Origin of the sequence: Algibacter agarivorans (assembly GCF_039543245.1) — a bacterium.
Classification (GTDB): Bacteria; Bacteroidota; Bacteroidia; order Flavobacteriales; family Flavobacteriaceae; genus Algibacter_G; species Algibacter_G agarivorans.
This window is the reverse complement of record NZ_BAABJJ010000036.1, coordinates 1-57671: the sequence shown is the minus strand read 5'-3', so window position 1 is coordinate 57671 and position 57671 is coordinate 1. Positions and strand designations below refer to the sequence as shown.

31 protein-coding genes and 1 pseudogene (1 of these 32 running past the window's edge) are annotated in these 57671 nt (G+C 34.9%); 29 read left to right on the top strand and 3 right to left on the bottom strand.

Translation table 11 applies throughout. The annotated features are described in order from the left end of the window. The 17 genes from ABD935_RS12555 to ABD935_RS12475 all read left to right on the top strand — a co-directional run. A protein-coding gene (locus tag ABD935_RS12555) for a family 78 glycoside hydrolase catalytic domain (RefSeq protein WP_345192456.1) crosses the window boundary here: on the top strand, positions 1–1687 show its 3' portion. It extends 1466 nt beyond the left edge of the window; the window shows 1687 of its 3153 coding nt (coding positions 1467–3153); its start codon lies beyond the left edge, outside the window; it ends in the stop codon at positions 1685–1687. Between the two features lie 182 nt (positions 1688–1869). After that, positions 1870–3111: a hypothetical protein gene (locus ABD935_RS12550; protein ID WP_345192455.1), complete on the top strand. Its 1242-nt coding sequence runs from the start codon at positions 1870–1872 to the stop codon at positions 3109–3111. A 50-nt stretch (positions 3112–3161) separates the two neighbouring features. Further along, positions 3162–4034 carry a hypothetical protein gene (locus tag ABD935_RS12545; RefSeq protein ID WP_345192454.1) on the top strand — a complete coding sequence of 291 codons (873 nt, stop codon included), beginning with the start codon at positions 3162–3164 and terminating at the stop codon, positions 4032–4034. A 1-nt stretch (position 4035) separates the two neighbouring features. Continuing rightward, positions 4036–5469 carry an L-fucose/L-arabinose isomerase family protein gene (locus ABD935_RS12540; protein ID WP_345192453.1) on the top strand — a complete coding sequence of 478 codons (1434 nt, stop codon included), beginning with the start codon at positions 4036–4038 and terminating at the stop codon, positions 5467–5469. Between the two features lie 10 nt (positions 5470–5479). Next, positions 5480–8368, top strand: coding sequence for a glycosyl hydrolase (locus tag ABD935_RS12535; RefSeq protein ID WP_345192452.1), 2889 nt, complete (start codon positions 5480–5482; stop codon positions 8366–8368). Between the two features lie 9 nt (positions 8369–8377). Next, positions 8378–11662, top strand: a complete 3285-nt coding sequence (locus ABD935_RS12530) for a glycosyl hydrolase (protein ID WP_345192451.1) — start codon at positions 8378–8380, stop codon at positions 11660–11662. A 53-nt stretch (positions 11663–11715) separates the two neighbouring features. Continuing rightward, positions 11716–15198 carry a glycosyl hydrolase gene (locus tag ABD935_RS12525; RefSeq protein WP_345192450.1) on the top strand — a complete coding sequence of 1161 codons (3483 nt, stop codon included), beginning with the start codon at positions 11716–11718 and terminating at the stop codon, positions 15196–15198. A gap of 135 nt (positions 15199–15333) precedes the next feature. Beyond that, entirely contained in the window at positions 15334–16725 is a 1392-nt protein-coding gene (locus tag ABD935_RS12520; RefSeq protein WP_345192449.1) for a sulfatase, read from the top strand. A 24-nt stretch (positions 16726–16749) separates the two neighbouring features. Further along, a complete protein-coding gene (rhaT, locus tag ABD935_RS12515; protein ID WP_345192447.1) occupies positions 16750–17802 on the top strand; it encodes an L-rhamnose/proton symporter RhaT in 1053 nt (350 codons plus the stop codon). 90 nt (positions 17803–17892) lie between these two features. Then, positions 17893–19656 (top strand): T9SS type A sorting domain-containing protein, encoded by a 1764-nt coding sequence (locus ABD935_RS12510; RefSeq protein WP_345192445.1) that lies wholly within the window; start codon positions 17893–17895, stop codon positions 19654–19656. 214 nt (positions 19657–19870) lie between these two features. After that, positions 19871–22726, top strand: a complete 2856-nt coding sequence (locus ABD935_RS12505; protein WP_345192444.1) for an alpha-L-rhamnosidase — start codon at positions 19871–19873, stop codon at positions 22724–22726. 17 nt (positions 22727–22743) lie between these two features. After that, complete coding sequence (locus ABD935_RS12500) at positions 22744–24129, top strand: BNR repeat-containing protein (protein WP_345192443.1); 1386 nt, start codon at positions 22744–22746, stop codon at positions 24127–24129. Between the two features lie 153 nt (positions 24130–24282). After that, complete coding sequence (locus ABD935_RS12495) at positions 24283–25236, top strand: T9SS type A sorting domain-containing protein (RefSeq protein WP_345192441.1); 954 nt, start codon at positions 24283–24285, stop codon at positions 25234–25236. A gap of 10 nt (positions 25237–25246) precedes the next feature. Next, positions 25247–27034, top strand: coding sequence for a glycoside hydrolase family 43 protein (locus ABD935_RS12490; protein WP_345192440.1), 1788 nt, complete (start codon positions 25247–25249; stop codon positions 27032–27034). A 167-nt stretch (positions 27035–27201) separates the two neighbouring features. Continuing rightward, positions 27202–28785: a sulfatase gene (locus tag ABD935_RS12485; RefSeq protein ID WP_345192439.1), complete on the top strand. Its 1584-nt coding sequence runs from the start codon at positions 27202–27204 to the stop codon at positions 28783–28785. 10 nt (positions 28786–28795) lie between these two features. Beyond that, on the top strand, positions 28796–29563 hold the full coding sequence (locus tag ABD935_RS12480) for a 3-keto-disaccharide hydrolase (RefSeq protein WP_345192438.1): 768 nt from the start codon (positions 28796–28798) through the stop codon (positions 29561–29563). 152 nt (positions 29564–29715) lie between these two features. Then, the gene (locus tag ABD935_RS12475; RefSeq protein WP_345192437.1) at positions 29716–31383 is read left to right on the top strand and encodes a GH39 family glycosyl hydrolase; all 1668 of its coding nucleotides are present in this window, start codon (positions 29716–29718) and stop codon (positions 31381–31383) included. A gap of 533 nt (positions 31384–31916) precedes the next feature. On the opposite strand, the gene ABD935_RS12470 is transcribed toward ABD935_RS12475, so the two are convergent. The 3 genes from ABD935_RS12470 to ABD935_RS12460 all read right to left on the bottom strand — a co-directional run bounded on the left by ABD935_RS12470 (position 31917) and on the right by ABD935_RS12460 (position 35105). Continuing rightward, entirely contained in the window at positions 31917–32849 is a 933-nt protein-coding gene (locus ABD935_RS12470; RefSeq protein WP_345192436.1) for a hypothetical protein, read from the bottom strand. A gap of 320 nt (positions 32850–33169) precedes the next feature. Continuing rightward, entirely contained in the window at positions 33170–33391 is a 222-nt protein-coding gene (locus tag ABD935_RS12465; RefSeq protein WP_345192434.1) for a hypothetical protein, read from the bottom strand. Positions 33392–34352: 961 nt separating this feature from the next. Beyond that, complete coding sequence (locus ABD935_RS12460; RefSeq protein ID WP_345192433.1) at positions 34353–35105, bottom strand: hypothetical protein; 753 nt, start codon at positions 35103–35105, stop codon at positions 34353–34355. Positions 35106–35353: 248 nt separating this feature from the next. On the opposite strand from ABD935_RS12460, the gene ABD935_RS12455 reads away from it, so the two are divergent. From ABD935_RS12455 to ABD935_RS12395, 12 genes and pseudogenes are all read left to right on the top strand, one after another. Further along, positions 35354–38395 carry a SusC/RagA family TonB-linked outer membrane protein gene (locus ABD935_RS12455; protein ID WP_345192432.1) on the top strand — a complete coding sequence of 1014 codons (3042 nt, stop codon included), beginning with the start codon at positions 35354–35356 and terminating at the stop codon, positions 38393–38395. A gap of 9 nt (positions 38396–38404) precedes the next feature. After that, a complete protein-coding gene (locus tag ABD935_RS12450) occupies positions 38405–39985 on the top strand; it encodes a RagB/SusD family nutrient uptake outer membrane protein (protein WP_345192431.1) in 1581 nt (526 codons plus the stop codon). A 170-nt stretch (positions 39986–40155) separates the two neighbouring features. Continuing rightward, a complete protein-coding gene (locus ABD935_RS12445; protein ID WP_345192430.1) occupies positions 40156–41550 on the top strand; it encodes a cellulase family glycosylhydrolase in 1395 nt (464 codons plus the stop codon). Positions 41551–41578: 28 nt separating this feature from the next. Next, entirely contained in the window at positions 41579–43756 is a 2178-nt protein-coding gene (locus ABD935_RS12440) for a beta-xylosidase (protein WP_345192429.1), read from the top strand. A 27-nt stretch (positions 43757–43783) separates the two neighbouring features. After that, entirely contained in the window at positions 43784–46765 is a 2982-nt protein-coding gene (locus tag ABD935_RS12435) for a glycoside hydrolase family 2 protein (RefSeq protein ID WP_345192427.1), read from the top strand. Positions 46766–46818: 53 nt separating this feature from the next. Further along, complete coding sequence (locus tag ABD935_RS12430; protein ID WP_345192426.1) at positions 46819–48606, top strand: sulfatase family protein; 1788 nt, start codon at positions 46819–46821, stop codon at positions 48604–48606. 64 nt (positions 48607–48670) lie between these two features. Continuing rightward, positions 48671–49480 carry a 3-keto-disaccharide hydrolase gene (locus ABD935_RS12425; protein ID WP_345192425.1) on the top strand — a complete coding sequence of 270 codons (810 nt, stop codon included), beginning with the start codon at positions 48671–48673 and terminating at the stop codon, positions 49478–49480. 117 nt (positions 49481–49597) lie between these two features. Beyond that, positions 49598–50841, top strand: a pseudogene (locus tag ABD935_RS16650) (alginate lyase family protein). A gap of 13 nt (positions 50842–50854) precedes the next feature. Beyond that, positions 50855–53047, top strand: coding sequence for a glycoside hydrolase family 3 C-terminal domain-containing protein (locus ABD935_RS12410; protein ID WP_345192421.1), 2193 nt, complete (start codon positions 50855–50857; stop codon positions 53045–53047). 421 nt (positions 53048–53468) lie between these two features. Then, positions 53469–54308, top strand: a complete 840-nt coding sequence (locus ABD935_RS12405) for a T9SS type A sorting domain-containing protein (RefSeq protein WP_345192420.1) — start codon at positions 53469–53471, stop codon at positions 54306–54308. 138 nt (positions 54309–54446) lie between these two features. After that, positions 54447–54761, top strand: coding sequence for an L-rhamnose mutarotase (gene rhaM, locus ABD935_RS12400; RefSeq protein ID WP_345192419.1), 315 nt, complete (start codon positions 54447–54449; stop codon positions 54759–54761). A gap of 123 nt (positions 54762–54884) precedes the next feature. Continuing rightward, entirely contained in the window at positions 54885–57362 is a 2478-nt protein-coding gene (locus ABD935_RS12395; protein WP_345192417.1) for a BNR-4 repeat-containing protein, read from the top strand. The last annotated feature ends 309 nt before the right edge of the window (positions 57363–57671 follow it).

Here is a 57671-nt window from a genome sequence, read left to right as displayed (position 1 = left end):
TTGGGGAGAAGTTACTGTAGCGGCCATGTACGGAGATGCGTTGCCCAATTTTGAAAGCGGTGCCTATATGGATCAGTATTTACAATATACCAGAGATGCTCAGTTGCATGATGGTCAAATCAGGGGTGTTATAAACGAAGAAGACCGTCCGTTTTTAATGTGGAAAGCCAATAGTCCATTAACGGTTTGGGAAACTTACAGAATGTTGGGAGACAAAAAGGTGCTGGAAGACAACTATGAATCTATGCAAAAATGGATGAAATGGATGCTAGATCATTCTAATTTTGAAACGGGAGGCGCTATAAAAGCAGGAAAACAAGGCGCAAGAGAATTCCCTGGATTAGGTGATTGGTGTACACCACGAGGTAATTTTTGGACGAGCAGTAATTCGCCTGAAGCCGTTCATTTTAATAATTGTTTGTATGCTTTTATGCTAGATAATGCAGAGAAAATTGCAAAAGTGTTAGGCAAGAATGAAGATGCAAAAAAATATGCAAATTGGTTAAAAGTTCAGCGAGAAGCAACTCACAAACTATCATACAATCCAAAGACAGGAAAGTACGTAAAAGGCCAGCAAGTAGATCAAGCATTTGCACTACTGTCTGGAGTAACGCCAGCATCAGAAACGGAAAAAGTAGAAGCTGTTTTGGAAGATAATGTACTGTATAAATTTCCTTATTACGACACAGGTAGTTCAGGACAAGCATTATACACGCGTTATTTTATTGAGTCTGGAGAGCGAATGGATTTAATTTATGAATTACTTGAAGATAAACATCATCCTAGTTATGGCTATTTTATAGAGCAAGGAAAAACGGTTTGGCCAGAACGTTGGTCTGCAGTTGGAAACAGTCAGATACATACCTGTTACACAGGAATTGGAGGATATTTTATAAAAGGTTTTGGCGGAATAAGACCTAATCCTGAAAGTTTAGGAATGCAAAGTATGATTATAAAACCCGCACTAGTTGGAGATTTAACGTATGCAAATACTGAGTATAAATCTTTGTATGGAAATGTGATTGTAAATTGGACAAAGAAAGATGATAAAGCAAAATTTCATATTGAAGTTCCTGTAAATACAACAGCAAAAATTTATGTGCCAGCTACAGATAAAGAAAGTGTTAAAGAAGGAAATCAGTTGGCTGAAAATTCCAAAAGTATAAGTTATGTTGGTACTGAAAAAAATGCTGCCGTAAGTAATTATGTGATTTTTAATGTAGAATCTGGAATTTACAATTTTGATGTAACTGAGGTACCAAAAACAACATTCCCTGAACCACTAAATACCTTAGATAATCTAGCTTTAGTAGGTAGAATGAGTGCGTCATCTATGTTTATTGAAACAGAGAAACTTCCGGGTTTTGAAGCTTTTAAAGCAAATGATGAAGATGATGAAACGCGATGGTTATCTGCTAAAACTAAAAATCAATATTTAGAAGTTACTTGGGTAAAACCACAAACTTTTAATAAAGTTGTAATTAGTGAGTTTGATAATCAAATCATTTCATATAAAATTCAATATTGGGTTAATAATGAATGGAAAGATAACGCTAGCGGTACAAGTCGTGGTGCAAATAAAGAACATAGTTTTGATAAGGTTACATCAACTAAATGTAGAATTTATATCGTTGATTCAAAAAATGTACCTTCAATTAAAGAGTTTAAAATATTTAATATAAAATAATAATGTTAAATGTTGGAGTATTAGCTGTTGCAAGTATGGCTGTATATCAACTTGATAAATTTATTATGTATAACAAGGAGTTAATTTCTTCTGAAAAAGCAAGAAATTTAAATAATAAGCTTCAAAAATAATTTTTAAATAAGATGAATAAATAGCAAATACAATTAAATAAATTAATACAAATGAAAACAAAACTAGTATTTTTAATACTACTAACAAGCGTTAGTTTTATCTCAAAAGCACAATCAAAAAAATTAACAAACTCTATTATTGGCGAAAACGTTGTTTTTGAAGAAAAAGCAGGTCTTGTAGCTGTTGAAGCCGAATTCTTTTACAAACAAACTAAAAAGGATGTTAGACAGTGGTATCGGTCTTCTAAGTTTGAAAAACCTAATGTTGGAAGAGATGAAGATACATTGCACGTTTATGGCTCGAGTAACAATGCTTACCTAGAGATTTTACCAGACACAAGGGTAACTCATGATGATGAATTAATAAAAGGGGAGAATTTTAGCGACATTCCTGGTGTTATGGCTACGGTGCATTATAAAGTCAAATTTAATAATCCAGGACGTTATTATGTTTGGGCACGAATTATGAGTACTGGTGGAGAAGACAATGGTGTGCATGTAGGTTTAAATGGTGAATGGCCAGAAAGTGGGCAACGCATGCAATGGTGTGAAGGGCGTACTCATTGGACATGGGCTAGCAAGCAACGTACTAAAGAGATACATTGCGGTATACCTTACAATATTTATCTAGATGTTAAAAAAGCAGGTGTACACGATATCCAATTTAGTATGCGCGAAGACGGTTTTGAGTTTGATAAGTTTATTTTAACAAAGGATAAATTGTATAAGCCAGAAGGTAAGGGGCCAAAAGTGAAGGCTATTGGTCAGCTTCCTAAGCCATATGCAAGTGTCTCAGCTCCTATCATAAAAAAGAATTACTTTAAAACTATTGCAGAAGCTTTACCTGATAATAAATGGATTGCAGCACAACAATTTCCATCTGTAGGCACCGATTTTTATACCAACGGAAAAAATTGGATGGCTATAAACCCGAAAACGCATAAAAAAGCAATAACCAGTACAGCATTTAATTTCGAAAGCGGAACTTATGATATCGTTTTTGTAGGTGTTGGTGAAAATGATGGTAGCTCTACATTCCAAATATTAATTAACGGAAAAGAAATTGGCACATATCAACCACCTTTAACAGATAAAATGTTTGAAGAAGGTAAAAATTCCACAAAAATTTGGAAAAGTATCAAGCTGAAAAAAGGCGATAAAATTACCGTTAAAGCTGAAGTTGGAACTGATGGAGAAGAATTTACACGTGGACGTTGGGCAGGAATTGTATTTACTCCTGTTGGAAAAGGTAAAAAAATACTAAATGCCCCATCATCCTATTCTCAAGACTAATAAGACAGCAATAGCAATTAAAATTAATAGACTTAATAAAAATTTAAAAAATGAATAAAATAGCTTTTTTTATAATAGTGGTACTGTTAATAACGGAAACTGCATTTTCACAAATAATTAATCCGCCTCTTGGTCGTATAGCCGTAGTTGCAGATGGTAATTCTCCAGACCCCGATGATTTAGGGGGAACGGCTGTTACCCTGGCATTACTTCGTGCTGCGGGTCTAGAAGATAAATTGGTGCACTATTCGCATAGTTGCGATATCGTGCCCTCTAATAGAATTTCGAAGGCAGCAGAAAGAGAGCGTCATGCATTGATGCAAACCACTTGCGACGGTACAGCCAGACGCTGGGGAGGATTTGAGCATTTAACCTTTATTGATGCTAAATGGAATTTAGATAAGGCCATAGAAGATCTGGCAAAATCTATTAATGCATCTACAGCAAATGATCCGCTTTGGATTGTAGAAGCAGGAGAACCAGATTTAATAGGTTTAGCCCTAGATGCGTCTTTAAAGTCGAAACATAAATTTGTAAAGGTAATTACACATCATCCGGCAAACGACCAAACCGGAGAGTTTTATGAATGGGAAGAAATTCTAGAGTTTAATGTAGAAGAAGTACGTATTCCAGACCAAAATATTCTATTAAAAGTAGATGAAAAACAGTGGGATTGGGCGAAGAATCATACAGATCATAGGTTGAGCTGGGTTTGGTTAATGGGAAAAACAGCTGAGATTGATAACGTGGTTAAGTTTCAAAAAGGAAAATGGGACTGTTCTGATGCCGGCATGATATATTATTGGATAACAGGAGCTAATGTAAATGAAGGCGAAATTCAACCTGCAGTATATCAGGTAAAAGATATGCTATTAAAATACGTTAAAAATACTTCTGAAGAAAAAAATAAAACAAAACATTAAAATGAGTAAAAAAAAATCAAAAACTATTAAAGTTGGTCTTTTTGGTATTGGTTTAGATACCTATTGGCCACAGTTTGAAGGCTTATTAGAACGATTGGAAGGCTATCAAAAGCAAGTAGCAGACAGAATGGAAGGCTTTGGAGCGGAGGTGATTAATGTAGGTTTGGTAGATTCTCCCGTAAAAGCTAGAGAAAAAGCACTGGTTTTAAAAACAGAAGATATTGATATACTTTTTCTATATGTTTCCACCTATGCTTTGTCTTCAACAGTTTTACCTGTTGTTCAAAAATTAGGATGTCCTGTAATCATTTTAAACATACAGCCCGTTGCAGCGATAGATTACGAAAGCTTTAATAAACTAGGAGATAGAGGTAAAATGACAGGGGAGTGGTTGGCACATTGTCAAGCTTGTTCTGTTCCAGAATTGGCAAATGTTTTCAATCGTTCTGGTATTGATTATGAATTTATCACAGGCTATTTAGATGAACAAGAAGTTTGGGATGAGATTCAAGATTGGATAGATGCTACTCAAGTAGTCAAAGTTATGAATAATAATCGTTTAGGGGTTTTAGGGCATTATTACTGTGGTATGCTTGATGTATATTCTGATTTGACCAAACAATCTGCCGCTTTTGGAACACACATTGAAATATTAGAAATGTGTGAAGTGAAAAAGTATCGAGATGCTGTTACAGAAAATGAAGTACAGGAAAAGATTAAGGAATTCCAAAGTACATTTGAAGTTCTTGATGTATGCGAAGAAGTTGAGTTAATACGTGCCGCAAAAACATCGATTGCATTAGATAAGTTAGTAGAAAATCACAATCTAGGTTCTATGGCATATTATTATGAAGGAGAATCGGCTAACGAATACGAAAACATTGTAACCTCTGTTATCGCAGGAAACACCTTGTTAACAGGAAAAAATGTACCTGTTGCAGGAGAGTATGAAGTAAAGAATGCGCAAGCCATGAAAATTATGGATGCCTTTGGTGTAGGAGGTTCGTTTTCTGAATTCTATGCTATGGATTTTAATGATGATATTGTCATGCTAGGACACGATGGTCCTGCGCATTTCGCGATAGCAGAAGGTAATGTGCAATTGGTGCCGTTACCGGTTTATCACGGTAAACCTGGAAAAGGTTTGTCTATTCAAATGACGGTAAAGCATGGTCATGTAACCTTATTGTCTGTTGTAGAAGGAAAAGATGCTGTGTTTTTGTTGGTTGCTGAAGGCGAATCGGTCGAAGGTCCTGTTTTGCAAATAGGAAACACGAATAGTCGTTATCGCTTTTCCATAGGGGCACGAGCGTTTATGAACGAATGGTCTAAACAGGGGCCTTCTCACCATTGCGCTATTGGTGTTGGGCATATTGCTAATAAAATTGAAAAGCTAGGACAGATTCTTGGTCTTAAGGTGGTTAAGATTTGTTAAGATGTTATATATGAAAGGTCTCATCACAATAAAATTCATACCTGCAGTAAAGAGTATTTGTTTTGGATTAGTAATACTTCTTACTTCATGTTTGACAAATTCAAATTCCGGTGATTCCGAAAAGGCCTCCCTTCAACAAAATTTTAAAAATCCACCACATGAGGTAAGACCACAAGCATGGTGGTGGTGGCTTCAAACACCTACCAACAAAGAAGCCATTACGAGTGATTTGGAAGAAATGAAAGCCAAAGGTTTATCAGGGTGTATGGTTTTAGATGGTGGTGTCGGTCCTTTTGGCTCACACAAATGGAAAAAGAAAACCGTGATTGATACTACAGAAATCAGATACGAAATCACAAACGAATACAAAAACGGAAGCTTGAGTCAGCCTGATGATAAAATGGAAACGTGGTCAGCACCATGGCGAGACATGGTGCGATTTGCTTCCCTTGAAGCTGGAAGATTAGGACTAGACTTTGGTGTTTTCATTGGTCCTGCTGGATGTGCTGCGCCTTGGGTAACTCCAAATTATGGACAACAAGAGATCGTTTGGAGTGAACTATCGGTTGAAGGAGGAAATATGATAAACCAAGATTTTCCTAAACCAAATTTTCCTGTTCAAATCAAAAGACAACGAGAAAATCAAACGGTAAAAGATGCACAAAATGCCTTTTACAATGATATTGCTATTTTGGCTTTTCCTGATAAGAAAACGCCCTCGATAAACGAAATAATAAGCTTAACTGACAAGCTTGATGGAAAAGGCCATTTAAAATGGAATGCTCCCAAAGGTGATTGGCGTGTTATTCGATTCGGCTACCGCCCAACCGGACGTAATTTAGGTGGTGTTTTTTATATCGACCATCTAAGTAGAGATGCTTTTGATTTGCATTGGCAAAAAACCGTGGGAATCTTGTTAAATGAGATGAATCCTGAGGAAAGAAAAGCTTTTAAATATGTAGAATGCGATAGCTGGGAAGCTGGTGACCCAAATTGGACAAAACATTTTCCAGAAGAATTCAAAGCACGCCGAGGTTATGATATTGTGAAATACATGCCAGCATTAATCGGAGTAAACATTGAATCTGATGAAACAACTGAGCATTTTTTAAATGATTTTAGATTAACCATTAGCGATTTAATTTCAGAAAATCATTATGGAAGGCAGCAAGAGGTTGCACACGAACACAAATTAGAATCTTATGCCGAAGCTGCAGGACCTCATCAATACCAAGCCGATTTAAAAAAGTGTGTAAGCAAATGCGATGTAGCGATGGGAGAATTTTGGATGCCTTCGCCACACAGAGAAAAACCGAGTGGTAGATTTTTAGTGCGTGAAGCCGCAACTGCAGCACATACCTATGGCATCAAAAAAGTATTTGCTGAGTCGTTCACTTCGGTGGGGCCTAATTGGGAGGTTTCTCCTTTTATGATGAAAGCCGCTGCAGATCAGGCATTTTGTGATGGACTCAACTGGATTTGCTTTCACACGTTTTCGCATCGTCCGTCTGTTACTGATGTACCTGGTTTAACACACAGTGCAGGTACTCATTTTGATAGAACGAATACGTGGTGGAATCAATCAATGCCATTTGTAGACTATCTTTCACGTTGCTCTTACATGCTACAACAAGGTTTGTTTGTTGCTGATGTGCTGTTTTATAACGGACACGGTTTACGATTAGGAGCTGATGCATTTGAATGGGAGGACGGTATGAAAAACCCACCCGAGAGTTTGGGTTCAGGTTACGATTATGATAAGTGTAACGACGAGGTTTTGTTAAACAGACTAGAATTCAAAAATAACAAATTGGTATTGCCAGATGATATGAGTTATAAGGTTTTGGTTATTGACGAAAAAACGCCTGTATCACTACAAGCATTGAAAAAAATAGTGAAACTTGCAGAACAAGGCGCAACAGTTGTGGGTAAAATAGAATCCTCAATGTTGGGAAATACAGACGATCTTAGTGAGTATCAAAATTTGACAAAACGTATTTGGGGCAATCTTGAAAATGGGGAATATAAAATTGGCAAAGGGAAATTTGTTTGGAATAAATCCATAAGAGAAGTCTTAAAGAATCAAAATATTCTTCCAGATTTTGAATGTACTGGTTTAAGTGATGTAGGGGTTATCGATTATATCCACCGCAAAACTGAAGATACCGATATCTATTATGTTTCAAGTAAATGGCAACCTGTTGAAAAAGTAGCCTGTACTTTCAGAGTGAGTGATAAACAGCCAGAATTATGGAATCCTGTCACAGGTGAAACGCGTCTTTTAACCAATTTTAAAGTAGAAAACGGACAAACCATTATCCCTATGGAGTTTGGACCGTCAAGTTCTTATTTTGTTGTTTTTAAAGAGTCAATATCACATCAAAATTCAGTTTCAAATTGGCCTAAATTTAAAACAGTTCAAAATATTGAAGGGGCGTGGGATTTGAGTTTTGATAAGAATTGGGGAGGACCAGAAACCATCGTTTTTCCAAATTTATTAGATTGGTCGAAACACGAAAACACAGGTGTTAAATATTACTCGGGTACTGCTGCCTATCGTAAAACTTTCGATATGATCTCTTTAAATGAAAATCAAGAGCTTTACCTTGATTTAGGACAAGTACATGAGTTGGCTCGTGTTAAAGTAAATGGTGTTGATCTAGGAGTTACTTGGTCAAAACCATACAGAGTAAACATTACATCGCATGTAAAGTCAAAAGGCAACACTTTAGAAATAGATGTTGTTAACCTTTGGCCAAATCGTCTTATTGGTGATGCCTTTTTTTCAGAAAAAGAGCAATTTGCTAAAACCAATATCAGAAAGTTCACTAAAGCAACACAGCTTCTGCCTTCTGGATTAATTGGGCCTGTACAAATTTTAACAACAAAAAATGATTAATTTTTCTTGATGATGAAACGATATATTCCAATTCTAATGTTATTTGTTTTGACTATTTCTTCTTGTAAAAAAGGAGACGAAGCATTTATAACTCCTGAAGGATACGCCAATTTAAAAGAAGGGTTTATAAATCCACCTGACTCAACAAAACCAGGAATATATTGGTATTTTTTAAGTGGTCATATTTCCAAAGAAGGGATAACGAAAGATTTAGAAGCCATGAATGCTGTTGGTATTGGTGAGGTTTTTATAGGTGATATATTTTACATGCCTCCTTCAACCAATCCTCATGGATTAAGTTATGATACACCAATGGGAAACACGCCTTCACTGAGCGAAAAATGGTGGGATTGTATGCGTCATGCCATAAGTGAAGGTACGAGATTAGGTATGAATATTAGTTTTTTCAACTCACCGGGGTGGAGTCAATCTGGTGGGCCATGGGTAAAAGAAGAACAGGCTATGCGCTACTTGACGTATTCTGAAACAGTTGTTTCTGGTGATAAAAATATTGAGATAGCACTAGAAAAGCCAAAAGAATTTTTTCAGGATGTATCGGTTTTAGGGTACCCTATCCATCAAAAGCATACAGCTACTCCTAAAATCAAAGTTTTAAATTGTAAAGCTTCGTCATTAAAAAACTTGCTCGATCAAAATAAATCCACAGTAACCACTTTTAATAACAATGGGCAAGAACCTTTAATCTTAGAGGTTTCATTTGCTACCCCTATAACAGCAAGAAGCCTTACGGTTAGCCCAACAAAAATGCACTTTAAATCGAATATTGAAGTCCAAGTCTTTGAAGATGGAAAATTCAAATCCGTAAAGAAAACGCTTTTTGATCGTGCTTTTAGTTTGCCTGGGCGTGGTCCTATACCAGATGCAGATATGATTATGGCATTGGATAATATTGAAGCTCAAAAAATCAGAATTGTAATGGACAAAGTGCCTGCTAATTTTGAATTAACAGGTATTCATTTTTCCGAGATTTATAAAATTGAACATGGGAATGAAAAATGGCTCAATAAAATGGCCAATAGAGGTGTTCCTGGATGGGAAGTATTTCAATGGAAAACACCGGAATACAGTGAGCAACAAGGCCTATTGAATACAGATGAAATTATAAACTTAACCGAATATTTTGATGGTACTGTTTTAAAATGGGATAATGCACCTGCAGGACAATGGAAAATTCTGCGCATAGGAATGACCCCTACAGGACAAACTAACCGACCAGCAACCCCAAATGCGCGCGGACTTGAAGTGGATAAATTGAGTAAAAAAGCTTTGCGTTCTCACTTTGATGCTTACATGGGAAAAATGATAAAATCCATGACTGCAGAAGAGCGAAAATCTCTAAAACGTGTTATTGCAGATAGTTACGAAACAGGGCCTCAAAACTGGACAGATGATATGAAGGAATCATTTGAAAAAACCTATTGCTATGATCCTATACCTTGGCTGGCAACACTTACAGGAAACATAGTCAATTCTGCAGAAGAATCTGACCGTTTTTTGTGGGATTTACGTCGATTAATAGCAGATAAGGTTGCCGATGAATATGTGGGTGGGCTTAGAGAAATCTGTGAAGAAAATGGTGTTTCTATGTGGCTTGAAAATTATGGGCATTTTGGTTTTCCTTCTGAATTTTTAAAATATGGTGGTCGCGCCGATGAAATTGGTGGCGAATTCTGGATCCATCGTCAAGGTCCCGAATCTAAACTTGCCGCATCTGCAAGTCATATTTATGGTAAAAACCGAGTTTATGCAGAGTCTTATACTTCACGCGAAGTTCCTTTTTCTGTAAGTCCTGTTAGGTTAAAGAAATCAGGAGATTGGAGTTATACACAAGGCGTGAATCAAGGTATTTTGCATGTATATATTCATCAGCCATATGAAGATAAATTTCCGGGTATGAATGCCTGGTTTGGAACAGAATTTAATAGAAACAACACTTGGTTTGCGCAAAGTAAAGAGTGGATTACTTACCAACGTAGAAACTATTTTCTATTGCAACAAGGCAAGCATATGGCCGATGTTTGCTTTTATATTGGTGAAGAGTCTCCTAAAATGAGAGGATGGGTAGATCAAAATATATCTGCTGGCTATGAATATGATTTTATCAATGCAGAAATCATTACAGAGCAAACTAAAGTAGAAAACGGTAGATTGGTTTTACAAAGTGGTGCCAACTATGGCGCATTGGTATTACCTCCTTGGAATACTATGCGCCCTGAGGTGTTGCGAAAACTTAAAGATTTGGTTGAACAAGGTCTTACTTTAATAGGAATACCACCCGAAAAATCTCCAAGCCTTCAAAATTACCCAAATTGTGATATTGAGGTAGCGCAAATGGTTAAGGAATTATGGGGTGACACACAACCAAACGCTATAGACTTTTTCCATCATAAATTTGGCAAAGGAAACGTGTATGCCAACGGAAATATCAATGAGATTTTAAACAAACATCAGGTCTATGAAGATTTGATATTCCCTGATTCATTAAATGTAAAATGGGTACATCGCAAGTTAAAGGGAGCAGACATTTATTTTATAACCAATCAAGGAGATACCAAAGTGACTTTTGATGCTTCGTTTAGAATTACTGGAAAAAGTCCAGAGCTTTGGTCTGCACTTGATGCTACATCTCGTAAACTACCTATATATAGTAATGAAGGAGAGCGTACCATTGTTCCTTTAAGTTTTGATGTGAATGAAAGCTACTTTATTGTATTTAGAGCGCAAGGTCATGGAACAAAGAAAAACCTATCAGTAGCACAAAATTTCGTAGCGGAAAAACCATTGAAACAAATAAGTTCATTATGGGACATTCAATTTAAAAATGAATGGTTAGAAACCGATTTCACACTAAAAAAACAACCCTTATTTGATTGGACGACTTCCTCTGATGAAAAGATTAAATATTTCTCTGGCACTGCAACGTACACCACTTCTTTTGAATTATCAGAGGAGGAAGCTAAACAATCTATTGCTTTAAACTTTGAAAATATCGGTACGATAGCAACTGTCAAACTCAACGGCAAAGAACTTGGAACACTTTGGATAACCCCTTATCGCATTTCAATTGAAAATACTGCTATCTCAGGTACAAACACACTTGAAATTGATGTTACAAATAATTGGATGAACCAAATGTTGTGGCAAAACAAGAAACCTCAAGACGAAAGAGACACATGGGTGCTGGCAAACACCCTTGAGAAAATGCCAAATAACGGAATCATGTCCTCTGGGATTTTTGGTAAAGTATGGATGTCAACTAAAAATAATGAATAAAATAACTACACAATATGATCAGTAATCGAGTGCTCAATAAAAAAATTAGAAGTATGGTAAGTAAAACCATTTTTGTAGTGTTGTTACTTAGTTTGTTTGTGTCAACTTTTCAAGCTCAAAATGCGTCTCTTGAACAGAATTTCCAGAACCCTCCGTCAGATGCAAAACCACAAACTATTTGGTTTTGGATTAATGGAAATGTCACGAAAACGGGTATAACTGCTGATTTAGAAGCCATGAAAAATGTAGGCATTCAAGGCGTAATTATATTTAATGTGAGTTTAGGAAATCCTAAAGGTGTGGCGCCTTATTTAAGTCCGCAGTGGCTGGAACTCTTTAACTATGCTGGATTGGAAGCACAACGTTTGGGGCTTGACCTAGGTTTTCATAATGGTGCTGGTTGGTCATCATCTGGAGGACCTTCCATTACCCCAGAATATGCCATGCAAGAACTGGTTTATACGGAAACGATACATCAGGGAGCTACAATATTTAAAGGTAAGTTAGAACAACCTGAAACCAAATTAGGGTTCTACAAGGATATTGCTATACTGGCTTTCCCAAAACCCAAGAGTGATGTACGTATTGATGAATTAGAAATAAAAACCCTTTTTCATAAAGTTCGCAGTCATTTAAACCCTGATGATAAGCCTATTACTGATTTGGCAGTAGTAAAAAAAGGAGACATTATTGATTTAACATCGAAGCTTAACAGTGATGGTCTTTTAGAATGGCATGCACCTGCAGAAGAGTGGATTATTCTAAGAATGGGACATACCCCAACAGGTGAAATGAATCGTTTTCCTAGTGATGGCGGTCGTGGTTTAGAATGTGATAAAATGAATAAAAAAGCGGTTGATGTGTTTTGGGATGGCAGCATTAAACCCATACTAAAAAAATTAGACACGCTAATTGGTATCACTGTTAAAAGATGTCATATTGATAGTTATGAAGTGGGTACCACAAATTGGACTTCTAATTTCGCTGAAGCATTCAAAACACTTCGTTCTTATGATTGTTATTCATATTTGCCCACTTTGGCTGGTTATTACGTCGAGAGTGGAGAAGAAACAGAGCGGTTTCTTTGGGATTTCCGTCGTACGATAGGTGATTTAATCGCTGAAAACTATTATGGGCGTTTTGCTGAACTCAGTCATAAAAACAACATGTTTCTTTCTATTGAGCCTTATTGGGGCCCCTTTGATAATATGCAAGTTGGAGAAAAGGCAGATATGGTTATGTCTGAGTTTTGGAGCGGAAGTCTTGCCTTTTTTGACTCGCCTAAATTTGTTGCCTCTATTGCCAAATTAAATGGAAACCCGATTGCTGAGGCAGAGTCTTTTACAGGAATGGGAGGTTGGGATCAGCACCCAAGTACGCTTAAAGCCATGGGCGATTTAGCATGGGCACAAGGTATCAATCGTTTTGTTTTTCATAGTTATGTACATCAACCTTGGGATGTAGGTCCTGGGTTGACTTTACAGGTTTTTGGAACCGACTTCAACCGCTTAAATACGTGGTGGAACCAAAGTAAACCCTTTGTGGATTATATCAGTAGAGGTCAGTTTTTATTACAACAAGGCACCTCTGTAGCCGAAGTATTAGTGTTTACAGGCGAGGCATCTCCCAATGACGCCTTATTAATGCCGGAAATAAAGGCATTAGGATATGATTATGACGTGATAGGGTCTAACAAGATAAATTCATTAACGGTTAGGGAAGGTTTATTGTGTACATCTGTTGGTGAAAAATACAAAGCTTTGGTGTTGCCTTCAACCGATTGGATGACACCAGAAATGCTTGCTAAAATTGAAGAACTTGCGGTAAATGGAGCGTTAGTTGTTGGTTCTAAACCTAACAAATCTCCAAGCCTTAAAAAATATCCTGACTGTGATGAAGATGTTGAACAAACGGCTAATAAATTATGGGATAAAGGACTCGTAAAAGCGCATTCAATTGTAGATGTTTTGAAGAATGGAACACGGCCTCCCGATTTTTCTATTGAAGAAGGACATCGTGAATCTGTAGATTTTATTCACAGAAAAACAGAAGATACTGACATTTATTTTGTAGTAAATTCTAAAAAAGAAAGTCGAGAGTTAGCCTGTCGTTTTCGAGTATCAGGAAAACAACCTGAGCTTTGGAATGCCGAAACCGGAGAAGTAACTAAGGCCACAATATGGCAGAAAAATGATGATGGTACTACAACAGTGTCGATAACGTTTGAGCCAGAAGGTTCTGTTTTTGTGGTTTTTAGAAATCCGACACATTCAGATCAAAATATTGTAAATGCTGAAATGAAGTTAAAAAACCCAGTGGTAACGTCACTTTCAAACTTGAAAATTATTAAAGCGGAATACGGCACATTTTTACCTGATGGTTTGGTTGATGTGACAGATGTGGTTGCAAACAGGATTCAAAATAATGGATTGAATATACACGCGACAAGAGAACTTTCTAAAGGTGATCCAGCTCCTGGTTACAAAAAGGAATTACGCATTCAATATGAAATTGGAGAAGCGGTATTCGAAAAAAATGCCATGGAAAAAGAATGGCTAGAAATTGACGCTCCTGTTAGTGGTAAACTAGAAATCTTGAAAGCTGTATTTGGTAAGTTTGAAAGAGGTGTTGATGGCATCCCTCCAAACAAACCTGTTTTTGATGTCACTGAAAATGTAAAATCAATGATGGCTTCAGGAGTCTATGAAATACCAGTAAATGATAACTTCCTCGAAGGTAAAGAAATTAATACAAAGAAAGCCTTATGCGTTATTTATACCACTAATGATGAGGAGAAAATTGTTACTGTTTCCAATGGAGGTATATTAAAATTGACCCAAACTATATCAGAACCAAAATTAGTATTTGAAGATGATAAAGTGAATTTGGTTACGCCCTTTGCTGGTGAAATGACCTATGAATCTTCAAACGGAAAAACCAAAACGTTAAAAGTAAAATCAGTTCCAGAACCTATTGAATTGACAGGGAATTGGAACGTGAGTTTTCCTTTGAAAGATAAAGCTGTTTTAGATAAAACTTTTAAGAATTTGACTTCATGGTCAGATGCCTCTGAAGAAGCTATTCGTTATTTTTCGGGGACGGCCAGCTATAAAAAGGAGTTTCAAATCCCTGCAAAACTTATAAAATCATGTTATTCTTTAGAATTAGATTTAAGTAATGTTAAAGTAATTGCTGAAGTGATTCTCAATGGAAAAAATCTAGGAATATTATGGAAAGCCCCTTACAGAATAAATATTGATAACGCTATTGTAAAAGGCACCAATACATTAGAGGTAAAAATCACTAATCTTTGGCCTAATAGACTAATTGGAGATGAACAATTACCACTGGATTATGAGCGGAAAGGTCCGCAAATAATACAATGGCCTGAGTGGCTTTTAAGTAATACTGAGCGTCCAACCGAGCGTGAAACACTTGCTGCATTTAAACATTGGCATAAGGATTCAAAATTGTTGCCATCAGGTTTATTGGGACCAGTGAAAATTGTGGTTTCTAAAGTAAAGGTTTTAAAGTAGCTAATTCTTTAAAAATGAAACGGTTAGGGTTTTTCGAATCTTAGAATTTTTAAAAGATAAATTAGTGGCATGATGGTACAGGACGTGGTAATTAATTTTAAGGTTTAAGTTTGAAATTTAGTTTAAATTACAAAGATGAATAAAGTAGTATTTAGGTTTGCTCTGTTGCTCTTAAGCGTTATAGTTCAAAGTGCATGTAGTCAACAACCTACTAATATAATCATTATAAATGTAGATGATTTGGGTTGGAAAGATGTAGGTTTTATGGGTAGTGAATATTATGAAACTCCCAACATAGATAATCTGTCTAGTTTAGGCATGGTATTTACAAACGCGTATGCATCTGCATCTAATTGTGCCCCTAGTAGGGCTTGTTTAATGACAGGACAGTGGACACCACGCCATGGGGTTTATACAGTAAGCCCTTCAACAAGAGGTAAAGCTAAAGACAGAAAGCTTATTCCCATAAAAAATACACATACGCTGTCGCCAGCACATGATATTCTGCCTGAAGTTTTACAAAGTAATGGGTATGTAACTTGTCATGCAGGGAAATGGCATTTAAGTGATAATCCTTTAGACTATGGTTTTGATGTGAATATTGGAGGTGGACACAATGGGTTTTCTAGAAGCTATTATCCACCTTATAAGAATGTGAAGATTGAAAAAGGTAATAGCCAATATTTGACGGATTTGGTTATGGAAAATGCTTTAAGGTTTGTAGATACCGTTCAAAATCCATTTTATCTTAACTATTCGCCTTACGCAGTTCATGTTCCTATAAAGGCAGTAGATAGTATTGTACCTAAATATGAAAAAAAATCTCCTTGGAATGGTCAAGGTAATGCTCAGTATGCTTCAATGGTAGACAACCTTGATAGAAATATTGGTTTACTAATCAATAAATTAAAAGAAAAAAATCTTTTTGATAATACACTTATTGTTTTTACTTCAGACAACGGAGGTTTGTATGGCATAACTAAACAAAAACCATTAAGAGCAGGAAAAGGTAGCTATTATGAAGGTGGCATTAGAGAGCCTTTTTTCTTTGCTTTAAATAGTAAAATTAAACCAAATACTAAAAGTGATGTTCCAATAACCAATTTAGATATTTTTCCAACGGTCTTACAATATGCAGGAGTTGATGCGAGTACACTTCAGTTAGATGGAAATAGTTTAGCACCCGTTTTAGAAGAAGAAGTACAGGTGTTTGAACGTCCTTTGTTTTGGCATTTCCCCATTTATTTGCAAGCTTATAATGTAAATGATAATGAAAATCGAGACCCTTTGTTTAGAACGCGTCCTGGATCTGTGGTAAGAAAAGGAGATTGGAAACTTCATTATTATTTTGAAGACAATGGGTTAGAGTTATATAATTTATCCGAAGATATTGGAGAAAGAAACAATCTTGTAGAAACAAATCCTGAAAAAGTAGAAGAACTATTAAACCTTCTAAAAAAATGGTGGAAAAATACCAATGCGCCAATTCCAAAAACTAAAAATCCAGAGTACATAAGTAAACTTTAATAGTAAATTATATATTCAAAAATTATGCAAGCAATATTAGGCGTTTTATTTCATTCATTAGGGGGTGTAGCCGCAGGTAGTTTTTATATGCCTTATAACAAAGTAAAAGATTGGGCCTGGGAAACCTATTGGATGGTTGGGGGCGTCATGTCGTGGTTAATTGTACCGCCAATTGCTGCGTGGTTAACGGTACCTGGATTTGCAGAAATCATTGCATCTAGTTCTAGTACAATTGTTGGTTTTACTTTTTTAATGGGATTGTTATGGGGCGTAGGTGGCTTGTCTTATGGTTTAGGGGTTCGATATCTAGGTATGTCGTTAGGGAACTCTGTTGTTTTAGGGTTTTGTGCTGCATTCGGTGCTATAGTTCCATCTATTTATTACAATATAAATCCTGAGGAGGGAAAAGTATCTTTTTCAGATATGCTAGCAGATTCAGGAGGGCAAATTGTGTTACTTGGGGTTTTGGTTTGTGTCATAGGTATTGCTGTATGTGGAAAGGCTGGTGTCATGAAAGAAAAGGAATTGTCAGAAGAAGAAAAAAAGAAAAGTGTTTTAGAATTTAATTTGGTAAAAGGATTAATAGTTGCTGTCCTTTCAGGTATTTTGAGCTCTTTTTTTAGTTTTGGGATAGAAGCAGGAAAACCCTTAGCAGATGCTGCTGTAAAAGCTGGCTATGATCATTTATATTCAAACAACGTCACATTTGTTGTCATTCTTTGGGGGGGATTAGCTACTAATTTAGTTTGGACCACCATGCTGAGTATTAAAAATAAGTCCTATAAAGACTTTGCAAATTCGAGTACGCCTATTAGGAAGAATTTAATGTTTTCGGCATTGGCAGGAACCATTTGGTTTTTGCAATTTTTCTTTTATGGTATGGGCGAAAGCAAACTAGGTAATGGAGCCAGTTCCTGGATATTACACATGTCCACCATAATTCTAACGGCGAATCTTTGGGGTATTTACCGAAAAGAATGGTTTGGTGTAGCTAATAAAACGAAATGGACTATTGCAAGTGGAATACTAGTAATTCTTTTATCTGTGGTTCTTGTTGGCATTGGGAATTCTATTTAAATAGGCTTTTATATTTTAATCGGTACAGTACAGGATACTGCTAGTTGTGGATAACCCTATTTTTACTTAATTGAATCAATAACAAAAAATATGTTAAAAAATTTATTTTGTTTTAGCTTATCAGTACTAATCTCAGCATCGGTATTTGCTCAAGGTTATCCTTTTAGTTTGCCATCTAATATGGAGGCCACTATTAATGTAACGTCTTCATCAAAAGAAGTGTATAATAATTTATTGCTTGGAACAAATACACATCATTTTTCAACCACAAATGAGAAAGATTTAATAAACAAATTAAAACCTATAACCATAAGGTTTCCACATGGTTTATGGTCTAATTGGTATGATTGGCGCCGTGATGTTACTCGGCTTTTTGGAACAGAAACCTTTCAGTACGAACAAGGAGTGAATAAGACTATTAAAACAAAAACAGTGGATCTTTTAGCGAGTATAAACACATTTGATAATCTTGATATTAAAGTTGGAATAGAAGGCCTCACAAGTTTAAATGCAAGCAGAAAATCAACAACAGGCAAGGGGTTTGATATGATGTGGACGTTTAATATGAGTGCAGATGGTACGGATTTTAATAATGGATGTCCAGAAACCATGGCGCGATACGATGATTTGATTGTTAGGGGTTTTGAAGTAAAAGCGGTTGAAATGGGTAACGAGTGTTTTTATCCAGGGCAAAGAAGCTCAATCATTCCAAACGCAGAAGACTATATTGCTAGAGCAAAATCCATGTCTGCAGCGCTTAAAGCAAAAGACCCGAATATAAAAGTATCTATACCATTGTTGAGAAGAGACAATTGGGCTAATCCTAATTGGAATACCGATTTAACCCAAGACCTTACTTATTTTGATGCGGTAACGGTGCATACTTATGTAGGTTCAGATCCTGATGATGCTGCCAATAGCAACGAAGCTTTTGGTACGGCACTTACGGCACGTAAACACTTAGGGAATTCTATTTATGATTATGCGCATCAAGTGGCACCAAATAAACCAATTTGGTTGACCGAGTGGGGTGTGAAATCCGGTGGTCCAAATGCGGTATCTGTTTTAGGAATGGCAGATTGTTATATTTTTATGAGTGAAAATCAAGATATTTTTGAGCGTGCCAATTGGTTTAGCGTAAATGGGAAATTAAACTCACATTACGTTTGGGAAACTTATATTTCTCCTAGTGGCGTAGAACGCCCAAGAATTAAGTATCCTTTAGAAAAAACACTGTTCGGGTCGGCATATGAAATCATACGTTTAGCACTTGAAAATACCACATTAATTGAAAGTGACGTACAAGTAGCAAACCTTGTAGATGGTGTAAAAGCGGTTAACGCCAGAGTGGTAATCAAGGATGGGAAAACTTCCGTTTTTGTTGTAAACCTTAGTAATCAAGATGTGTCTTTTCATGTGAATATAGATGGCGTGGCTTATACAGATACTGCAGTGCACAAAGCCATTGCGTTTTCTACAATGGATGAGGAAAGCGCTATGGGGATTGATGTGGATCCGTTAACTTTAATTAGTGATGGAAGTGAAAGTATTACATTGCCCAAATTTTCAATAAATATTATAGAATTATCTAACGCATCATTATCTACTAAAAGAATTGTAAAAGAAGATGAGATAAGCATATATCCAAATCCTAATAAAGGCACGTTCAATATAAAACTAACCCATGGAGAGGAAGTGCAGTATCGAATTTATTCAATTAACGGTGTAGAAAATCAAAAAGGAAAATTTGTATCTGAAAAAGAGATTCGCTTTGATATTAATCAAACAGGTATCTACATTCTGCAACTAGAGGGACGCAAGGGCATCTCAACCCATAAAATTGTCATTAGATAATTTTGTATATTAGTAGTGCTTGTGAATTTAATTAAAAACGCAAATAAGAAATATATAAAACGCTATCAAGTATTTTTAATGGTAGCGTTTTTGCTTTTCCTTAAATAACAAATAAAGCCTTATGCGTGATAGCACAGGATAGTATTATTAAAGTATTCAGGTACTTTCAACAATTAAAATTTTGAAGAAAAATATTCTAATTCACTCTAAAATAATGATAAAAAATAAATTTTTATTTCCCATTGCTTTAGTTGTATTGCTTTGCATGTCCTGCAATCAAGTATCAACGCCTATAACATCAATTTCTTTCGATAAACTGTTGGTTAATTCAAAAATAAATCCATCAACAATCGAGAGCGAACAACCATTATTTTCTTGGATTGCAGATGTTGAAGGTTTTAATAAATCCCAATCGGCATATCATATCTTGGTAGCATCTTCAGAAGATAAGTTAAACGAAAATGAGGCTGATGTATGGAATTCGGATAAAGTAACAAGTGGTGAATCCGCTTTTGTGAAATATGAAGGTAAGCCCTTAGAGGCGATGAGTACGTATTTTTGGAAAGCAAAGATTTGGGATGAGAAGGGTACGGTTTCGAAATGGTCTGAAGTTCAAAAATTTCAAATGGGATTAATGAATAAAGAAAATTGGGAAGCATCAAAATGGATTACTTTAAATAAAGACACACGAACTTCAGAACACCGCTTTAGAGGGTATAAAAGAGGTAATATGGAAAAATCTGTACCTGTTGATGGTTTTGCGGCTAGCTATTTTAGAAATGAGATAGACCTTAGTAAAGATATCGAAAATGCCCAAGTTTATATTTGTGGTTTAGGATATTATGAGTTGTATTTAAACGGGAAAAAAGTAGGCGACCATGTGTTAGATCCTGCGCCATCTAACTATGATAAGCAAGCCTATTATGTAAATTATGATATTACAGAACAATTACAATCTGGTAAAAATGCCTTCGGAATTATTTTAGGTAATGGGTTTTACGGGCAGAATATTTCTTGGAACCGAGACCCGGAATCAGAAAAAGGCACAGCTTATGGGCCACCAATTGTGCGTTGTTTGGTTAAGTTAAACTATACGGATGGTTCTGCTGAAGATTTTTATACAGATGAAAACTGGAAAGAAACTACAGGGCCAATTGTATTTAATAATATTTATGGAGGAGATACGTACGATGCGCGTTATGAAATTAATGGTTGGAATACTATAGGTTACAATGACGAAAAATGGGGGAATGCTAAAGAAGCATCTCCAAAACTTAAGAAAATAAGCGCACAGCAAATTCCAGCAATTAAAAAATTAAAGGCGTTTGAACCGCAAAATGTATTTAAGGCGCCAGATGGTAATTGGATTGTTGATTTTGGACAAAACATTGCTGGTTGGGTAAAATTAAATGTTCAAGAAAAAGAAGGGCAATTAATTGAAATCACAACAACAGAGGCTCTTTTAACCAATGGAAAAGATATTTTTCAAGGCTCCACTGGCGGAGGTGCAAACGGAATGGCTCAAATATATAAGTACGTCTGTAAAGGGGATGGCGTGGAATCTTGGGAGCCTAAATTTAGTTATCACGGGTTTCGATATGCAAAAATTGAAGGTGTTTCTAGGAAACCAGATGCTGATATGATTAAAGCGGTTTTAGTAGCTACAGATATTCAAGAAACAGGAAGTTTTACATCATCTGACGAATTACTAAACAAAATGCACAGCATTAGTAAATGGACGATTGTAGATAATGTTCACGGTATTCCTGAAGATTGTCCGCACCGTGAAAAATGTGGATGGTTAGGTGATGCACACGCATTTTGTGAATATGCTTTGTATAATTATGATATGTACGACTTCTACAAGAAATACATGGAAGACATCCGTACGCAAATGCGTCCAACCAAAGGACATAATAATCCGGAAATCAAGTTTCAAGTGCCTACTATGATTGCTCCTGGAAAACGTACATCTACTTATGCAAAAATAGATTGGGGTGTAGCAACCATGTATTTGCCTTGGTATAATTATATATACTATGGTGATGATGCTATTGTAAAAGAATATTACGAAGACATGAAAGGCTTAACCAATTTTTATCTAAACTATAAAGACGAAAATGGCATCATGCAAGATGGTATGGGCGATTGGTGTCCACCACTATGGGACAGACGTAAAAACCCTTCAGCTATGGAATGCGACCCAATTATTTCAGCAAACGCCTATTTCTATGATGTTTTAGGTATTATGGAGCGATTTGCAAAAATGAATGGAGATGCTGTTTACGAAGCCAAAATGAAAGAAGAAAAAGAAGCTTTAAAAAATGCATTCAACAAAGAATTTTTAGTAGGTATACCCAATACAAAACATAAATGGTATCAAAGTCAAACAGCTACTGTACAAGCACTACAATTTGATATGGTACCAGAAGCAGAAATTGAATCTGTAGTAAATGGTTTGGCTCATGATGTTGTTGAAGTTAAAGGCGGTCATCATTCAACTGGAATTCATGGAAACCGATACATATACACTGTTTTATCAAAATACGGAAAGGCAGATTTAGCATACCAAATATTAACGACGCCCGATTTTCCGAGTCAAACTTACGTCATGAATTCCGGATTCACTACATGGCCAGAGCGTCAATTTGAATGGGAAAAAATGGAAGGACCTACTAATTCATTAAATCACCCTATGCACAGTGGTTTTGCAGCATATTTCTTTGAATCTTTAGGAGGTATTAAATCCTCAAAAAATCAAGCAGGTTATAAAATATTTAAAGTAAATCCTGAGTATCCTAGTACCATTACAAAAACGGAAGTATCAGTTCCAACGCCTTATGGAGATGTTACTAATAAATGGACAACAAAAGATAAGGTGTTGAACATGAACCTTGAAGTGCCGTTTAACACGCAGGCTGAAGTTGTGGTAACTTCATCAGAATTAGAAAGCTTGAAAATTAATGGTGAATCGGTTATCTATTTTCAAAAAAATAGTACACTTGAAATAGAAGAAGGTGCTATAGTTTTAGGTTCTGGGAAATATCAAATTGAATACTCGAAATTTTAACGGCAAATAATGTAAAAATGAAAAATAAGAGTTTATTATTTGTAATTATAATTTTGATTTTCTCTTGTATAAATAATTCAAGAGAAACGAAAACGGTTTCAGCTGATGATAAAAAAATAAACGAGCCAAAGGTTGTTGAACAAATTCAAGTCGATTCTGTTTGGGCCACTAATGGAGTGGACTTTGATTTAAAGATCGTAGGAGATAAACAGTTTGTAGCTTATTTTGATAGAGACAGAATGATGACCGTCGCTTCAAGAGAAATTGGTAGTAGAGATTGGACAAAAAAGACGCTTCCAAATAAACTTATGTGGGATTCACATAACTATGTAAAATTAGGGATTGATGAGATGGGTTTTATTCATATTAGTGGGAATCAGCATGTACACCCATTGGCATATTTTAGAAGTACAAAACCGTATGATGTAACTTCTATGGTTGAGGTCAATAAGATGGTAGGCGAAGATGAGAATAGTGTTACATATCCCAATTTTTTTCATGATAAGAAAGGGAACTTATTGTTTTCGTACCGCTCAGGAACTTGCGGAAATGGTAATATTTTAATAAATCGGTTTTTAGCTAAAGAGCAGAAATGGGAACGGTATTTAGAGCAACCATTATTTGAAGGTATTGAAGCTAATGATGATCGAGCAGCATACCATAATTGGGTAAAAGATAGTCATGGAGATTTTCATTTTGCTTGGATTTGGCGTTGGACACCTATGGTAGAAACTAGTCATCATATTTGTTATGCTAAAACTTCGGATTTAAAGAATTGGGTAAATGCAGCAGGTGAAACTTTACAATTACCTTTTAAACCAGATGATGAGAAGGTTTTAGTAGATGCTACACCTTCTAAAGGAGGTATGCACAATAGTAGATATAAATTGATACTTACTAAAGAAAATAAACCCATCCTTGGTTATGTAAAATATGATGAGGAAGGTAACACACAGTTGTATCTGGCTAAGTTTATTAATGATGGGTGGGTTTCTAAAAAAATATCAAATTGGGATTTCCGTTGGAAATTTATAAAAGGAGGTGCTTTTATGTCTATTGGTGGTAAATTTAATTTTGTAGGCATTTCAGATGATAACTTATTGGCCATAGATTGGGAAACTGAGAAAGGAGAGTCTGGACGTTATAATATAGATTTGAAAACGTTGGAACATGCAGATAAAGTGGCTAAAATTCAACTTAAATATCCGGAAGATATCAGGAAAACGATCACCGATAGAGATGGCATGCTTGTTAGAATAGTATATGATAAAGGTGGTAATCAAGATGATGGTTCTAGATACCTACTTAAATGGGAAGCAAAACATGGAGGTTTTAGCCAACATGCTCCAGAAGTTATTCCAGAAGGACCGTTAAGCACATTAGTTTTATTAAAAATTCAATAAGCTAACTTTTCTAAATTCACTTTTATAAAATTGAACAAGACAGTTCAAGATACTATCAAATTCAATAAAATACTAAAATAACACCTTACAGTGCAGGATGCTTAATTATATTGAATTAATTAATATTACTCCCTTAATTAGAAAGCTTATAAAATGAAAAGTAGAATTACAATTGCACTTATTATTATTATTATTTTAATAGTTTCAACAGATGTGTTTGCACAAACAGCCCCATGTGATGGTACACTACCTTTTGAAGAGCAAAATGGTCTTTTAACTATTGAAATGGAATCTGGAGTTATAAATGATAATCGATGGCAAATTGCATTAGAAACTGTTAATGGTGAAGAAATCACATATTTACATTGGACAGGTCCTGAATCTTTTAACGCATTATCAGGTGCCCCCATTGTGTATAAAATAAAAATTAACAACCCTGGTACTTATCGATTTGCGTGGCGCATGCGAGTTGGATTAGGGACTAGTAAAGGTGAGCATAACGATGCTTGGTTAAAAATTGATGGCGAAGATTTTTACGGAATAAAAGATGGAGCTAAAGTATACCCAAAGCCAATGTGTAATAACGATTCAAGTTTAACGTGTGCCGCAGGAAGTTCTACTCAAAATTTCATAAAAGCTTTTGGGAATAGATTAGATTGGGGTTTTGTAACTAATACTAACGACCATGTGGCTCACAGAGTTTTTGTAACTTTTAATGAAGCTAAAGAATATACGATTACGGTAGATGCTAGATCCTCGTATTTATTTATTGATAAAATGGTTTTGCATAGAAACACGGTTTCTGGAAGTATAGCTTTTGATTTAAATAACCCAGAATCAAACTGTTATAACGCCTTGTCTACTGTTAAAAACGAGTTAGAGAAAATTAAAGTATATCCAAATCCTACTAAAGATTTTATTAATTTTGATAATTTGCCAGTTAAATCAAAGCTTGTTATTTCTAATATTCACGGTGCTATAGTAAAAACAATAGAAACGGTTTCAAAAAAACAGACGATTAATATTAGAGATTTGAAAAGTGGTATTTATTTTATTAGTAGTGGTGGTGCTAATTCTACTTTTACAAAAAAAATTGTTAAAATATAGATACAAATTATTGATAAAAATATCACGTTTAGTAGTTGTTCATGCCCTGGTTTTAGTGTGTGCATTATCCTGTAAATCAAACACAAAAAATGAAGATGTAAACGATTCAATATCTATAAATCTAGTTAAAGTCCCAACAGGAAGCTTTGGAGACCAAGGAGACGGTACATATATCAACCCAATATTAAATGCAGATTATCCAGATTCAGATATCGAGCAAGTTGGAGATACCTATTACATGATTACATCAAAACAACACATGTCACCAGGGATGCCTATTCTAGAATCTAAAGACATGGTAAACTGGACTAATGTGGGGCACGTGTTTGAAAGTTTATCATGGGCACCAGAATACAATTGGGATAGAATGAACGGCTACTCTTTTGGTACTTGGGCAGGCGATTTAGCGTATCACGAAGGCACTTGGTATTGCTACCAAATAGATTATCAACACGGATTAATGGTTACAACTGCTAAGGATATAAAAGGGCCGTGGACAAAACCAGTTTTTATGTTGCCTAAGGCCAAAGTTCTAGACGACCCAGCTGTTTTTTGGGATGAAGAAACACATAAAGCTTACGTAATAATTAATACAGCAGGTAAGCAAAAAGCAGCAAGTAATAAAATTGAAGGCAACGAAAATAGAATTTACGAAATGAGTTGGGATGGAACAAAAATCCTAGGCGAAGGTAAATTAGTGTACACTGGCATGGGTGCAGAAGCTGCTAAAATTTACAAAATAGATGGCACTTGGTATATCTTTTTAGCACAATGGACTATGGGAGACAAGTCAACCAAACCAGGTGTTAAAAATCCTAAAAATGATAGAAAACAAATTGTATTACGTTCCAAAGAAAGTATCTATGGACCATATGAGGTTAAAACCGTTTTAGAAAAAGGAACAGCTTTTAATAATCGTAGTTGTAGTCAAGGAGGATTAATGCAAGCTCCAGGTAAATCATGGTGGTATATGCATCAACTCATTCAAAATGATGAGATTCCGTTCCAAGGAAGACCTCAATGTTTAGAACCTGTTACTTGGGTAGATGGTTGGCCAATAATTGGTATAGATGAAGATAATGACGGCATTGGTGAACCTGTAAAACAGCACAAAAAACCTATTGATGGTTATCCGGTTGTAGCTCCAAGTTCTGATGATGATTTCTCAAGTGCTAAATTAGGATTTCAGTGGGAATGGAACCATAACCCAAGAAATACACATTGGTCGCTTACAGAAAAACCAGGTTGGTTGCGTTTAAAAGCAAGTAAAGTATTGCCAAATGAAAAAGGCTACGGACCAAATATAAACGAATGGACAAACAACGATGGCTCAGATTCAGATTTCTGGAGAGCTTCCAATACACTAAGTCAACGTATCATGGGAATCACCACAGGTACAGCAGTTGCCAAGTTTGATGTTTCTGGAATGAAACCACATCAGTTGGCAGGCTTTGTAAGATATGGGGGCGTGTTTAATTTGTTAGGTATTGAGGTAGATGAAAACGGGAAAAAGAATCTGTTTTACATGAATCCTATGGCAGAAAAAACAGAAGGTCCAGAAATAACAGGGAATGATTTATATGTTAGGACATCAAATAATAGTAATCAAGCTACTTACGAGTATAGCTTCGATGGTGAAAACTTTAAATCATTTGGACCAACATTTACGATTGCTTTTGGAAAGTGGACGGGTGATAGGTTAGGTTTCTTCTCATGGAATGAAAAAGAAGACGCAGGATACATAGACGTAGATTGGTTTACCTATGATTACGATGGGCCAAAAGCGGCAAAGCTTTAAAGTAACTTATTCAAATAAAGGATTGGGCGTTCCCCAAAAAGGGTCGGGCTTTCACTACTCGCTCTCTACGAGGAGCTCAAACATACCATTCCCTAACGCGGGCAAAAGATAAATTATAGGTCTAAACATAAATAGAATATCTTTACAGAATAAAAACAATAATAAACATGCATCAGTCAAAAATATTCAGTTTACTACTGCTCTTTGTTTTTGGATGTCATAACAAAGCGCAAGTTCCAAAAGAACGATCTAAACCCAATGTGTTATTCATTCTGGTTGACGATTTAGGTTATCACGATTTAGGTGTAACAGGTAGCACCTTCAATGAAACCCCAAATGTAGATAAACTTGCAAGAGAAGGCGTTATGTTTACTAATGGCTATGCTTCAAGTCGTGTTTGTAGTCCATCACGAGCTAGTATTATGACGGGAAAATTCACAGCACGTCATGGTATTACCGATTGGATAGGTGCTAAGTCAGGAACAGATTGGAGAACAAGAAATCGTCATGACAAATTGCTGCCAGCCAATTACGTTCAAGCTTTACCAAAAGAAGATATTACCATTGCAGAAGCTTTTAAAAACAATGGTTACAAAACTTTTTTTGCTGGAAAATGGCATTTAGGAGGCAAAGGTTCTTATCCAGAAGATCATGGTTTTGATATTAATATAGGAGGTATAGATGCTGGCTCGCCACGAGGCGGATTTTTTTCACCTTGGAACAATCCAAAATTACCAAATAAGCAGAAAGGGGAAAATTTAACAATGAGGTTAGCCAAAGAGACAGCTAGCTTTATTCAACAGCACAAAGATTCTACCTTTTTTGCATTTTTATCCTTTTATGCCGTACATGCCCCAATACAAACTACACAAGCTAAATGGGCAAAGTATAGAGAAAAGGCGGATAGTTTGGGTATAGCCAAAATAGGTTATGAGATGGAGCGTGTATTGCCTATTAGAAGCGTTCAGGATAACCCAGTTTATGGTGGTTTAGTGGAATCAATGGATGATGCTGTCGGCTTAGTTTTAAAAGCTTTAAAAGACAATAGTATAGATGATAATACCATTGTTGTATTCACCTCTGATAATGGAGGTGTTGCTTCAGGTGATAATTATGCGACCAGTAACTTGACATTAAGAGGTGGTAAAGGCTACCAATGGGAAGGCGGTATTAAAGAACCCTTTTTTATAAAGGTTCCTTGGTTAAAAAATATAAAATCTACTGAAATACCTGTAATAAGTACCGATTTGTATCCTACATTGTTAGATTTGACAGGCCTACCTTTTATAGAAAATCAGCACATAGATGGTATCAGTTTGAAGTCCGTATTAGAAGGTAAAGATTTTAATTCTAATAGACCGTTGTTTTGGCATTATCCACATTATGGCAATCAAGGAGGCGAACCGTCATCAATTATTCAAAAAGATGGTTGGAAACTTATTCATTATTGGGAAGATGGGCGTGAGGAACTTTTTAGACTCCCTTCTGAAGAAAAAGATAATCAGAATATGATTTCTCAGCATCAAGAGATAGCCAAAAATTTAAGCAATGAACTACTATCTTGGTTGAAGGCAGTTAATGCACAGTATCCAACTACGGATGCCGAATTTAATCCACATAAGCGCAAAAAGCGTTTGCAAAAGCTTGTTAATAAAAAATTACTAAATTTAGAAAAACAGAGGTTGGAAGTATTATCTCCAGATTTTAAACCCAACAAAGATTGGTGGGGAAGTCAGATAACCGTTGATTAATTTAATGGCGATGAAAAATATTTATTTTTCTTATTTAAGTATTTTATTAGTTGGTTTTCTTATTGCTTGTGGAACAAAGTCTAAAAAGAAAGATGACAGTAAAAATGAATTTATTTCAATTTTTAATGGTAAAAATTTTGAAGGTTGGGAAGGGGATCCAACATACTGGCGTGTTGAAAATGGTATTTTAACAGGTGAGGTAACACCACAAACCATTCTAAAACGAAATTCTTTCATTATTTATAAAAAGGAACAACTTGAAAATTTTGAGTTAAAACTGGAATACAAAATTACTAACTCAGGAAACAGTGGTGTAAACTACAGAAGTGAACTTATAGAAACTATGCCGTTTGCCTTAAGAGGATATCAATGTGATATTGATGGCAAAAATAAGTACACTGGTCAGAATTACGAAGAGAAAAAAAGAACCACATTGGCTTATATGGGAGAAACTGTAACTATTCCGGAGATGCCAGATAGCATACCAAAACAAAACATACGTAAAAATGTAAAGCGAAACTGCTGGCAAACAAGAACTATTACTAATACTAAATTAAAATCAGAGTTAATATCTAACATAGAGCCTAACGATTGGAATACCATACATCTCATAGTAAAAGACAATACAATGCAACATTATGTTAATGGTACACTGTTTAGTGAGTTGACTGATTTAGACCAAGCTAATAGGTCTACAAAAGGCTATATTGGTGTACAAGTACATGTTGGTCCACCAATGCAAATTCAATATAGAAAGATTCAATTGAAGCATTTGTAAAAAAGCATCAATTGTATAAACAAAATCAAGTTTTATACATGCTTGTTCTATTCGGAATTACTTCAGATAATTAAGGCTACTATCCATACATGACAGGGCGGGATAGTTTTTATGAATTTGAAACTTAAATTTACAATTCAAAAAAATGGTTTATGAAGCTTAAAATTAAAAAGAGTGTTTTTATTTTAACTACTCTACTTTTAATGTGTAATCTATTCTATACTTGTTCAGATTCAGATTCGGTTGAAGAGGAAATTATTGAAAATCCCGATCCAGATGATCCAGATGATCCGGAAGAACCTACTATTGATCCAAACAAAATAGTAACCATAAATACAGGGTCAGTTGTTGGTCAATTATATAATTTTTGGTCAACAAGACCTATGGTCAATCAAACCCGTTTTAATAGTGCGAATTTTAGAAATTCTATCGAGCCAATTAAGGACTATGTGAAAAGTTATAACATGGTTAGAGTCTTAGGAGGAAGAACAGATAACTTAAACAATTTTTACAAGGGTGTTGATGGATCAGGTAATATTATAACAGATTTTAGTCTTTTATTGCGTGATATGCGTGGTTTTATGCAAACCGGCTTTAAACCAAGAATAGTTTTAGATAATGTGCCTTGGGATATGAGTTTGCCTAAAGTAGTGGACACCTATGGGAATTCAAAACCACCAAATGATTATGACCTTTGGAGGCAATACATAAATGCGTTTTTGCAAACCTTGATAAATGAATTTGGTATGGATGAAGTAAAGACTTGGCGTTTTAGAGTGGCTACTGAACCTAATTATACACCCAATCACTGGAGAGGTACAAAAGATGATTATTTAAAACACTATGACATTACTGTAGATGAGGTGCTAAAAGTAATTCCAGATGCGATTATTGGTCCTGGTAATATGTTAACAGAAGGTAGCGCAACATATAATACTGAGCTAATTGATCATTGTGCTACAGGGACTAATTATGCTACAGGTGCTACAGGAACAAAAATGGATTTCTTCTGTTTATCTTACTATGAGAAAATCGACCAAAATACTGTGAATTTACCTGGGATAGTTCAATCATACAGGTCTAAATTAAATAGCTATTCACAATTTAGAGATATTCCATTTGATATTCAGGAATTTGGAATGCTAAGAGATGAAAATGGCGTAAGAGGAGTGAGTTTAACCGACGCGACAGAATTAGGAGCTAGTTGGTACGCTACTATTGCCGATATGGCATTTCAATATAAAATTACCGAGATATATGACTGGGGTCAGGAAATTGAAGCTAGCGACTTGCCTCAAGGAAGAAGAAATGTTACAAAAATGTTTCAGATGATGGAAGATGGCAATAGAGTAGAAGCTATTGATAATTTGAGTGGATATACGGGAGTAATACCTGTAATTAAGGGAGATATAATTTATCTTTTGGTATACAACCACAACCCATCAAGATCAAGTTCATCAAAAAGAATAGTTTACCCTAAAGTTGAAGGGGGACTTATTGCTGGTGGTACAAAATGGAAGATGAATGAATGGACGGTAGATAAAACACACGGAATTATGATGCATGAGTTGTACAAGGATGTAAGAGCTGCAGGTGTTGGGGAGAAAACAAATGGGAGAATTTACGGTAACAGACCCTCAGATAGATTTGAGGATGGGTGGAAAACAGTTTTAAGCACCAATCTTACTAAATATGAAAGTTTGGCAGAATTACCACAAACAATTACCGATTCTATAATTGAAAAAAAGGAAAGTTCTGTTATTCTAGAGGTTAATTTAGAACCGCATAGTGTGAAGCTTATAGAATTAATACCTCAATAATTAAATATGAGAATGAAATTTGTAAACGCCTTGTTTCTATTTTTTAGTAGGAATAGGCGTTTTTTCTTACATAAATAAGAACGAAGATAAAATGCATATTCCTGAAGAAGCAGAAACCAAGTACTAATTAAATCTAAATTGGAAATTCGTTAAACAAAGCCCTGAGAATGCTCAAGAATTAGGTTTTGGTGAGATGACTCATGGAGTACAAGATAAGGTCAGCATACCTTTAACGATGTAGATACTTTTGACAAATTATAGCCTTGGATATTATGAGATTGTAGACATAGATCAAGAAAAAGGATACTTAATTGATAAGGGAGTTAAAGTAAAAGAATACCATTAATTTCCTAAAATTAACCAATTTTCGTTGTTTGATTTCTCGTATTACCAGATTTAGTTAATTGAATAAATGTTATAACTACATAAATTATTGGAAAACCTTAACGAATAAAGAATATTGAATGATTCTTTTTTAAAATATGATACATTAGCTAATTTAATTCAAACCGCTCGCTCACACTTATAATTATTTATTGTTTTTCTACTTTGTTGTACGTAGTATTGGCCCACCTGATTTGTGCTCTACCACCTTTAACTCGATATGCGCCATATCTAATACCAGATTGTGTGCCTCTATCAGGTTCTGGAATATTCCAATTAAAAGCTGTTCCTCCAATTACCGCGTCGCAATAATGAATTTTTTTGGTACTATCATTAGGATCTTGTCTAAACCCTACCTCAAGCTCAATATTAACTTGTTCATTTTTATTTACATTTTTGAGAAAAACAATTTCTCTACCACTTCCTGATCCGCCACGAACTAAGATACGCTCCGCATATATATCGAACGACACTTGTTTATCTGCATCGGCACCTGTACCATAAACGGGCTTAGCCAGATACAAACAAATAGCAGGATCTGCTGAGCCACCACCACCGGTGTGTTTTCCTTTGGCCTGCATAATATAACTACCATCATTATTATCTCCAGTAGTATCACCTACTTCAAGGATTCTTACAATTCCAGTAAATCTTGCATAGCTTCCTATTCCAGTGGTTTGAGACCTACTTAATGAACGTTCTATTCTAGGTTGCAATGTGTTTGGCGCATCCATGTGATTAGAGCCGTCTGTTATGTTGTACACGCCCCAAAATTTTCCCAAAATAGAACTTTCCATGTAATTTGCGTAACAACTTCTATCATCAATAGTTCCCACATTAACGGGGTTTGGCAAATCATTTGACGTCCTAGTAGCATTTTCACCTTCTGGGTTGCAAGTAGTGTACGCACCTATATCTTCGTCAGTAACTGGAACAGGGTCAGGATCAGGATCAGGATCTTCTATTATTACTTCTACAATGTCCTCAGAGGGATCTTCATCAGTTTGACAAGAAAAGAAAGCAACAAAAACAAGTAATGTGGCTATTGATGTGAGTTTGTAAACAAACTTAGGTTTTTTCATAACTGTTCAGTAAAATTTTTTAACAAAAATAAAGCTTAGAGATATTTATGCCATCCTGTACTATGCTGATTGAAAACTATTTATCTAAATAATTTAAGATAAATAGTGAATTCTACATATTCTTTATTTTTTCTTAGTTTCTGGATTGTTCTTTACATAATTTTCTAAAAGTGTTTTTACAACTTGAAGACTACCTGCTTTTAACCATTATTAACATTAGCACCAGTAATCCAGTAAAGAATCATACCAGCATCAGAGCAATCCCATTTACCTTTTTGAAAATTTACAATATTATCAACCTCTGCAATGTTTCCTATAGTCTATATTAATCGTATACGAGGGTCTTTATGGCTCTTTGCCCAATCCCATTGTTCTATATCTAGTTTTAAATTTATGTTTTGGTCTGGTATACGAACTTCTTCAATACCAAAATCTAATATTTGCTGCCAAGTATAAAAACCCCCAGCATTATCGTTTGCGGGGTGATGTGTTACAACCTTAACATATTGATGCTTTTCTTTGGGTGTTCTTTTCAAGGCCATACCAATAATGTCGGGTTCACCAGCTTCTATAATCCATAAAGGGTCATCTGAATTAGAAGCGTTTATGGCCCAGCATAAATCATTGATTGTTTGTTCTTTTTTCCATATGCATCGTAAAAAGTAAGATGGTCAAACCCGCCCTAGCGACGCGCAGTCATATCGCAAGCTACTTGCATTAAATGGTGGCGTTCTTTTTCGGCTTTTTCCGAAATTCGGTCGTCGCGCACTAAGTCACAACTGTGTGAATAGTGGACTAGTCGATCTTCTAATCCTGAAGCGCGGAGCAAAGCAATACTTATGGCGGTGCCTCCTAAATCATCAGGATCGGGAGAATTGCCATCGGCAACAATGGCTATTTTTCCATTTGGTGGATTTATGTTTTGAGCAGTAAGGGTGCAATTAAATATTATTTAAAAAAAATAGGATTGATGATATTTTATTCATGTTTTTTTAAATTAGAGTATGATGTCAAAATATTATATAATCATGGTTTTATTCAGAAGTATAAGAAGAAGGAGCGTTTATTATTTGATTTCCTTTGCCTTTAGGTGTAAAGATTATACCAGCCCATCTTCCGCGAGTCCATTCATTGCCATCAGTTACAACTTTAGCTTCAACGTTAAGGCTGTCTCCTTTATTTAATATTACATTTTGCCAAACAGCATTGAATTTACTGCCTTCTTCAAAAAGGTAGGGTGTTAATGGAACTGAATAGGAGCCGGCCTCAATATCATTTATTAATAATTTAAAATTTGAATTACCATCATTTTCTGCAACACCTACAAATACAATATCATATTTTCCACTTTCAAAATTAAAAGCGATACTTGTTTTCGCTTTCTTATGTTTTTTTGGATTTATGACTAACCAATTTTCACCATTCTTATAAAAATTTGTCCCTTCAATAGGGAATTGTTGAGCAGGGATATAATTGTTTTCTGAATTTGACTCAGAAATTCTTTTAAAAGTATGAGCCTTTTACCTCTTGAGGTTTGCAAGAGGGAAAAGGATTTGGTAAAAAGCCTTGTGCTAAAAACACCTCTTGATTTTCATTAGATGGTACATAGTTAATATCTTGAGTTAATGTAAATTTATCAAATTCTAATCCATCTTCTCGCATACTAAATTGTATATCATGTATTCCAGGTTCATCTATATCTAAGTAAATAGCATGAGGTACACCACAGTGAACTTCTTTAGTTCGTTGTTTGCTAGTCCATGTCAACTGGTTTTTACCTTTGCACCATTGCATACGTTGTCCATGTTTTGGCCATTCATTATTTAAACCGACGTGGATTCCATTGTCCTCACCACCAGTACTCATTGCTCTTACCCACACATAATAACGTCCAGAATTATTAAATTTCACTTTATAATTTAAAATAGCTAATTTACCTAGTTCGTTAGAGAAATTTTCTCCATGAACTAATTTGTCTGAATGGGTTACCAGAGTATCGGGTAAAATTTCAATATAGGCATTATTACTTGCCCCTATGCAATGTATATTATCATCATCACGTCCTACTTTTGCTAATTCATTTTTTGATGTTCTATACCATTGCCTAATCTCTGTCTTATATTGATTTAAAAAATATTCAGCTTCTATAGATACAAATCCATTTTTTTCTTCAAAGATGACATCACCATTTATTATTGGCTTGTTTAGTTTAGATGATTGAGGGTTTATGTCTGTACTGAATATGATACTGCACAATATAAATATGAAAATTTGATGGGGCTTAATGGAATTAATGTTAAAGCGGGTAATTAATAATTAAATATAAAATTAAAGACAAATATGTAGTTTCCTAACCTGCTATCCTGTAATTTATAATAATCGCATCAGTTATCTTCCAATAATTTTAAGAAAAAAACAGCACAGAGCAGAACGGTTAGTACAGGATACTCGATTAAATATTTAAAAATATTTTAGTCCGAAATTAACAAATAAACTAAAACTTTATGAATTTAAAAACAACACTAAACACGTGTTTAAGTTTTCGAAAAACTTGGATGTGTGTTATTTTTGCATTGTCGTGTATGGCAATGACAAACGCTCAAACAGTCTCAGGTACTGTAACAGCAGACGGTCAACCACTTCCTGGAGCAACAGTACTAGTAAAAGGTACTACCCAAGGAACGAGTACTGATTTTGATGGAAATTTCACCATCAAAGCAGAAGCGTTAAGTACACTTGTTATTTCTTACATTGGCTATTCAACCAAAGAAGTGCTTGTGGGTAATCAAACGCAAATTAATGTTTCACTAGAACAAGATAATAAACTTGATGAAGTGGTTGTTATTGGTTATGGTACACAACGCAAATCTGATTTAACAGGTTCTGTATCTTCGGTAAGTGCTGAAGACCTTACTGCTGTACCTGTTTCAAGGGTGGATCAGGCGTTACAAGGTAGAGCTTCTGGTGTACAGGTAACACAAACTAGTGGAGCTCCTGGAGCAGGTACTGTTATTAGAGTAAGAGGGGGTAACTCCATTACTGGTAATAACGAACCACTTTGGGTTATAGACGGTATTATTGTTGGAACAAATTTCAACTTGAATAATATTAATAGTAATGATATAAAATCTATTGAGATTTTAAAAGATGCATCTTCAATTGCTATTTATGGGTCTAGAGGGGCAAACGGGGTAGTATTAGTAACTACAAAAAATGGTGCCGGTGCTGGTGCTGGAAAACCGCAGATAAGTTTAAATCTTTACACGAGTTCACAAATGTTACCAGAATTACCAGATAGACTTTCTCAAAGGGAGCAAATAGAATTTACAAACGAAAGTGCTCGTTTTAGATCAGCTGCAGAACCATTTCCAGGTGATCCATCTACATACCCTGACAATGATTGGGTTGATTTAGTATTAGGGACTGCTCCAATTTATAATGCAGATATATCCATTGCTGGAGCAACAGACAATCTAAACTATTATACCTCATTAAATTATTTTAATCAAGAAGGTATTGTAAAGAGTTCTGGTCTTGAAAAATATATTTACAGAGCAAATTTGGATCTTAAATTAAGTGATAAAGTAAAAACAGGATTTAGATTAAATTATTCTAGATTAGAACAGGATAATGCATTAGCTAGTTTTAGTCAGGCTGCTTTTGGAATACTTCGAACCCAACCTGTTTTTAATGACGATGGATCCTATAATGGATTTGATGATGTAGTTGGTTCGCCTTTTAATAATCCTTTAGCAGCAATAGCACTAAATACTAATGAGACATTAACAAATAACTTATTAGCAACGATGTATTTAGAATATAGTCCTGCACCAAAGTGGATTATACGTTCTACATTTAATCCAGAATTCAATAATGTTAAACAAAATAGATTTACATCAAGCCAATTACCAGGTAATCTTGCTATTGGTGTTACAGATGGAGGTACAGCAAGTGTACGAACTGAAACGTTGAGTGCATGGAATAATGAAAACACAGTGCAGTATTCATCCAATTTTGGTGAAGATCATAATGTTACTGCTTTGGCAGGGCTTTCATTTCAAAAAGAAGTTAGAGAATCGTCTTTGGCATCAGCGGCAGGAATTACTAGTGATGCAACTGGTTTTAACCGTTTACAAAATTCTAGACCAACATTAGCTTCAAATACAAGTGGTTTCGGACAGAGAACAATTGAATCTCTATTTGGAAGAATTAACTACATTTATAAGGATAAATACCTTTTAACTTTAGTAGGTAGACGTGATGGTAGTTCTGTTTTTGCTCCTGGTAATAAATACGCGTTCTTTCCATCTGTGGCAGGAGCTTGGAAAATTTCAGAAGAACCTTTTATGCAAAATCAAAATACTTTTCAAAATTTGAAATTAAGAGCGAGTTGGGGAAAATCAGGTAACCAGGCTATTGATAATTTTAGTACGCTTGCAACTTATACCTCAGCTAACACAACACTTAATGGCGCAGAAGTTCCTGGTTTAACAATAGACAGGCCTGCTAATCCTGACTTAAAATGGGAAACAACGAGTTCTTTTGATATTGCATTAGAAGCTTCTTTGTTTGGTGGTAAAGTATTTACTGAATTTAATTATTACTACAAGAAAACCGAAGATTTATTATTAGATGTTACTATTCCAAGACAAACTGGTTTTAATAGTCAAGTACAAAATGTTGGTTCTTTAGAAAATCAAGGTTGGGAGCTTTTAGTAAACTCTACAAATGTTCGTACAGCTAATTTTAACTGGAATTCTACTGTAACTTTATCGGCTAATAGAAATAAAATTTTAGACCTTGGCGGTGTAGATTTTATTGATATTGTGGTGGATCCTATTATAGGTTCTGGTAATACACGTTTAATTGTGGGAGAATCAGTTCCTGTTTATACCGGAGTTAGATACTTAGGGACTTGGAAAAGTCAAGAAGATATTGATGATTCAGGTAGAACAGACCCTCAGGTTGTAGGAGGTTCACATTTTGAAGACTTAAATGGAGATGGTATTGCTTCAACTCAAGATGCTGTAGTATTAGGTAGCCCATTTCCAGATTTAATCTTTGGTATTGAAAACTCATTTTCATATAAAAATTGGGATTTTTCTTTCTATTTTCAAGGTACATCAGGTAATGAAGTGTATAATTTATCGATGCGAAATAATTACTTTAACCGTGGGGAGGCCGTGAAATTTGGAGATTTACGTAACAGATGGACAGTAGATAACCCAACGTCTAATATTCCAAGAGCAGGAGCGGATTCTGTAACTAATACACCACCGAATTCGGAGTATGTTGAGGATGGGTCTCATATACGTCTTAAAACCGTAAGATTAGCTTATAATTTCCCTGTTGATAAAATGGGATTAGACGGTATTAAAAATGCGACGGTTTATTTTTCAGGATCGAATTTATTATTATTTTCTAACACGAGATTGATAGATCCAGAAGCAAGTAATTTTGGTCGTAGCAATATAGCACAAGGGTATCTTAGTGCTCAGTATCCTAACCCAAGAGTTATAACACTTGGTCTAAACGTAACTTTTTAAAAAAAAAATATGAAAACAAAAAACATAATTTTATACGTCTTTATAGTTTTCACATACTTTGGTTGTGAAAGTTTTTTAGAAGAAGACCCTAAAGCGATTATTTCCCCTGAAACCTTTTTTGCTTCGGAAAATGATGCAAGACAAGCAGTTCAAGGGATGTACGCCATTTTAAAGAACAACTCTTTATACGGTCAAGTAGGACTGGATCATTTTTATGATAATGGGTGCGATATTATAGAACCTAACCGTGCTGCAAACTTTGTAGAACCGATGGGTAATTACTCAATGAATGAAGCTATAGCGGATGTTTCTGTTCAAAAAATGAGTGTTTCTGATACATGGAAAGACTTTTACAGAACCATATTAAATGCTAATGTAATTATAGACAGAGTAACAGGTAATGATGCTATAGGTACTCAGGAAACACGAACTGATATTATTGCTGATGCCAGATTTATTAGAGGTTTATGCTATTGGCATATTACAAACCTTTGGGGTGATGCGCCTTATTATACGGAAGTTCTTACACTTGAAGAAATTGGTTCTTTAGGAAGAGCACCTGAAGCAACTATAATTGCTGGAGTTTTAGAGGATTTGCAGTTTGCTCAAGATAATTTACAAAATGCATATACTGGCGATCAAAGTGGTAGAGCCTCAAAATGGGCTGCAGCTATTGTTATGGCTAAAATCTATATGAAGCAAAAGGAATGGCAACTAGGCTTAGATAAGTGTTTAGAAATTATAAATGGATCTCCTCACAGTTTATTACCAACCTACAATGAAGTGTTCGATCAGTTTAGCGAATACAATCCTGAAATTATTTGGTCATTAGATTTTGCAAAAGATATTAATAGTCAATTTGACCCAGCATTCCCAGGTAGGTCATTTGCAGGTAATAATAACTGGCGACCAAGTATGTTTAATCCACGTTTAAGAGATGAGCCTCTTAATACAGGTGAAAGAGATGCTTTAGGAGACGCGCTTAGAGCAAGAGGAGAAGCTTTTAATGGAACAGGTTTGCAAATTGCTTCAAAAGATTTTGCAGAGAAATTTCCAATGAACGATTTAAGAAGAGAGTTAAATATTGTAGATAACTATTTAGGTTTCGATTTAGTGTTTCCTTATATGGCCAAATTCTGGAATTTAGAATTAGATAGATCACCTCGTTTTAACCACTCTGATAATAGAATGGTATTCCGTTTAGCAGATGTGCATTTAATGGCTGCAGAATGCGAAAACGAGCGCCCAGGTGGTAATCCTAATGCTGCTTTTGAGTATATTAGAGAAGTGCGTGAGCGTGCTTATGCAACAGTAGGAGAGGCTGAAGCTATTTTAGGTTTAGACCAACAAGGGTTTAGAGAAGCTATTTATGATGAGCGTAAATGGGAGTTGGCTGGAGAAATGCACAGAAGATACGATTTAATCAGATGGGGCATTTTATTAGATGTGGTTCAGAATCTTGAATTTAGATTTTGGAAACCAAATGAAAATATTAGACCATACCATGTTAAATTACCAATTCCATTACAAGAATTAGAGAATAACCCGGCATTATTGGAGTCAGATCCAACAAATAATGGATATAGATAGTAATTAGTTTTTTGAGTTAGTTTAGTTTAAAAAGACCGAAATAATTTTATTTCGGTCTTTTTTTATATCATAAATTGTACTTAACTTAAATAGAATTACAGCACAGTACAGGTTGCTTTTTAGGGATTCGAAATTTATCTTGCATTGAATTTTGAACCAAATATATCTTCATGAAGATACAATTTATTTTTTTTGTATTTTGTTTCACATCCATTATGGCTTTAGCCCAAATAAAGCATGGGCTAAGAGATGAACAAGGGCGACATATTATCCCAAGAGGATTTGTTGTAAATACTAATGACCATGCAGGTGAAGTGTTTTTTGATGCCGATGACTATTCTAGAATGGTAAGAATGGGAGCGAATTCTCAAGTAATACGTTTAGAGCTTGGTAAATTAAGTGATTTTCCTGGAGGCAAACTTGAACCAAATTATCTGGTTAAATTAGATTCTTTAGTAGCTTTAGGCAGAAATCATGGTATAAAGACTGTTTTTAAAATGACAGTTTATGGTGTCGATAAGTTTATTTGGGAAGAATTTTGGCAAAATAAAAAGAATGAATATGAAACTTATATAGATGCATGGAAAGTGATTTGGAATCGTTATTCCGAAGAATCTTCGGTTTTAGGTTATGATGTTGTTAACGAACCTAGAAAGTTATCCATGGATATTTCTTACAAAAACTTAACAAACAAATATTTAATTCCTTTATATCAAAAAATAATTGATGAAAGCCAAAAAATAAATGCAGATAAAATGATATTATTTCAATCTATCTTCATGAATAAAGGAGAGAAAGTCGATAATAATCAATATTCAGAAATTACGGCTCCAATAAACCGTAAGAACATTATTTTTGCACCGCATATATATCAAAATGATATCGACTATATAAAACGTAATATGGATAGGTTTGATAAAGAATCTGACATGTTAAAAGCTCCAATTCTAATTGGAGAATGGGGGTTTCCAACTTTTGCAACTACAGATACAATAATAGAAGGTAAACTCGGACAATTAAAATACAGAGAACTTTATATTAGAACTGCAGAAGTTTTTGATAAGCTGGGCGTGGGCTCAATTAAAGCATGGTTTTTAGGGAATAGAACGATGCAACACTTTTTATCAGGTGGACCATCTACTTGGTCTATTTTTAGCGATAGTACTGATGCAGGAACTGTTGAAAGAAAGTATATTACGGATGTGATTTCTAGACCTTTTCCTCAAGCCATAGCAGGAGATATTCAATCATTTTTATTTAATCATGCAACCAGAACTTTAGATGTTAAAATAATACCAGATAATAGTAAAGGTGCATCTAAAATATTTATTGGAGCTAATAGACATTACCCTGATGGATTTTCGGTGTTAATAGGAGACAAATCTGTCTTGTATTATAATCCTTTAAAAAATGTGGGGCTAGAAATTTATAAAATGGCTAAGGCAATTGACCCAACAGATTTTATTTGGGATTCCAATAGTCAAAAATTAATAATATTAAAATGGCCAAAAACGGAAGGTGTATTGGACATAAAAATTGTTCCTGGCATCAGGAATTTTGATTAAAAACAAGGTAATTATTAAATAGAAATTTATGAAAAAATTATTAGTTATTGGATTATTTGTAATCTCGATTGTCAGTTGCAATTCAGATAAAACAAATGCAAATTCCATGAGTCAGCAAGATTCTGAAATTGCATCAAAAGTAAACGACCTTATAAGTCAGATGACTTTAGATGAAAAAATAGCAGAAATGACCCAAGATGCACCAGCTAATGATAGACTCGGAATTCCTTTTATGAAATATGGAGAAGCATTACATGGCTTATGGCTTGTGTTAGATTATTATGGCAATACAACTGTATATCCGCAAGCTGTGGCTTGTGCCTCAACTTGGGAGCCAGAACTCATAAAAAAAATGGCTTCTCAAACAGCACTAGAAGCAAGGGCTTTGGGTGTTACACATTGTTATTCTCCTAATTTAGATGTTTATGCAGGAGATGCGCGCTATGGTCGTGTTGAGGAATCTTATGGCGAGGATCCTTATTTAGTGTCACGAATGGGAGTGGCGTTTATTGAAGGTTTACAAGGTACAGGTGACGAGCAATTTAATGAAAATCATGTTATCGCCACAGCTAAACATTTTGTTGGATACCCAGAAAACCGTCGTGGTATAAATGGGGGATTTAGCGATATGTCTGAACGTCGTTTACGTGAGGTTTACCTTCCATCATTTGAGGCAGCAGTAAAGGAAGCACAGGTAGGTTCTGTTATGCCAGGTCATCAAGATTATAACGGAGTGCCATGTCATATGAATACTTGGTTGTTGAAGGATATCTTAAGAGATGAGTTAGGTTTTGATGGTTTTATTGTTTCTGATAATAACGATGTAGGACGATTAGAAACGATGCATTTTATTCCTGAAACCAGAACTAAAGCCGCTATCTTAGGGTTAAAAGCAGGTGTAGACATGGACTTGGTAATTGGGAAGAACGTTGAGTTAGCAACCTATCACGCTAATGTTTTGAAGGATACAGTAACTCAGAATCCTTCATTGATGCCATACATAGACAAAGCGACATCACGAATTTTAACCGCAAAATATAAATTAGGTTTATTTGATGCAGAACCAAAAGAAATTGATGAGGGAACAGTAAACGCAGGTCGTGAAGAACATCGTGAGTTTGCATTGGAGGTTGCTGAAAAATCTATAATCATGCTAAAGAATGATAACAATCTCCTACCTCTTGATTTATCAAAAATCAAATCTTTAGCAGTCATTGGTCCTAACGCCCATGAAGAAAGACCTAAAAAAGGAACATATAAACTATTGGGTGGTTATTCAGGATTACCACCATATTATGTTTCAGTTTTAGATGGTTTAAAGAAAAAAGTAAGTGATAAAGTAAAAATAAATTACGCTAAAGGTTGTGATATTGATAGTTTTTCAAAAGAAGGATTTTTTGCGGCTATTTCTGCTGCAAAAAAATCAGATGCTGTTGTTCTAGTAGTGGGTAGCTCTCATAGAACGTGTGGTGAAGGTGGAGACCGTTCTGATCTTGATTTGTATGGTGTTCAAAATGAATTGGTAGAGGCAATTCACAAAACAGGAAAACCAGTAATTGTTGTTTTAATTAATGGACGTCCATTAAGTATAAATTATATCGCCGAAAATATACCGTCTGTACTTGAAACGTGGTATGGTGGTATGAGAACAGGTGATGCTGTTGCCAATGTAATTTTTGGGAACGTAAACCCAGGAGGAAAACTAACAATGTCTTTTCCACGCTCCGTAGGACAGGTTCCTGTAACTTATCTTGAGCGTCCTGACTTTATTGGATCTGGAAAAGGTAAGTACCGATTTAATGATAAGTCACCCTTATTTCCATTTGGTTATGGATTAAGTTATACGACGTTTAAATATGGAGAACCAAAATTAGAAAACGCGACTATTAACGTCGATAAATCAACTACTGTTTCAGTTGAAGTTACTAATACAGGTGATAGGGTTGGTGATGAAGTAGTTCAAATGTATGTTAGAGACGATTTTGCATCAGTAGGACGTTACCTTAAATTGTTAAAAGGATTTGAGCGTATTACCTTAAAACCGGGTGAAACAAAAACAGTATCCTTTAAATTAGGGTTTGATGAACTTAATGTATTAAATCAAGATATGAAAAAGGTGGTGGAACCAGGAACATTTACAATATCAGTAGGAGCTTCATCTCTGGGAAAAGATTTAAAAACTATAATATTAACCACTAAGAAATAAAAGTAGTTTTTGAAATTATACGGAAATATGAAAAAGAGTTTTAAAAGTATTTTTTGCCTATTTTTTTGTTTCACTACTTTATTTATAAGTGGGTGCAGTTCTCAAGACCATGAAACAGACTTATCTAAAGGTAGTAGGTTTAAGTATAATTTTAATCTAGATTGGAAATTTATAAAAGATAATCCTGATCAAGCACAATTAAAAAATTATAATGATACGTCATGGACTACTGTAAGCTGTCCGCATACTTTTAACGATGTCGATACTTTTGATGATTTAAGTCATGGTCATCACGATGGAGAAGATAATCAATGGAGAGGTACAGTTTGGTACAGAAAGGATTTCAGGCTTCCTGAATCGGATAAAGGAAAGAAGGTATTTATCGAATTTGAATCGGTACGTCAAATTGCCGATGTTTATGTTAATGGTAAACATATAGGTCAAAACCAAACAGGATTTATTCCTTTTGGGTTTGATTTAACATCATACATAAATTTTGGTGAAGAAAATATAATAGCCGTAAAAGTGAATAACGATAGGGGAGATCATTTTAGAGATAATTTTCCTTTAGTATGGAATCATGAGCATTGGCATCCAACACATGGGGGCATATATAGAAATGTATTTCTGCATGTAATGGATCCGCTTCACATAACGCTACCTTTATATGGTAATTTAAAAACAGTTGGTACCTATGCTTATGCAGATAATATTACTAACGATAAAGCAACAGTTATTGTAAAGTCAGAAGTCTATAATGAATATAACAATCAGAAAAATGTTGTTCTTGAAACTTATATCATAGATAAAAAAGGAAATATTGTTCAGCAAGGAACAAATTCTCAAGATATTAAAGCAAAAGAGAAGTTTACTTTTGAAACACAATTAAATATTGATAACCCACAGCTTTGGTACACACGTAATCCTTACATGTATAAAGTATATACCATTGTTAAACAAAATAATGTTGTTTTAGATAGCTATGAAACACCTCTGGGTATAAGAAGTTTTGAATTTAATAAAGACTCTGGGTTTCATATAAATGAAGAACATGTAAAGTTGCATGGTTGGGGGCAAAAACCAACCAACAGTTGGGCAGGACTAGGTGCTGCTTTACCTGACTGGTTAAGAGATTTTACTTATGATTTAATGGATGAAGCAGGAGGTAATTTTATACGTTGGGGACATTGTGCAGGATCTCCTTCTGAGATTGCCATGGGAGATAAATATGGTTTTGTAACCTTAATGCCTGGTGTTGCAGGTGAATCTGAAGATGAAGGAGAAACTTGGGACATACGTATTGCTGCTTTTAGAGATATGATAGTTTACTATCGTAACCATCCATCTATTTTCATATGGGAAGGTGGAAACTGGGCTGAATCTGAAGCACATTATCAGGAAATTCTTGATGTTATCGATACTTACGACCCTAATGGAAAACGATTAATGGGAAATAGGCGTGCCGATAATGCACCTTGGTCAGAAAAATATATAAGTATTGAAGTTGGAACTGAAGGATGGGAGGGGGAATATCCTAACTTACCAATTATTGAAAGTGAATATTGTCGTGATGAATCACCACGTAGATCATGGGATAAATCCTCGCCAGACGATAATTTTTTCAGTCACCCAAATTTAAGCCGAAACACCTATAAATTAACGTCTGAAGAATTTGCAATAAGACAAGCGGACCATTGGTGGAAAAAAATGGGTAAGAAACCCTACCATAGTGGTGGTGCGAATTGGATTTTTTCTGATGGTCCTCATGGAGGCCGATGTCCCACTGAAGTTACTAGAGCAAGTGGAGAAGTGGATGCGGTTCGCTTGCCTAAAGAAGCATTTTATGCGTTAAAATCTATGTGGCGACCAGAACCACAGGTTCATATAGTTGGACATTGGAATTATAAAGAAGATACAACCAAGCCTATTTATGTTATCTCTAATACAGCCTCAGTTAAATTATTTGTAAATAATGAGTTGATAGGTATGGATACCATTCCAGACAATGGTTACGTTTATAAATTTGATAATGTAAAATGGAAGCCTGGAGAAATTAGAGCAGAAGCCTATATTAATAGTGAACTTTCAGCAACACAAACTAAGCGCACTATTGGAGAACCTGTAGCCATTAAGTTAACACCTATAACTGGCTCTGAAGGATGGTTAGCTGATGGTTCAGACATTGCTTTAATAGATATTGAAGTAGTTGATAAAGATGGAAACCGTTGTCCATTAGATAAAGGACGTGTAGATTTTACTATTCAAGGTCCTGGTATTTGGCGGGGAGGTTATAACAGTGGTAAAGAAAATTCAACTAATAACCTGTATTTAGATACTGAATGTGGTATAAATAGAGTGGCAGTAAAATCATTGTTAAAAGTGGGTGAAGTTGTAATTACAGCAAAACGAGAAGGAATAAAAGATGCCACCATTTCTTTAAAATCAAAGTCGGTAAATTTAGAAGGAGGGCTAAGTACTAATATGCCTCAAATTTATAAAACAATAGTAAAAGAAGAACCAAAAGTTGCTTATACGCCATTTATACCACCTTATGTGCCAGGGGTAACTAATAAGAGTAAGTTTTTCACTAAGTTTAGTTATACAGGAGATTCTGAGGCCATGTTAAGAACAAATATTTTTTGGGGAAAGAAAGCGTATACAGATTTACCACATAATTATACTGTTATTCCAAGTTATTTACATGGTTCAGAATATGTGCGAGTACCAAACTCGGATAGTCATTATTGGGCAAGAGATCTTTTACAATTTATAGCTGGCGAAGATATGACCTTGTATATAGGGCATGATGATAGGGTATCTCGTCCAGAATTTATAAGAGAAGATTACGTGGACACAGGTGATGATTTTAAGCTGGGAGAGGTTAACATGTCGTTATTTAAGAGAGAGGTTAAAGCTGGTGAGAGTATAGTTATGGCTGGAAACAGTGATGGTGATGCTCCAGAAGATGCTAGAATGTATGTTGTTATTGCTCAAAAAAGAAATAAGTAAATCATTTTTAAACGTTCGAAAAAGTCAAATTACAAATAATATTTAAAGCTACAATGATGAATACAAGTTTCAAAGCGATATTTAATATTTTTATAGGTGGTATAATCTTTTTCGTGTTTTTTAATTGCCAAGACACTAAAAATGTAAAAGAAGAGGTAGTAAAGGGGGCACCAATAGAACTGCCTAAAAAACCTAATATTTTATGGTTAGTTACAGAAGACATGGGGGCTTATATTCCTCCTTTTGGAGATTTAACGGTTAAAACACCTAATTTAAGTCGATTAGCAAATGAAGGTGTTATTTATCCTAATTTGTACTCAACTTCGGGTGTTTGTGCACCAAGTAGGGCAGCTATAGCAACAGGAATGTACCCTTCAAGTATTGGAGCAAATCATATGCGCACAACATCCAATACCGAGCAAACAGGCTTGCCTAAGTATGAAGCAGTTCCGCCTTCTCAAGTAAAAATGATTAGTGAATTACTTCGGATAAATGGCTATTACTGTACCAATAATTATAAGGAAGATTATCAATTTAGAGCACCTGTTACAGCGTGGGATGAGAGTAGCGCTTATGCTCATTGGCGTAACAGAAAAGAAAATCAGCCTTTCTTTTCAATATTTAATTTTACAGAAACACACGAATCTGGCTTGTTTGAACCTTATGGTTTTAGACAAATAGAAACAAGACATTATCGTGCTGGTGATACAACTTATGCTTGGAAACAAAACGGACTGCCTGAAGCAAAAAATAGAATTGCAGAAGAAGATATTTCAAAGCATTTACCTAAAGATACAAAATTTAATATCCCGACATACCTTCTTGATAACGAGGTTACTAAACGTGATATGTGGAAATTGTACAACAATATTGCCGAAATGGACAATCAAGTTGGAGCCGTTTTAAAGCAATTAGAAGATGATGGACTTTTAGAAAATACCATTATCATTTTCTATGGTGACCATGGTGGACCATTACCTAGGCAAAAACGTTTAATTTATGATTCCGGTTTAAATACACCAATGATTATTCGTTTTCCTAATAAAATGAATGCAGGAACTAAAGACGAGCAATTGGTTAGTTTTACAGATTTTGCTCCAACTTTACTCTCTTTAACAGGACACGCTCCTAAAAAGTATATGCAAGGACAGGCATTTCTAGGTGATTACCAGGCTAAAAATAAACGAAACTATATTCACGCCGCTGCCGATCGTTTTGATGAAGTAACTGATGCTATAAGGGCAGTAAAAGATAATCAGTTTAAGTACATTCGAAATTACAGGCCAGAACAGGGCTATTATTTACCACTTGCCTACAGAGAAAAAATTCCGACGATGCAAGAATTATTAAGGTTACGTGATGAAGGAAAGTTAAATGATATTCAAATGCAATGGTTCAGAGATAATAAGCCTAAAGAAGAATTGTTTGACTGTAAAGCAGACCCTTATGAATTAAATAATTTAGCTGAAAATCCAGATTATAAAGAAAAACTTAATGAATTAAGGGAAGAAATGGACAGATGGTTGGTTGCTATAGGTGATAAACCAAACTTACCTGAAGCTGAACTTATCAATCAACTTTGGGAGGGCAGTGATGTCAAACCACAAACTTCTCAGCCACTATTATATTATTCTAATGGAAAAATACAGATTAGCTGTGAAACAGAAGGCGCATCAATAGGATATAAAGTTAATCCAAAAAGCTCCAAAATTCCTGATAACTGGACTGTTTATGATGAACCATTTTCTGTTCCAGAAAATGCTAAACTTATAGTTCAGTCGCATCGTATTGGTTTTAAACCAAGTAAGTCAAAAACTATAAGTCTTTCAGATTTAAGGTAACACAATTTGACTGATTCAATAGTATATTATTCATAAGGAATCTTTTGTGATAAAAACACTCGAAATGAATAGAAAAAAAAACCTCGTATTTTATAAAATTGTAATTTGTTTGATATGCTTTTATTTTTTTCAATCGTGTAAAGAAAAAAAACAAGAACCTATAAACCAGATATTCCAAGAAACACATAAAACAGATAAAGAGTTCGTAAGTATATTTGACGGTAAATCGCTTATTAACTGGAAGGGAGACTCAAAATATTGGAGTGTAAAAAATGGTAATTTAGTTGGTATTGTAACACCAGAAACCATTCTTAAAAACAATACGTTTATTATTTGGCAAGGTGGACAACCTGAAAATTTCGAACTCAAATTAGAATACCGCATTTCAGATTCAGGTAACAGTGGTATAAATTATAGAAGTGAACCTCTTGAAAACAATCCTTTTGCATTAAAAGGCTATCAATGTGATATTGATGGAAAAAACAGATACACGGGGCAAAATTATGAGGAGAAAAAAAGAACCACTTTAGCTTATCGCGGTGAAAAAGTGGTGATAAATACTCAAATAAACCCTGATAAATCAGGTAATTTAAGAACCAATAAAAAAAAGAATTGTTGGCAAAGTAGATATATAAGTGGTATGTTAGGAGAGAAAGATTCTCTTAAATCAAAAATAAAAAATGGAGATTGGAATCAAGTTCATTTAATCATTAAAAATGATACACTTAAACATTATGTAAATGGGTTTTTAATGAGCGAAGTTATAGATAATGATACAATAAATAAATCACTAAAAGGATATATTGGAGTACAAGTACATGTAGGACCACCCATGAAGGTGGAGTATAGAAATATTCTATTAAAGAACTTGTAAATTAAAATAACTATGACCTCTGTTGAAAATAAATAAAGGATATAACAGGTGAATAATATTATAGTTCATTTTTCAAATGTTTTTAAAAAACTTAGTGTTGTAATTAAATTCTCATTTATGAGCAATCTTAAAATAATTGTTACATTTTTATTTATTAATACAATATTTATTTACACAGCTAGGACGCAATCGGAAGAGAAAATTCAATCAGATACATCAAAAGAAACTATTAAAAATTATAAGCTATCCGTTTTAGATTATAATAAATTAGTTGAAGTAAAAGAAAATATAAATTCCTCCAAATTTTCTTCATTATTTAAAAAACTACTAAAAGAGGGAGGTAAAGCGTTACAAGAAGGTACTTTTTCAGTCATGCAAAAAACACAAACACCACCAAGTGGTACAAAGCACGACTATATTTCGATAGGGCCTTATTGGTGGCCAGACTCAACTAAACCAGGTGGCTTGCCATGGCTTAGACGTGATGGTGAGATAAACCGGTTAACACGAGAAGGAAGTACAGATTTTGAAACTAAAAATGATATGTTTATAAATACCAACGCCTTAGCGATGGCCTATTTTTTTCAGATAAAACGAAATATGCAGATAAAGCTTTAGAATTGCTTAAAGTTTGGTTTTTAAATGAAGATACTAAAATGAATCCAAACCTCAATTTTGCCCAAGGCATTCCAGGTAAAAATACAGGGAGAGGTATTGGTATTATCGAGTTTGCTGGAATTACAAATATAATAACAGCTATTGAAATTCTTGAAATGAATAAAGTAATGGATCTTAAAACCAGTAAAAAATTACGACAATGGTTTACAGAATATCTTAATTGGCTTCAAACCAGTGAAAATGGTATTTTTGAAAAGAACACCAAAAATAATCACGGCGTATTTTACGATATACAAGTGGTTAGTATTTTATTGTTTTTAGATAGAGAAGACGAAGCAAAACAAATTCTAGAAGTTGTAAAAACAGAACGTATTGCCACACAAATAGAACCAAATGGAGCGCAATCACACGAATTGGCTCACACTAAGGCGCTGTCTTACAGCGCCATGAATTTAAAAGGTTTTACACAACTGGCTTTTTTAGGTACAAAAGTAGGTGTAGATTTATGGAGTTACGAAGCCGAAAATGGCGCTAGTATTATTAAAGCTTATGAGTTTTTAAAACCTTATGCTAAAGGTGAAAAAGAATGGAACTACCCACAAATACATAGTTTAAGTAAAGCCCAAAAAAGATTAAGAGATCTGTTTGTAAAAGCTGGAAGTCAATTTAGTATTCCAGAGTATTGTAAAATCGGTACAAAAATCAGTAAAAAATCAAACTCATTATTATATAGTTGCTACTAAAAATTTTATTAAAATGAATAAAACTCTATTGCTCTCATTGTTATTTGTAATACAATTTATAAGTGTGGGAATCGCTCAGACTAATTGTGAATCTAAACCCTGGTTAAGTACTGAGCTAACTTTTGATGAACGTGTAGAACTTTTGATTAATTGTTTAACCGTAGAAGAGAAAATATCACAATTGCTAAATGCAAGTGATGCTGTAAAACGATTAGATATCAAATCTTATGATTGGTGGAATGAGGCCTTGCATGGTGTTGCTCGAGGTCCTAGAGCAACTATATTTCCGCAAGCTATTGGTTTAGCGTCTACTTTTGATGAGGAATTAATTGAAAAAGTAGGAAGTGCAATATCAGATGAAGCTAGAGCGGTAAACAATCATTTGGTAAAAAATAATGGAAAATTTATTAGGTATATGGGATTGTCCTTTTGGAGTCCTAATGTGAATATTTTTAGAGATCCCAGATGGGGAAGAGGGCAAGAAACATATGGTGAAGACCCCTTTCTTTCAGGAAAAATAGGGGCTGCGTTTATTAAAGGTATGCAAGGCAATCATCCTAAATATTTAAAAACCGCAGCTTGTGCTAAGCATTACGCGGTCCATAGTGGGCCAGAAGCATTGAGACATAGTTTTAATGCGGTGGTTAATAATCAAGACCTTCATGAAACTTATTTGCCAGCTTTTAAAGCCTGTGTAGATGCAGGTGTTGAGGCGGTTATGTGTGCTTACAACAGAACTAACGGTGAGGCTTGTTGTGGAAGTCCGTCATTATTACAAACTATTTTAAGAGATAATTGGGGGTTTCAGGGGCATGTGGTTAGTGATTGTGGTGCTATAAGGAATTTTCATAAATTTCATGAGGTTACAAAAACACCTGAAGAATCTGCAGCATTAGCCTTGTTAAGTGGTACTAATTTGAATTGTGGAAAAACTTACGAGACACTATCTGAAGCTTTAAAGCAAGGGCTAGTGACAGAAAATGATATTGATAATGGACTGCGTCCCTTATTAAAAACCAGATTCAAATTAGGCATGTTTGATAATCCAGAGGTTAATCCTTATGCTAATATAGGATTGGAAACCATTCATTCTAAAGAGCACATTCAATTAAGTAGAGAGGTCGCTCAGAAATCAATCGTCCTTTTAAAGAATGATAATGTGCTTCCGCTTAAAAAAGATTTAAACCATCTTTATGTAAGTGGTCCGCTTGCTGGAGATGTTCGTACGCTTATAGGGAATTATCATGGTTTGGGAGACAATTTAGTAACGCTGGCAGAAGGTGTAGTAGCAAAAGTATCGCCCATTACAAGGGTGCAATATCGTGCAGGAGCCATGATTAATCAGCCTAACAAGAACAAAGGAGACAATTATAGTTGGTTAGCTTCAAAGGCAGATGCAACAATTATAGCTCTGGGTTTAACTATTGTTATGGAAGGCGAAGAAAATGAAGCTATTGGCTCTTCCAATAAAGGTGATAATATCACCATGCAATTACCAGAAAATCAATTAGCGTACTTAAGAAAAATGCGCGGGAAACATGATAAACCTTTAATAGTAGTGATATTCGCTGGTTGCCCATTAGATTTAACTGAAGTTAGTGAATTAGCTGATGCTGTTATTTACGCGTGGTATCCGGGAGAGCAAGGAGGCAGCGCTATAGCGGATGTTATTTTTGGAGATGTATCACCATCCGGTAAATTGCCTATAACGTTTCCTAAAAATAAAGAACAGTTACCAGCTTATGACGACTATAACATGACAGGAAGAACCTATAAGTATATGACCAAAGAACCTTTATACCCTTTTGGGTATGGAATGACATACGCAAAGTTGAATATCTCAAACATGAAAATCTCATCAGATAGAATTAAGAAGAATACTGCTCAAATTGTTGAAGCTACCATTTTAAATGACGGAGACGTTGCTATTGAAGATGTTTTACAATTATATGTTTCATTAAAAGATAATGATGCTAATGTGCCAATAGCGGCATTAAAAGCGGTTAAGCGTATCAAGTTGAGAGCAAAAGAATCTCGATTAGTAAAGTTTAGTTTAGATCAAGAAGCATTTAACTATATAGATTTACAAGGAAAATCAAAGCGTCATAAAGGTAAAGCTATTGTAACTTTAGGAAATGCATCACCCGGTAATAGAAGTCTAGAATTAGGCGCTATTCAAAAGGATATAGAGGTAAGTGTGAGGTAATTAAAGATATACTTCAAACATAAATTAAAAGGTGAGTCGTCACTTAAATTAGGTGTTAGCGCTTTAAAAAGTGGCATGTACATAGTAGATTTTAAATAGTAAAATGTAAGTTTTACCAAGAAAATTGTAAAGCAATAGTATAAATATTTACCAAAAATAAAATTTAAAAAATCATTTTATCTCTAAGCAATATGGAATGATTTTTTATTTTGAGACTACATAAATCAATGCTATTAAAGTGAAGTTTATAAATAATTTACCTGATTATACTTCAAAAATTCTTGATAAATACCTCAGTCGAAATCAATTGTGGTTAAACAGAGCAGGAAAGTACAGGATACGCAAAGTAAATATTGTTTTTATATTTAAACATTATTAATCCAGTTAGTATTGTTACTAACAAACTAAAATATAATTAATTATGAAAAAAATTACATTAAAAATTAATGCATTTTTATGCTTAACTATGTTTGCGCTTCAAGTACAAGCTCAAACATGGACTGAAAACGGTACTTATAAAATTTCAACATCAGGTTTGACTCCGGAACTTTTTATGACAATTTCTACTACTACTGGTGATTTAGTATGGGCTGAAGAATTAGCAGGCGAAGATCCAACACAAGTTTGGTATATAGTAGACCATAGACTCCCAGCTTCGGCCGGCTACATGGAAATTACTGCAAACATCCCTGGTCCTGGAGATTTTACCATGATTGTAGATCAAGCAACTATAGATTTAGCGGATCCAAATGATAAAAATTTTAGAATTTCTGTTAGACCAGGTCTTCCGATAGATGATGCCGGTGATCCTAACTACGGTTTTGACCAGTTTCAAAGAAGAAAAACTAATCCTGCTCCGCCAGTAGGAAACAATGCATTGTTCGTTAAACCACCAGCACCAATTTCAGGAGGTTCAAGATATGGTGTAATACCAGCTACAGCAGGCGAGGATGTGTTGTTTGATGGTGGAGGAATTGATGAACTTAAATTCTATCTTATAGCTGCATTAAGCACAAAAGATTTTGATACAAGCTCAATTTTTATTTCTAACCCAGTTAACAATGAGTTAAGCATTAAAGGTCTTACTTCTAATGTTAAACAAGTATCGGTATATTCTTTATTAGGTAAAGAAGTAATATCCAGAGAGGTTAATGAGCAATCAGCTCTTAAGATTAATGTTAGTGCTTTATCAAGTGGAATGTATCTTGTTAAAATGCAAGGAGATAATGGTTCATTTACTAAGAAAATTGTAAAGCAATAAATATAGGCTTTACATAATAAAATTTTTTTAAAAACATTCTATCTTGATAAAAGATAGAATGTTTTTTTTATACCAAATATGAAAACCTAACCTATATAAAAAAGATTTTTTAAACTAGAAATAAAAGCGTTTTACACTATGCAGAGATTATCATTTAAAATGAAATTAAATAAAGGCCAAAAAGAAGCGTATAAAGAACGTCATGATCAACTCTGGCCGGAGTTAAAGCAATTATTAAAAGAAAACGGAGTGAGCGAATACTCTATTTTTTTTGATGAAGAAACCAGTACGCTTTTTGCTTTTCAAAAAGTATCAGGTGATGGTGGTTCTCAAGATTTAGCCAATAATGATATTGTTAAAAAATGGTGGGCTTTTATGGCAGATATCATGCAAACAAACCCTGATAACTCACCTGTATCAGTGCCGTTGGAAGAAGTGTTTTATATGCCTTAGAATTAGGTTGTTTTACAGGTATAGTGCAGTACAGTATAGTGCAGGATGCTTTAAGGGCATTTCAATCGTAACTTTATAGCCTTGATTTTTCTAAGAGGATGAACAAAGTAAATTAAAAAAAATATGAAAAATAAATACCTTAAAGGAAGTTTAGTCCTTACAAACCTGTTTCTAATCATTGTGTTATGTTGCTCTTATTCAATGACCGCTCAAGTCGTTTTAGAAAATGAAATTAAAATTACAGATTTAGGACTGCATTTTGATGGAAGTAAGGTTGGTAGTACCGCATCAAATACAGGAGATAATGCACCTTACGATTATTTTTTTGGTCGTAATATTTCCGCCCATGGCGACGCCATAAAAACTTATGGTGATTATGTTTTTATGACGTGGTATCGTGGTGGTAAAGCAGACCGCCATGTGATGCTAACACGTTATAACACAAAAACAGGTTCCATGGCAACTATAGAGTTTCCTCATAGGCACACGGGATATCAAAATCAATACTGGATTGGTGAATCTCATAATACCATAGCGATAGGTGTAAGTCCTTTAGATGGTACAATTCATTTGTTGTACGATATGCATGCCTACAGTGCTTCAAGACCCTCTAATGGAAGTCTAGCAAATGACTATTTTAGATATTCATATTCAGTAAAAGAGGCAGCTTCTTTACCAGATGCTGATTTTACTTTAGATAAGTTTGTTAAAAATTCTAATGATGATTATAAGCATTTGAGGATGCCAGGTACTGCTGCTCAATCAGAATTCGTGTCATTAACCTACCCGAGATTCTTCCAAAATGATGATGGAGACCTTTTTATGCTCATGCGTGAAGGAGGAAATAACAATGGTATGTATAAATTTATAAAATACGATACCAATACTGGAGATTGGGGTAACTTCATAGATTTTAATAGATTAAATGCAAAAAGCCAACCAGGAATTGATTATAACTGGGGGCTTTACGGTGATATGAAATATGTAAACGGTAAGTTTCGTATTGGTTTTCAACGCAGGTCTTCAAATAATAATGATAAATATCTTTATCAAAACGGGGTGTATTATGCCTATTCAGATGATCAAACTGCTGCCACAGGTTGGAAAAATCACAAAGGTGAATCTTTTAGTCTTCCATTATGGGATGCCGATTTTATAAAAGTTATGGAACCTGGAGATTACGTTGCGACAACACAAGCGAATAAAGTACATATTGTTGGTGGATTTGACTGGACAGTAACTGCTAATGAAGACGTACATATTATAAGTCAGGTAAGAGACCTCGAGAACAATGTTACCAAAACGTTGCATACTTATCGCCCATCAGGAGCTTCAGAGTTTATTACTTCAGAAGATTTTTCAGGAGGTTCAGCAATATACACATCTGGTAATAGTATATTTTTAATTGGGTTAAATAGTAGTGGCCGTATATTTATTGAGAAAGCAGTAGGAGGGACTAATAATTTTACTAAGGTATATGAAGCAACAAGTGGTAGAACTTTTGACCACGGTGTAGTGCATATAGATAATGGAAAAGTTTATTATTACTTAATGGAAGATAAAACTGGTAATGCACAACCTTTGTATTTACAAATTATTGATTTAGATATTATACAAGATCCGTTTAGAGTATCCTTGACCTCTCCATCGGATGGAGAAACTTATAATGTAGATGATACTGTTCAGATTTCCGCTAATGCGGTTGACGAAAATGGCAGCATCTCTAAAGTAGAGTTTTGGGTTAACGGTACATATTTTGGTGAAGACAATTCTGAGCCTTATTCTATAGATTGGACCCCTACTTCGGAAGCTGCCTACACCATTCAAGCGGTAGCATATAATGCCAGTAATGATACTGTAATTTCAACCGAAATAACTGTTAATGCTACAATTTTTGATCCAAACGATTTAACAGGGGTGGTGTATAGATTGAGAAATGTCGCTACAGGAAAGTATTTAAAATCCTCTGGATCAAATGTGGTGGATGGTGAATACGTGCAAGGTGATGATGCTATAAACTGGAATTTTGTAAAAGTCAATCTTAGTGGTACTGAATACTATAACATAGTTAGTAAGGTTAATAATAATGTTTTAAGAGGAGCTGGATCAGGGGCTGGTAATGCCATAATTATTACGACTAGACAACCTCCAAATACCGATGTTGATAAAGTATGGACAGCCCATTACATTGAAGCCGAACAAGCCTATAGATTTGCAGTTAAAGATGGAAATAATTTCTTATATCATGAAGATGTAGATGAGTATTATAATAAAACAGCAGCAATTACAGATGCCCGTAGCAAATGGAAAGTAGAGTTAGCTAATAGCGCACCGCTCAGCATTGACGATAAAGAGTTAGCATCCTATGCTGTAAAAGTATATCCTAACCCTGCTAACGGGAATTTTAATATTGTACTAGATGGTTTTTATAAAGCTGAAATTGTTATTAACGATATGTTAGGTAAAGTAGTTTATAAAAACACTATGAATACCAATAGAATGGAAGTGCAGAATAACAGTCGTTTTAAATCAGGATTATACCTAATAAAAATAATCGATGATAATCAAAGGGTTTTCCACGCAAAACTTATAATTAGATAAGTATAACTTAATGGGATTAACGAAAGCCAGAAGATTATTTCTTCTGGCTTTTATTTTTTATGAAATGAAAATCATAGCATAAACAGTATGGAGCAGGATGACTGTCTATATTTGTTATTCTATTTTTAAGAATTAGGCAAATTAATATAAAAAATGGTCAAGCGCTCAATAGCTAAATATGTGATAGTTTCTACGTTAGTGTGTCAGTTATTTTTTAATTGTAAAGACAAGGGATTATTTATTTCTCATTGAAAAACCACCGTCTTTGACGGTGGTCATGTTTTAAAGGCTCTGCCATTTTTTAGCTTT

What these genes read in the sequence shown, in the direction of transcription:
- ABD935_RS12550 (WP_345192455.1), top strand. Translation starts at nt 1,870, where the DNA reads ATGAAAACAAAACTAGTATTTTTAATACTACTAACAAGCGTTAGTTTT.
- ABD935_RS12545 (WP_345192454.1), top strand. Translation starts at nt 3,162, where the DNA reads ATGAATAAAATAGCTTTTTTTATAATAGTGGTACTGTTAATAACGGAA.
- ABD935_RS12540 (WP_345192453.1), top strand. Translation starts at nt 4,036, where the DNA reads ATGAGTAAAAAAAAATCAAAAACTATTAAAGTTGGTCTTTTTGGTATT.
- ABD935_RS12535 (WP_345192452.1), top strand. Translation starts at nt 5,480, where the DNA reads ATGAAAGGTCTCATCACAATAAAATTCATACCTGCAGTAAAGAGTATT.
- ABD935_RS12530 (WP_345192451.1), top strand. Translation starts at nt 8,378, where the DNA reads ATGATGAAACGATATATTCCAATTCTAATGTTATTTGTTTTGACTATT.
- ABD935_RS12525 (WP_345192450.1), top strand. Translation starts at nt 11,716, where the DNA reads ATGGTAAGTAAAACCATTTTTGTAGTGTTGTTACTTAGTTTGTTTGTG.
- ABD935_RS12520 (WP_345192449.1), top strand. Translation starts at nt 15,334, where the DNA reads ATGAATAAAGTAGTATTTAGGTTTGCTCTGTTGCTCTTAAGCGTTATA.
- rhaT (WP_345192447.1), top strand. Translation starts at nt 16,750, where the DNA reads ATGCAAGCAATATTAGGCGTTTTATTTCATTCATTAGGGGGTGTAGCC.
- ABD935_RS12510 (WP_345192445.1), top strand. Translation starts at nt 17,893, where the DNA reads ATGTTAAAAAATTTATTTTGTTTTAGCTTATCAGTACTAATCTCAGCA.
- ABD935_RS12505 (WP_345192444.1), top strand. Translation starts at nt 19,871, where the DNA reads ATGATAAAAAATAAATTTTTATTTCCCATTGCTTTAGTTGTATTGCTT.
- ABD935_RS12500 (WP_345192443.1), top strand. Translation starts at nt 22,744, where the DNA reads ATGAAAAATAAGAGTTTATTATTTGTAATTATAATTTTGATTTTCTCT.
- ABD935_RS12495 (WP_345192441.1), top strand. Translation starts at nt 24,283, where the DNA reads ATGAAAAGTAGAATTACAATTGCACTTATTATTATTATTATTTTAATA.
- ABD935_RS12485 (WP_345192439.1), top strand. Translation starts at nt 27,202, where the DNA reads ATGCATCAGTCAAAAATATTCAGTTTACTACTGCTCTTTGTTTTTGGA.
- ABD935_RS12480 (WP_345192438.1), top strand. Translation starts at nt 28,796, where the DNA reads ATGAAAAATATTTATTTTTCTTATTTAAGTATTTTATTAGTTGGTTTT.
- ABD935_RS12475 (WP_345192437.1), top strand. Translation starts at nt 29,716, where the DNA reads ATGAAGCTTAAAATTAAAAAGAGTGTTTTTATTTTAACTACTCTACTT.
- ABD935_RS12470 (WP_345192436.1), bottom strand. Translation starts at nt 32,849, where the DNA reads ATGAAAAAACCTAAGTTTGTTTACAAACTCACATCAATAGCCACATTA.
- ABD935_RS12465 (WP_345192434.1), bottom strand. Translation starts at nt 33,391, where the DNA reads ATGGCCTTGAAAAGAACACCCAAAGAAAAGCATCAATATGTTAAGGTT.
- ABD935_RS12455 (WP_345192432.1), top strand. Translation starts at nt 35,354, where the DNA reads ATGAATTTAAAAACAACACTAAACACGTGTTTAAGTTTTCGAAAAACT.
- ABD935_RS12450 (WP_345192431.1), top strand. Translation starts at nt 38,405, where the DNA reads ATGAAAACAAAAAACATAATTTTATACGTCTTTATAGTTTTCACATAC.
- ABD935_RS12445 (WP_345192430.1), top strand. Translation starts at nt 40,156, where the DNA reads ATGAAGATACAATTTATTTTTTTTGTATTTTGTTTCACATCCATTATG.
- ABD935_RS12440 (WP_345192429.1), top strand. Translation starts at nt 41,579, where the DNA reads ATGAAAAAATTATTAGTTATTGGATTATTTGTAATCTCGATTGTCAGT.
- ABD935_RS12435 (WP_345192427.1), top strand. Translation starts at nt 43,784, where the DNA reads ATGAAAAAGAGTTTTAAAAGTATTTTTTGCCTATTTTTTTGTTTCACT.
- ABD935_RS12430 (WP_345192426.1), top strand. Translation starts at nt 46,819, where the DNA reads ATGATGAATACAAGTTTCAAAGCGATATTTAATATTTTTATAGGTGGT.
- ABD935_RS12425 (WP_345192425.1), top strand. Translation starts at nt 48,671, where the DNA reads ATGAATAGAAAAAAAAACCTCGTATTTTATAAAATTGTAATTTGTTTG.
- ABD935_RS12410 (WP_345192421.1), top strand. Translation starts at nt 50,855, where the DNA reads ATGAATAAAACTCTATTGCTCTCATTGTTATTTGTAATACAATTTATA.
- ABD935_RS12405 (WP_345192420.1), top strand. Translation starts at nt 53,469, where the DNA reads ATGAAAAAAATTACATTAAAAATTAATGCATTTTTATGCTTAACTATG.
- rhaM (WP_345192419.1), top strand. Translation starts at nt 54,447, where the DNA reads ATGCAGAGATTATCATTTAAAATGAAATTAAATAAAGGCCAAAAAGAA.
- ABD935_RS12395 (WP_345192417.1), top strand. Translation starts at nt 54,885, where the DNA reads ATGAAAAATAAATACCTTAAAGGAAGTTTAGTCCTTACAAACCTGTTT.